Origin of the sequence: Bacillus sp. FJAT-27445 (genome assembly GCF_001510665.1) — a bacterium.
Classification (GTDB): Bacteria; Bacillota; Bacilli; order Bacillales; family Cytobacillaceae; genus Bacillus_D.
The window spans coordinates 75868-133538 of record NZ_LMTI01000007.1; the positions used below are offsets into that span (position 1 = coordinate 75868).

The window sequence follows — 57671 nt, forward strand, 5'->3', positions numbered from 1 at the left end:
TGGCGATCGGGTTCGTCTGCTGGATGAACTCAATCGGACGGTAGCCATTCATCCGGTCATTCGGGCGGTGGATCAGGTTCGATTTATCCTCTTTGTCCGGGTCATCAAAGCTTTTCCGGAAAGCATCGATATTGATGATCATCACCTGGATAGCAGTTGCGGTCGCAAAATTTCGGACCTTGTCGAGCTTGTCGGAATCATAAACGAAATACTCAAGCGGAGTCCGGTCATAAAGCTCGGCAAAATGCTGTTTCGTTACCTCGAGTGATTTATGGACGCCTTCGCGGATGGCGACAGACGGAACGACTATGACAAACTTGGAAAACCCGTATTTCCGGTTCAATTCATAGATCGTCCTCAAATACACGTACGTTTTTCCGGTCCCTGTCTCCATCTCGATGGTAAAATTCATGCCACCAAGCGTTTCGCTCCTTGCAAGGCCGTTTTCGACCTGGATTTCCTGGACATTTTTCAAAATTCGATCCTGGGTCAATTCAAGCCTGTTCCCCACTCCCAGATCGGTCTGAAGCATCCCCGCATCTTCCCCATAGGAAACCGTGAAGTTCGACTGCTTCATCGGCTGGCCTTTAAATATGCCAATAATGGAATCAATCGCCCGGCGCTGGTAGGGAAGGTCGGAAATAAATTTCAATTTCATTCCCTACACGCTCCTGACATCGAGAATACCGTTTTTCTTTAGCGTCTGGATGGCATTGGTCTTGACCGTATCGTCCGGGAAACCAGATTCCTTGAAAATCACCTTTGTATCGGCAAGGTCAGATTTATGCTTCGCCAGCTCATTAACGAGGTCCATGGTGATTTCATCTTCTAAGCAAAGCAGGACAGCCCCATCAGCAACCTTATAAATTGACCTTCCGGCAAACTGGATTTCCTCGACCATTTCTGTCAGCGAGGTTCCAACCTTCAGGAGCATCTCGGCGAGAAGGTCCTCCTTCGTCCGGCCTTCTTTGATGCTGTTTTCAAGGTCGAACAGGCTTTTTTCGAGATTGTCCGTATCCGGATCCCATGCCTTGATGTTCGAGCTATCGAGCTTATACACTTTGAATCCGGTATCCGCCTCCCGTCCACCTGCGGTATTTATTTTTTCCCCAGCACGGCGGATGCGCACTTTCGCTATTTCACAAATCGTTTTGAAGCCTTCCCTCGCCGCTTCTGAATCAGGGCTTGTCCGTTCCGGAAGCTGGACCATGATGAACTTCCGCCTGCTGCCGAATTCCCTGTTTACATCCATGACCGCATGGGCGGTGGTTGCCGAACCCGAGAAGAAATCTAGGATCAAATCGTCCTCTCTAGAACCAATCAGAATGAAATCCTTAATGAGCTCGAGCGGTTTCGGGTTGTCGAACACTTTCCCGTTAAATAGGCTTTTCAGCAAGTTCGTCCCGTTCCCCGAGCTGTATTCAGGCTTGTAGAACAGCGACTTCGGTTTTTTGCCGCGAATGCCCTTGTCTTCTTCGAGGCGCTGCTTTTTGTAAAAAGAAATGCCGTTCGCCGTTTTTTTTACAATGATCTCATCATACGTTTCTGCGAGCGTTGCCTTCGAGCGCCGCCATGACATCTCCTTGCCGTCCGCTGTTTTCGGAAACACCTCGTAGTCGTCGGCATTCATCCTCTCGATTGAAATCCGCGAAAGGTCCTTCGTGACATAAATCGGGTAATAGCCTTTCGGGCGTTTTTCGCGCGCGCCCGCCTCACCTGTCCGCATCAATGTCGCGCCTTGCTTGTAATTGCCCTTCTCGTCCTTCAGGCTGTAATCGCCGATATCTTCCTCCGTCAGTGGCAGCTCGCCAATCGAATCCTCATTGGAGATGTTTTTGCAATAAACAAGTGTATATTCATGCGTTCCCGAGAAGCCGTATTGGTCATTATTTCCTTTCATGTTCATGATGGTCGGCAGCTGGGCGACGAAATTGATTTCTCCAAAAATCTCGTTGCAAATGGCGCGAAGGTTGGTCACTTCATGATCATCAATGGAAATGAAAATTACCCCGTCGTCTGAGAGCAAGTTTCTGGCAAGCTTCAGCCGCGGATACATCATGTTCAGCCAATCGGTATGGAAGCGCCCGCTCGTTTCGGCATTCGCCTTCGTTGCCTGCCCCGTCATTTCCTTGTAGTTTTTCAGATTGTCAAAAAAATTGTCCTTGTATACAAAATCTCTTCCCGTATTGTACGGAGGGTCGATATAAATCATCTTCACCCTGCTGAAATATGCTTTTTGCAAAAGCTTCAGGACCTCCAGGTTATCGCCTTCAATGTAGAGATTTTCAGTGGAATCCCAGTTGTTGCTTGAGTCTATATCAGGACGAAGCGTCCCCGTGGAAGGGGTTTGGGCAATTTTCAATGCCTGCGCTTTTCCATTCCAGCTGAACTCGTAGCGTTCCCTGCCCGTTTCAACCGCCTCGCCTAGCAATGCCCGCAATTTTTCAAAATCAATTTCCCCTTCCGTGGCCGCTTCGGGAAAAAGCCGCTTAAGTTCGCTGATGTTTTGCTTCGTTATATTAAAAGAAGTACTTTCAATTTTTTGCATCTAAAACTCCCCTTACAAGATGGAAATCATCATAGGATTGAACAGGACTCTGTTCCTGGTCCGCAATCATTTCCTTTTTAGTATAACAAACTCGCTTGAAGGGATAAACGCCTCAGGGATGGGACATGTAACTGCACAAGTTTTCGTTTAAGTCTACTTGGTTGACTTTGGGAAAAGCGTTGTTTTAAGATATCTTTAGTTCAAGGTATACTTAAGGAGGCTATAACATGTTTGATATCGCAATTATTGGAGCAGGCCCAGCTGGAGCAAGTGCAGCACTTTTCGCCGCAAAAGCCGGCAAGAAGACTGTCGTCATTGACAGTGATAAAGGGATGACAAAGCGTGCCTGGGTTGAAAACCATTATGGGGTTCAGGAAATTTCCGGTCCAGACCTGATTGAAACAGGAAAATCCCAGGCGAAAAAATTTGGTGCGGAAGTGCTAGAGGATGCCGCCACCCTTGTTGAAAAGACTGAAAGCGGTTTTAAAATTGAAACCGATAACAAAGGTACTGTCGAAGCAAAGCACGTTATTTTTGCCACGGGCATTTCCGTTGACCTTGCCGAAAAGCTAGGGGTAAAAACGAGACCTGGTACGGAACCAAGGATCAAAACCGTCCTTGATACTGATGCTGATGGAAAGACGAATGTAGAAGGCGCTTGGGCTGCGGGAACATGCGCGGGCGTCAGCGTCCACACAATCATCACCGCCGGGGATGGCGCCAAGGTTGCCATCAATATCATAAGCGAGCTTAATGGCGAACGCTATGTCGACCACGATGTTTTGAAGGCGAAGGAATAACAAATTATATTTTTGATGAAAACGGCCTGGCTTGAGCTTGGCCGTTTTTTCTTCTCCGGCTTTGCATGCAATTAGTTATTCAGCCGCCTTCAATCAAATCCCACATATACGTTTAAATTTTCGGCACGGAATTAGTACATATTTTTTTAAAAGGCTGAAATTATTGCCCCGCTTCTCCGTCTAATTGGTAAATCAAAGCAAAGGAGGACGGACATGCAAAATGATGACCTTTTCCAGCACTGGTTCAACGAGTACCACGAAGATGTCTATAACTACCTTGTTTACTATTTGGGAACAAAGGACGTGGAGGATTTCGTCCAGGAAGCATTCATAAAAGCCTATCGAAATATGAACAGGTTTGAAGGGCGCTCGAATCCGAAAACCTGGCTGATTACAATCGCCAGGAATGTGGCAATCGACCATTTTCGGAAAAACCGGCTTAAACGGTTCCTCCCTTTTAGCCGGTTGAACAAGGCTGCCGCCCCGGAAAAGAACCCTCTGGAACATATCCTTGAGGACGAAACGAAGCGGGAGCTTTATGGAATGATTAAGCAAATGAAGCCTACGTACCGGGATGTTCTAATCCTGCGCGGCATTATGCAGCTGACGCCGGAAGAAACAGCTGCAATCCTTGGCTGGGAAAAAGCTAAGGTCAACCTTTCCTTCCACCGAGCGATCGAGGGGTTGAGGAAACAGTCGAAAAATGAAAAAGGAGGTGCCCAAAATGCAGCCATTAACGAATGAAGAAATCCAAAAAGAACTCAACGCTTTCCCACGCCTTGGCCTTAACCATGCCGCAAAAGAACGGATTGGCGCATCTCTGAACCGAGTTGATTCCACCTTCCTGAAACGGAAGAAATTTTTCCCTGCGGTCCTAAGCTTCGCGGTGCTTGCCTTCCTCTTTATCGGGCTTTCCGCCTTCGTAGTCAGCAGCATTTCCGGCAACGGCCTTTTTTTCGGCTTAGGATCGGCCCCTGAAGAAAAGTTTTCGATCGACCCGATGGATAAATTTACGATCGAGAGGATTTCCGATGACGAAGTGGAGTTTTTTGTGGATGGAACAAAAGCCGGCGGCATTGAAATCATGACGGAAGAGGAAATGCACAAGAATATTGCCAAACAGAATCTTCTCGAAAACACCGTCCTTCCGGGCTATCAGTATCCCGTCAGGTGGACATTAGACCATCAGAAAACGATGGAAGCAAGCCAAATCCGCCACTACTTCTTCCTCTCCGAAAAATCGAAGCTTCGCTATCATGTTTATTTCTACTCGCAACTGATAAATGATCGAGACGCCGAAAAAATTGCCAGGACGTTTATTATTAATGAATAACCCTTCTATGCCGGTCACAGCCGGCCTTTTTTAATGTTTTTTTATAAAAAAATAAATATGCTCAACACTTCACAATATAGATTGTGAATATTTGAGCAAGAGAGTATACTATAATCAAAGGGAGTGATTCGGATGGTAAAAAAGGAAAAGATTGTGATATTAGGCGGAGGGTACGCGGGTTTGCTGACCGCTGTCACTCTTCAGAAGAAAGTCCATGGTAAGCGCGCGGAAATCACCCTCGTCAACAAAAACGACTACCACTATTTAACAACAAAGGTCCATGAATCTGGTGCCGGAACAATTCCGGCACAATCAATCATTTTCCCGATTAAGGAACTGATTGATCCAGAGCGGGTAAACTTTATCAAAGATGAAGTAACCGGAATCGACCTGGCCACGAAAACCGTCTTACTAAAAAACATTGAACTTCAATATGATTTCCTCGTCATTACAATTGGCGGCGTTCCACAAACATTTGGGCTTCCCGGAGTGAAGGAGCACGCCTTCTTCCTCTTTGACTGGGAAGGAACGAACAGGCTCCGCGGGCACATCGAGGAACAATTTAAAAAATACCTTGAAGACCACGATGAAAAGAGGCTCAGGTTTGTGATTGGCGGCGCTGGGTTTTCAGGCATGGAATTCATCTATGAGCTTACCGAAAAACTGCCTGAACTTGCCCATGAATTTGGCATTGCGGAGGAGCTCGTAAAAGTCATTTGTGTGGAAGCCAATGACGATTTGCTTAGGGGCTACGACGCTTCCATGGTGAAGGACGCGAAAAAAGCTTCGGAAAAAATACCAGCCTACTTCAGGACTGGGACAGCAATTACCTCCTGCACCGAATCGGAAGTCCGCTTTACGGATGGTTCAGCGATTGAATCGAATACATTTATCTGGGCCGGAGGAGTCAAGGGCAACCCATTGCTTCAAAACCTCGGCTTCAAAATGTACCGGGACGGGCGCGTCCTTGTGAACGAATACTGCGAGGTCCCAGGCTACCGGGATGTTTATGTACTTGGGGACGCTTCCGCCAGCTTCTCTCCCGAGGGAACCCCATACCCGCCAACTGCGCAAATCGCCCTGCAGCAGGGCCAGTACTGCGGCTGCAGCCTTGCCGCGAAAATTTACGGCGTTACATTGAAGCCCTTCAAGTATATCCATCGCGGCACCGTTATGAGTATGGGCCATAAAAATGCGACTGGGGTCGTTTATGGAAAAGCAATTCATGGCAGGTTCGCCTCTTTTATGAAATGGGTCATAGAGAAAAGGTATTTCCTCATGCTCGGCGGTCCGCGCCTGCTGTTAAAAGAAATCAAGAAATAATTAAAACTATTCACGGTGCCGTCCGCTTATGCGGGCGGTTTTTGTTATGTAAAAGTGAGGCACAGTATACGTCCCCTGCTTCACTGCTTCACTGGGGTGGAAAAGTTGGGGGTTTTCATCTATTTTTATAGAAAGGGAACTTTTTGTCAGGGGGCAGCTGAATGAATAGGGAATCGATTTTGATTGTTGAGGATGAAGAGAAGATTGCACGTGTTTTGGAGCTTGAGCTTGTATTTGAGGGATATTTGGTTGCGAAGGCGGCTGATGGAATTGAAGGCCTGGAGGCGTACCGCACCGGGAAATGGGATTTGATATTGCTTGATGTGATGCTGCCGGGAATGAGCGGAATCGACCTCCTCCGCCGAATAAGGGCAAACGATCCCTTTACAAAGGTGATTATGCTGACAGCAAAGGGTACAATCGAGGATAAAGTGACCGGACTGGACCTTGGGGCAAACGATTATATAACGAAGCCCTTCCAGATTGAGGAGCTTCTGGCAAGAATCCGTGCCGCTCTTCGCATTAAAAATGTGCAGGATCCGTTGGAAGAAGGTAGCCTTCTTTTTTATGGCGGTCTGACACTGAACCAAAAAACACGTGAAATCTATCGCAGCGGTACTTCTATTGATTTGACCCCCAGGGAATTTGATTTACTTGTCTATCTCCTCACAAATCGGAGACAGGTCCTTACAAGGGACCAAATTCTTGAAAAGGTGTGGGGCTACGATTTTGCAGGTGATACAAATGTCGTTGATGTGTATATCCGGTATGTGAGGAAAAAAATTGACCTGCCCGGCCTCCCTCCCCTTATTCATACAGTGCGCGGCGTAGGGTATGTCTTGCGGGAGGGCCAATGAAGCTCCGATTAAAAATAAACCTGTACACTGCCGCCCTGTTCGCTCTAGTTCTGATCATTATGAACGTGCTAATATATTTTACTTTCAGCAAGCTGACTTATGGAAGCAACATGGAATCTGCCGAGGCCGAAATGAAAAAAGCCTCCGCCGTTGTAACCCAGTCGCTCGGGAACATTCCCGAGGCGGATTTGCTTCGCGCCTATGTGCCTGTTGACGGGATGATTCAGCTGGTCAGCATCGATGGGAAAGAATTGGCGACAGCCACTTCCCAATCAGAGAAAAAGCTGGTCAAACGAACGCCCCACTACATCACCAGTGAAACGAGCAAAAGAATCAACTACCTCGGCCGGGACTACTCGTTCCAGTCGATGCCAATCATTCTACCTAGCGGAAAAGTCGCCAATCTTCAGGTAACCACAAGCCTTGAGCCCGCTGCAAAAATCGTCAAAACACTCGGACTTGTCCTGCTGCTTGCTACATTTGCCGCCTTGATTCCTGTACTGGCTTCAAGTGCCTTTCTAGGAAAAATTATTATCGGGCCAGTCACATCGATGATTGCGACGATGTCCCACATTCGGCGAAGCGGCCAGTTCAAACGAATCCCCCTTGAAGGTAAATCGAAGGATGAGCTTTATCAAATGGGCGATACGTTCAACCATATGATTGAGCTGCTAGAAACGAATTTTGACAAGCAGAAACAGTTCATTTCAAATGCTTCCCACGAGCTGAAAACGCCGCTTACGATAATTGATAGTTATTCCTCTCTCCTGAAACGGCGGGGCCTCCAGGATCCGCAGCTTTTTGAGGAGTCAGTTGAAGCAATCCACTCTGAAGCCATCCGGATGAAGGAGATGACCGAGCAGCTTTTGCTACTGGCAAAGCATAATGAACAGTGGAATCTCCATATTGAATCCGTTGATTTACGCTCGCTTCTCTTTGCGTCGGCAAAAGCGTTTGAAAACGCCTTTAACCGGGATGTAATCCTGGAACACTCTGGAGATCCCCTTTTTGTCAATACGGACGAACAAAAGTTGAAGCAGCTTCTGTTTATTTTCCTCGACAATGCGAGGAAATACAGTGATGCACCGATAACAATTTCTTTTGGCAGCCAGAATAAAGAGGTATTTATTTTTATTAAGGACAGCGGCATAGGCATAGAGAAAGAAGACCTCCCAAGGGTGTTCGAGCGATTCTACCGTGTCGATAAAGCACGGACGAGAAAATTGGGCGGTTCTGGGCTCGGCCTTTCCCTTGCAAAGGAAATAGCCGATGCCCTTGGAATCCAAGTTGAGATTTCCAGTGAGCCAGGAGTTGGAACCACGGCCAGCCTTTTTTTTAAAAAATAAATGTTTTCTCAGCAAATTTTAATGTTACGGCTGGATAATAGAATAAGACAACGGTACGGGAAAACTGGCCGAAAAGGCGGTGAAGTATGACGAATAAGAAAAGGAGTTATTTCGCTTTGTTTGGCACGCTTGTCGTGCTGTCAGCATTGATTGGCTGGCTGCTATTCAAGCCTGACAGCTCTGCCGCCGAGGCGCTGACAAAGGAAGGCGCAAAAAAGCTAATTGAAGACCGTTACGGCGGGAATGTGTCATTTTTACAGGCGGAAAAACAGGTTTATTATGCTCAGTTGGATATCCAAAATCACTCCTACGAGGTAAAGGTCGATGCCAAAACAGGCAGAATCCTCGCTATTCAGTGGATTGAAACCCATGAAGGCGGCCCTTCCGCTGCCCTTACAGAGGAGGAAATTAGAGAAATTATCCTTTCGAACACTCCCGGGGAACTGATTTCTTTTGACAAAATAGCCAGTGATGGGAAAACAAATTATAAAGGCACTGTGAAAGATAAGAACGGAAACACAACGACTGTCACGGTCGATGGCGAAAATGGAAGGGTCTTATCCGCAAACACTAGCCCCGCAAACCCGCCGAGAAGGCTGTCCGAGAAGGAAGCGATTGCGATTGCCCAGAAGGAAGTGAAGGGTAATCTCGATGACGTCGACTTAGAGACAGAGAATGGCCAGACCTTCTATCTCGTTGAGATTAAGACAGCTGATGACCGGGAAGCCACCGTCCAAATTCATGCGATTACTGGAGCGGTCATGTCCGTGACCTGGGATGACAACGGGAACAACTAGGATGGCGAGAATGAAAAGTAAAAGCGTGTTTTCTCATTAAATTCTAATCTTCTTTTCCCTTTCCTCTCATTTTCTAAGGCTATAGTAAGTGTAAGAATAAGAATGGGAGTGAAAAAAATGAAAAAGAAATTTTTGGCGGCAGGCGTGATAATAGGGCTGGTTGCAGGAGGTACTTTTGCGGTTGGAGCCGCGGGAAAAGATGATTCTGTCCGTAAGGTTGAAGTAGAATATGAAAGGGAAACAGAGCATGGGGTGTCCTTAATTAAAAAGGAAACGGATAATATTGAAAACGCCATGGAAAACGCTGCTGTCATCTCTTTTGAGGAAGCAGCCAAAACCGCAAAAGAAGCGGTCAAAGGGATAATTAAGGAAGCGGAAGTTGAACTGGAACACGGCCGTGTCGAATATGAATTCGAGCTTGAAGACGGGAAAACTGAAACCGAAGTGAAGATTGATGGCACTACTGGAAAAATTCTTGAAATCGATATTGACGATGACGATGGTCATGACGATGACGGCGAACTAGATGATTAATATGCAGCTTTTGTTATAAAAAAGTGAAAGGCAGAATCCAGCATCGGCTGATTCTGCCTTTTCAATTTATACGGATCCCATTAGTTCTCTGCCATCAGAATATCCATGATGTCCTCTTCTGTTAGACTGGAAATGGACTTGCTCCTATTGCCAAGAATGTCATCCACCAAATGTCGCTTTTTTTCTTGCAAAGCATTTATTTTTTCTTCTATGGTCCCTCTTGCAACCAATTTTATCACTTGGACGGTTTGTTTTTGCCCCATCCTATGGGCACGGTCGGCAGCTTGCTCTTCAACGGCCGGATTCCACCAAAGATCATAAAGGATGACCGTATCAGCTCCAGCAAGGTTTAGCCCTGTTCCCCCCGCCTTCAAAGAAATCAGGAAGAAATCCCGCTCACCGGCATTGAAGCGGCTGCACACATCGACACGTTCTTCGGATGGTGTTTGGCCGTCCAGATAAAAATAGTTAATGCCCTGATTAGCAAATTCCTTGCCAATCATATTAAGCATCTTCGTAAACTGGGAGAAAATCAGGACGCGCCGCCCAGCAGCCCTCGATTCCTCGACAATTTGCAGAAGCTGTTCGAACTTTGCCGAACTCCCTTTGTAGCCGTCCACAAACAAGGCGGGGTGGCAGCAGATTTGGCGAAGCCTTGTCAGTCCGGCTAGGATTTTAATCCTGTTTTTCCTGATTGTTTCCTTATCAAGATGCTTAAGTGTCTTAACACGTAATTTTGCCAGATAGGCGGCGTACAGTTTTTTCTGTTCCGGCAAAAGCTCGGAGGTGTCGGTCGTTTCGATTTTGTCTGGGAGCTCGGAAAGGACATCCTTTTTCAGCCTTCGAAGCATGAATGGGCTGACCCTACGGGAAATTTGTTTCCTTGTTAAATGGCTGTACTCCCTCAGTCCCTGGAACAACTCCGGAAAGACGACGTGAAAAATCGACCATAGCTCTTCAATTGAGTTTTCTATCGGAGTGCCGGTAAGGCCAAACCTGTGGGACGCCTGGATTTTTTTCACAACACTGGCTGTTTGGGTTACAGGATTCTTGAATGCCTGCGCTTCATCAAAAAAGGCACAATGGAATGATTGGCGTTCGTACGTTCCAATATCTTTCCGGAGTAACGGATACGAGGTAATCACCACATCTATTTGGTCGAGCTCACTTGCAAGACTTGCCCTTTCTGTCCGCCCCCCATCCGCGACGATGGCATTTACCTCGGGGGCAAATTTGGAAAACTCGTTCAACCAGTTATAGGTTACGGACGAAGGACAAACAATGAGCGCAGGACGCCCTTGCTTACGCATTTCAGGAAGCTCGGACAGAATGTATGCAATGCTTTGAAGCGTTTTTCCAAGGCCCATATCATCTGCGAGAACGCCGCCAAACCCGTAGCCCGCAAGTGTCTTCAGCCATTGAAAGCCCTGTTTTTGGTAGTCCCGCAAAATTGGCGCCAATGCTTGGGGCAATTCATATTTAGTCCGTTCCGGATTTTTGATTTCCTCGAGAAAATTGCGGAACGACTCCTCAAAGAAAAAAGAATTCCCCTCACCCACTGAATCAAGCAGGCGAAGCCCTTGGATGATTGGCAAATTCAAGGATGAATCAATATCCTCCTGCTGGATGGGGGCAGCCTTTAGGAAGCGTTGAATCTCTTCGTACTCCCTTGCCTCTAGTGACATAAGTGAACCATTTTTCATACGATAGTATTTCCGTTTTTCTTCAAGCGCGGCAAGAATATCGCGGATTTCCCTTTCCGGGATGCCTCCAAGCTCAAATGTAAACTCCAGCCAGTTCGTGCGCTCCTTTTTAACCTTCACACTAATTCTTGGTGGTGCAGGGCTCCTGAAAATCCGGCTCCTTACAGCAGTTGTCGCATATATTTGCACATACTTTTCAAGCTTCGGAAGAATATGATACAAAAATTCATATTCAAGCTCTTCATTATGGAGGAAATAGCCGCCCTCTGTTGTTGCAAAAGAGCCTTCTTCCATTAATTCAAGAATGGCGTTTTCCTTGGCTGTCTCCCGGAGAATCCCTGGTTTATAATAGTTCGTTCCGTTGTCAAGAGGATTCAGGACGTGGCTCCCATAGTGGAATTCGAGTCCGGCCAAAAGGCGGCTTTTGACGCGGTCGAGGTACAGCTTAGCAATGAGTGGCGGACGGGCCTGATTTCTGGCAACCGATTCGGTGATCTGGATGCTGCCCAGTTTCTTGAGAGTCGGCACTACTTTTTCAAGGAAATAAGCTGCCTGGTTTGCAGGAATCGGCAGGACGTTTTTTCCAGGTGAGAGCACCCGTTTTAATTCAGAAAGGCGGCCGCAGTCTTCTTTGGAAAGCTCGACAAGTATTCCTTTGGCCAGCGCTATTTGGTAGGCCTCCAATAACATAATTTGGTCAAGCCCTTCAATCACCAGTTGATGGTTTCCGCTTTCTTCTTTCATTTCAATTTGCATAGGAAGCGGCCCTTTGGAAACCTGTATGCCCTCATATACCTCCCCGCCCAAAGCGAGTTTCACCCCTTTAGCCGGAAGTAGCAAAGGCAGAAGCTGGACCCAGGAAGTCGGAGGAATTATCAGGAGATGAGGTTCATCCTGTTTCGTTTCACCTCTGCTATCCGAAAAAGTGGCCTTTAAAGCTTTTTCATCCTCCATCGTCAGGATTAGCTGGTGGATGACAGAGTCCGCCTCGGTCTCAAAGCAATGAAGGTGAGGGTTGTAAAGGCCTGATGGGTCCGGTATCCCTCTTTGTACACTTTCGAGAAATACGCGGAGATTTTTTATTTGAATTGAATTGAGAACAATTTCAATGGCAATCATATTCCGTGCATTTGATACAGCTACTGGTTTGCAGAAAAACTCCACATCCAGGACAGCCCTCGTTTCAAAATGAAGCTGCCGGCCAGTTGAGAGCTTTGGCCGGTTGGTAAATAGGGTCGAGAGCAGTCCGGGTTCGACTGGGATTGTCGATGCCTCCAGAGTGTTTCCGGCTAGCATTTGTCCAGAAATCGCCAAAAGCACCCCGGCAACATGCTGGCAATCCTTATTGACAGACGCCAGTGACGGACAAGAACATACTGTCCGGAATCCACCGCGATTGTCGGCTTCTATTGTAACGTGGAAATCTTCGGCCCCGGTTACAGTTGCAGCCCACTTCCCATCTTCAGCTGAGTGCAGTTTCACCTTATTCCCGCGGTAATACGCCTCTCCCCTCTTATAGGAAGCAGGCCCGCACCGATTTTTAATGATCGTTTGATTTAACTTTATAATCAATGAAGAATCCGTTCCTTCCATGGCAAACATTTTTAGCATGCTTTTTTAAAAAGGCCGTTAAGCCCTGCCTTTATTATAACTCTCTTTTTGGAAGGCTTGCCAGAGTGAAGCAGTGAAGCAGGGGAAGCAGTGAAGCAGGGGACGTTTCCTTTGCCTCATTCTCTCTTTGAAGCAGGGGACGTTTCCTTTGCCTCATTCTCTCTTGATTGTATACAGAAGAAAAACCCCGCCTGGGCGGAGTTTTAGTAGTAAAGTACAAAGAACAATGGGTATGGCCAATTTTACGGCAAAATGGGTTTTTCAAAAACTGGGGGCTGCCCTCCTAAAGTTTTTAGAAAAGCCAGCAGGTCGGCTTTTTCCTGGACAGATAGCCCGAGAGGCATGAATTGCTTCATAAAGAAGCTTTTGTTCGGATGAATGTCTCCGCCGCGGTCGTAATAGTTTATGACATCTTCAAGCGTCTTTAGGCTGCCATCCCTCATATATGGGGCAGTATGGGTTATTCCGTACAAACCCGGCGTTCGGATCCGTCCCAGGTCTCCGGGGTCTTTTGTGACAGCGAAACGGCCTTCATCCGCCGATTCAATTCCGATATTGTAATAGTTATTGTCTGAGAGATTCGGTCCATTATGGCACGTTACACACATCGCCTTGCCAACAAATAAATCAATCCCACGGATTTCCTCGTCGGAAAGTGCGTTCTTATCCCCCTGCAGGAAGCGGTCATATGCGGTATCCTTTACGACAATCTGCCGTTCAAACGCAGCGATTGCTTTGGCTATATTATTCTTCGTAATACCATCGCCAAAAGCATTGTTGAACATTTCTTCATACCCTTTGACCGCTTTCAATTCCAGGATTAGCGCATCCAGGTTTTGATTCATTTCGTTCGGGTTTTCGATTGGGCCCAATGCCTGTTCTTCAAGCGACGCGGCACGGCCGTCCCAGAAGTTTGTTTTGTAATAGCCCGAATTGATAACGGTCGGCGAGTTCCTGGCACCTGCTGTTCCATCAACCTTTTCAAAAGTGGCCTTGCCATCGCCGTATCCAAGGCTGGAATCATGGCACGATGCACAGCTCCTCGTATTGTCTCCGGATAAGCGTGGATCGAAGTACAGCGCTTGGCCAAGCTTCAAAACTTCCGGATTCATCGGGTTATCGTCCGGAACAGGGATGTCTCCAAGCGGCGTGAGCATGTGGTGGGTTTGCAGGACATACTTCATTTCTTCTGACACTTCCCGGGGCTCCTGCTTGGCTTCTTCAACAGCCGGGGATTTTGTTGGCGCAGGAACAGCGTTTTCTCTGTAGCTAGAGCAGCCCTGCAAATTTATTAAAATAAAAATCACGAATAGAATGCCAGTTATATATTTTCCCATAACGGTTTACCTCCGGATGATCATTGGTACTTCCATTATAAGCGGTGGGTGATTGCCAAAGGGCTAAGCTATGTGAACATATTATTAAACATGTAAAGATTAGAAACTTGTAGTGTACTGCATAGGAAAAAAGTGAGGCATAGGACACGTCCCCTGCCTCATATCCCCTGCCTCACTTAATTGATTCTGTTATTGGTTTTGGCTTCCCTCGTTCGCGGAAAATTAGCCAGACGATGAGGCTGAGCGAAACGAGCAGCCCTTCCAGCGAGAGAATGTACCATGGATAAGGACCGAGGACATCAAGAAGGCTGGCGGTTTCCGGCTTGTGGCTCAAGTACATGTAGTTGCCGCCGACCAGTTTGTTTATCAGAATGACCTCTGGCATAATCAGATTTAAAAACACGATTAGCTTTACTACAGACCAAATAGTAGGGCGATAGCCTCTAGCCCATGTAAAATAAAGCGGGACTAGTACAATCATAATATGCGTATAGAAAAAATGGACGAACCGGAAATGTGGGAAATCATAAAAAAGGTACGGAGTGGCGAGTGCCTGCGTTGCACCGAGCAATGCGGTATAAAGCAGGATATCATAGACTGCCTTTTTTCTGGTCAAAAGAAGGACAATCGCCAATATCAGGCTGATGCTGCAGAGCCCAGCCGGAAGCGAATCGACCGCGCGCCAAAAGCCGTTCGCATACATCCAAATGTGGTAGAGGGACTCCATCACAATAAGCGTTCCCGCTGCCCAAAGCTCCATTTTTCGCTGCCCCGGCCCCTGAAGCCGTTCACGAAACACATAAATCGCGATTGCCGCCAAGAGAAGTATGGCTAAAACAGCAATGTGAGAAGCCGAAAACATTGTAAACCGGTAGTTTTCCGAGCTCCCTCCGAACCAATCCATCTCCCCATCCCCTTTTACTAGTGGTTTTTTTGTGTGATTTAGTTGGAACTTAAAGAGTGCGGTTTTTTAATAATTAGTTCAATATCCACTATTTTACCATTTTACCAAAATGGTAGGCTATAAGGAAATGCTGTTGGCATCCTTGCAGCCTTAAATGATAAAATAAATTGGTACAAATATTGTTTAGGAATTCTTAACCGCTGTTTAGTAAGAACAAATGGGAGAAAGTTGGGCATCCATGCCAAAGGGGGATTATTAATGGGGAAAATTAACGTTGGCATTATTGGCACCGGTGGCATTGGTGAACGGGTATTGAATGCGTTCCAGGCCCATCCGGACACAGAAGTTTTAGGGGCTTTTGATGGCAATGCGGATAGGCTCGCTGAAATTTCCGAGAAGTATGGAATCGCAGCTGCGGAAGATTACAAGGAACTTTTTGACAACCCAGATATTAACCTGATTTATATCGCTGTTCCTCCAAAATTCCACCACCAGTTTGTCACTGAGGCTCTTCGGAGTAATAAAAATGTTTTATGCGAAAAACCATTGGCGAGTACGGTTGCCGAGGCGGATGAAATGCTAGCGGCTGCAACATCCAGGGGGCTGATTCATGCCGTCAATTTTCCGACGGTCTTCGGTGGTGGGTTCCTGGAACTGGAACGGCTTGCCGGCGACGGCTTCCTAGGTGATTTGCGTCGGGTTGAACTTCACTGCCATTTCGAAGAGTGGCCGCGCAAATGGCAGCAAAACAGCTGGATCTCTTCAAGGGAGCAAGGGGGATTTGTCCGGGAAGTCTTCCCGCATTACATCCAAATCATCCTTCACCTTTTTGGAAAAATAAGCGATATTCATTCTTCGCTGGAGCTCCCGGACAATCCTGAGCTTTGCGAAACGGGAATTATTGCCAACGGGAGGCTTTCCAATGGCGTGCCAGTCCTTTTTAATGGACTGTCGGGCATTGGAATGAAGGAAGAACTTCGGTTCGATTTGTTCGGAACAGAGGGCACCCTCTCCCTACGCAATTGGTCGGAGCTTTGGGCGGGTAGGAAAAATGAGCCTTTGCAACGGGTAGAGACAGATGTATCCAACAGTTATCAAGTTTTCATTGAGGAACTAGTGAATGCTTTTGAAGGAAAACCGTCGCGAATTGTTTCCTTCCAGCGCGGAAGGGATGTCCAGGAAGTTCTTGACCAGCTTTTGGGTGCTGAAGACTGATTTTCGAAATGAGAAATGAAGCAGAGGTAAATTCCTCTGCTTTATTCTTTTAATGGGGTAATTGAGCCTTCCTCCAGGCTACTGCACCATTTTGACATTAGATAGGATAAAACCACTTTCGGGACGGCTCGGCATCCGGACAAGGCTGTAGGTTAAGTCCTGTTCTTCGGGGACATCATATGTAATTCCGTTAACAAGCAGGTCGATGCACACCTTCATGACTTCAACGGTAACCCCCTCACCCGGACAGCGATGGCCCTTGGCTGTATCGCCGCCTCCTTGTGGGATGAACTTGAACAGGTTACCGTCCCAATCACGGAAGCGTTCCGGATGGAATTGGTCAGGGAATTCCCAAAGCCTGTAGTCATGATTCGTCCCGTACATATCCAACAGGACGAGCTGCCCTTCTTCAAAATTGTAATTTTGCCACGTAAAGGCATTTTTGACCCTTGCGCCGACAAACGGGCCAAACGGATAATAGCGCCTCACTTCCTCGGCAAACCACTCCCGGTATTGGTCTCCTTCCGTCCGTAATTTTTCCAGGCATTCAGGATGTTCGTTCAAGGCAAGGGCACTAAAAGAGATGAATGTTGCGATTGCAACAATCGGCCTAAGAATATTGATCAGTTCGACTGCAGCCATATGTGCATCCAGTGGCTCTCCATCCGGATCACTGTAAACCGCCCATGAATGAAGAGCGGATCCTTCTCTAGCGGCGAGTTCACCTGAACGGACCATTTCAATTACTTCGGTAATCCATTCCTCGGCACGAGTGCGCGCCCTTCTTCCTTTCCAATGACGCGGGCCAACAGCACCGAATGCATCGACCATCGCTGTAAAATCCTCCGAGCGTTCCTTAGCCTCTTCTTCCTTCAATGGCACCCCCGCCCATTCGCAGGCAATTTTGCATAGGATTGTTTCGGCTTCTTCGAAAAGGATAACCTGGTCCATCGTCTCCCATCTTGCGGCGGCTTCCTTGAAATATTTTTCAGCAAGTTTGCGGACTTCGGCAACTCCTTCCGGGGACAAAAGCGACATGAACAGCATTTTCCTGCTCAGATGGACTGCCCCATCCTTTGACTGGATTGCATTCACGCCGAAGAGGGACTTTTGCACCCGTTTCGGCGCTGCGCCTTTCCTTTGAAACCTGTCGTTATCATAAAAAACCTTCGCCGCTTCCTCGCCTGTCATACATACGACCTTTTGGCCAAGCAGCCGCGCCTCGAACAGGTCGGCGCCGTATTTTTTGCAGCGGTTTTGGATAAATTTATAGCCCTCCTGCATCAGCGCCAGACTGTTATCGAGGCTGTGGTCTTTAGGGACTTCACCATTCAAAATGATCTTCTCCTTCTTGGAAAAATAAGTTATCGCTACTGAATACATATTTGCCCATCAGGTCCCTGAATAAACCATGGACTGTTATGCGGCGGTAAGACGCCATTATCAGTTGGTTTCCGGTATTGGAGGATGGGTCTAATTGTGTCTGAAATTTGACAGTTTTCGATATCAACTTCGAAATTTTCGATATATCAAAAATTCTTTCGATATCCGCCTCAAAAATTTCGATATCCACCTTAAAATTTTCGATATCTTTCCATTTATAAAAAAACCATCATAAAATGACCTGGCCTGCCGGGGAATTTATCATGAAAATGGCCCAAAAAAAGGACTACTATTTAAAATGAATGCCAAACAACCTTCCCGGACCACTAAAAAAACAAAAAGACAGGGAAATATCCCTGCCTTACACAAATATTCCTATTAATTGGGGATGAAGCACTAGATACGTCCCCTGCTTCATGAAGCAGCAGAAACGTCCCCTGCCTCACTGCCTCACTGCTTCACATCTTCACTCCGCCGGAAACCCGCTGGAGCCGAGGTAGCGTTCCATGAGGATTTTGCGGTGATGGAGCTCGTGGCCGGCGATGATGGCTGCGAGGGCGCGGACCGTTACCATGTAGCCATTTGCGTTCCCTTTGCGTGTCCAGGCCTCTTCGTCAAGGGACCGGACCAAATGGAGGGTCGCCGTCCTGACCGCAGCAAAATTGGCCAGCAACTCTTCAAGTGAGTTTCGGTGAAACCCGGCGTTACGGACAAAATCGTTCTCCTCAAAGCCGGGGAGCAAAACCTCATCGCCGCGAGCGATTGTTAAAAGCCGGTAGGACATGACCCGCTCTGAGTCAGCCATATGGCCCAATACCTCTTTAATGCTCCATTTCGACTCGCCATACTTGAATGTTGCCTGCGTTTCCGACAGCCCTTTCAGGAGGATGTCCGTTTCCTCCCCCTGCCTTTCCAGAATTGAAACAATGTCTCCCTCCGGAATCAACGCAATATAAGGTTCAAAGTTGGTTGCATATTCACCTTGTCCAGGCCGTTTGTACATGCCAGCCACTCCCTTCCGTTTCTTGCTTTTACAATATCACGACCGTAAGCAATTTTACCAAAAATAAGCAAGCGGCAAACATGGTTTGCAATTTTCCTAAAAAAAGAGCCCTGTACTAAAGACTGAAGATGTTTCACTACATTTCCCGTTCGAATCGCTCCACTTCCTCCAGCACTTCCGCCAAACTCTTCTCCGCCATCGATGCCAGCCTAAGCCGGTACTTTTCAAATGGAAGATGGTTCGTAACCGGGTTCGGGACGATGACACAGTGCATCCCCGCCGCAATCGCCGCCGCTGATCCATTTAGCGAGTCTTCGAAAGCAACCGCCTCATCGGCATCGATCCCCAGGCTTTCAAGTGCTCGTATGTAAAGCGCGGGATCCGGCTTGACCTTATCGACGTCTTCCTTTGTCATAATCGTTTCAAAGTACTCAAAAATGCCAAACTTCCTTAAATACGACTCAACCCAATCCCTCCGCGAGCTTGATGCCAAGCCAATTTTCAGCCCAAGCTCCCTTGCTTCCTCCAGATACTCGCGGACCCCTTCCCGGAGTTCTAGGCCGCCTGATTTTTGCCTATATAATTCATTCGTTTTCAAATGGAGGCCAGCTTCATCAACGGTTATTCCTGTTGTTTTTTGAAAATAATCCTTCAACACTTCGTCAGTCGTGCCAATCACCTTTGAAAATTCCTCAAGCGGGAGTTCACACCCAAATTCCCCCATCACTTCTTTATATGCCTCAAACCAGAGTGACTCGGTATCAACAATTAAGCCGTCAAAATCGAAAATAATCCCCTTAATCATCCTGTTCGCCTCCATCTATCTTTCACCAAAAATGGTACTCTACTAAATTCTTGCCAAGTTTAATATACTATATTTACAATCCTATGATGAAGAAGGTGACTCTGTGAGAAAAGTAATGATTGTTGAGGATGACCCTAAATTGAGGAAATTGATTTCCTTGCACCTCGATAAATGGGATTTTTCGTCATACCCAGTAGACTCGTTCGATGAACTTGATTCAGAAGCTAAAAAATTGAATCCGGATCTCATTTTGCTCGATATCAATCTGCCAGCCTATGATGGCTTTTATTGGTGCAAAAAAATCCGCGAAGTATCTACCGCTCCCATCGTATTCATTTCATCGAGGACCGAGAATATGGATATCGTGATGGCCATGAATGTCGGGGGCGATGACTATATCCAGAAGCCCTTCTCCCTTGAGGTGCTGGTCGCCAAATTGAATGCCATTTTGCGGAGGGCAAAAACGCCAATGTTGCCAGTAGAGAATGTAATAGAGTACAACGGCCTGCTTCTTAATCTCGAAAAAGCGACAGTTCGATATGATGGAAGAGAAGCAATTTTAACAAAAAACGAATTTCACATTTTAGTAATGCTGATGAAACGGCCGGGAAAAATTACGGGAAGGGATGAAATCATGAGGGCATTGTGGGAGGATGAAAGCTTTATAGATGATAATACTCTGACCGTCAATATGAACCGGCTTAGAAAGAAGCTCGAGAGCCTGAAACTTAGTTCTATTATTCAGACGAGGAAAGGCCAAGGATACATCCTTCAATGAAACCGGGTGAATATCTTTCAGACCAAAAGGCACTTATCATCTGTTTCTTGCTTATCATCGGCTTTATAAATACCGTCGTCCTTGCCGACCCATCCCTGTCCATCCATCCGTCGAGCCTTGTGTATATTGATATTGTTTCACTTTTATTCATGGCGGGTTATTTTTCGTTTGATTTTCGGAGGAAGATAGTATTTCTAAAGGAAGCTGAAAGATTTGAACCCGGCGAAGCTCCATCCGCTGCTGAACTTAAGCTGACGCATGAAGAAAAGAGGTACATATCTCTTCTCTCGGGGCACTATCATTCCTATCTTGCAGCAATCCATGCAACCAATGAAGAAAAAAAGGAATGGATGGAGTACATGACCTCCTGGTTCCATGAAATCAAAACGCCTATCGCAGTAAGCAGGATGCTTTACGAAACAGGGGAAGGCAGCAAAAGCCTTGAGGAGGAGATGGACCGGATTGAGCATTATGTGGAACAGGCCCTCTATTTTTCGCGTTTGAACGACTTCAATAACGATTATCTCATTCAGGAATCAGACATTGATAGAATCGTGAAGGAATCTTTAAAAGCCCATTCAAAAGCATTTTTCGCCAAAAAAATCGGCCTGGAGGTTCACTTTGAACAGCTGGAAGGACTGACAGATAAAAAAGCTCTCCTATTCCTATTCAACCAGCTCCTTGGGAACGCATTAAAATATACCGCGCCCGGGGGGGAAATAACTGTTTCGGTCCTGAAAAATGAAAGGAAAATCATCATCAGGGATAATGGAATCGGCATTCTCGCCGAGGATCTTCCAAGAGTTTTTGAAAAGGGCTTTACCGGGAAAAATGGCCGTGAACTTTATTCTTCAACCGGCATGGGGCTCTACCTCGCCCAAAAAATAGCCGCCAAGATGGGGCACACACTTAAGATTTATTCGGAAAGGGGATCCTTCACGGAAGCAAGCATCCATTTCCCCGACCACGGAGGAGCCTACCACCTTGGAATGGAAACCGACAGCCACTTAAACCCATAACAAAAAGGGATGGAGCACCATCCCTTTTTGCGTTGCTATTCATTCACCAAACTGAAGAAACGCATTGCGGTGTAATAGAAATAAGCTATATACAAGCAAATATAGAGTCCAAGAACGACTGCAAATGGGCCAGCCATGCCAACTCCCGTAAACTTTGCCAAGGCTGAAACGAGGACCGAGCTATGGGACACGGCCAGCAGTATTGGGATTGCGAATACAAACAACGTTTGGAAACGGATTGATTTCCTCATATCAAAGCCACTTAAGCCAAGCTTCTTCAAAACTTGATACCTAGGCCTGTCAGCCTCTGCCTCGGATAACTGTCTGTAATATAGGACACTTCCGGTGGCAGTAAGGAAGACGAGCCCGAGGAAACCGCTGATGAATATTAGGATTCCGTATGTTTCCATCCCCTGGACATATTCGCCATAGAAGCTGGACCAAATGATATCGTCCTGTCTTCCGCCGTTTTTCCAAAGAATTGTTTCAATGGCTTCCCCAAGTTCCTTCGTATCTTTTTCATTCCTAAGCTTATAGATTTGCAACTTGGTTGTCGGCGCGCCTTCCATCACCGCTTTTTCGTACACTGCATCCTTTACGACAATCGGGAAGGCGAAAATGATTTGATTTAACAAGGAATAATCCTCATAGGATCGTATCGTGATCATTTTTCCTCCCGGTACTGTCAGGCTTCTACCGGTGTAGGGGTCGTGCGTCCTGTTCAGATTGCCATCGTAAAACACAATGGCTTCATCGCCGGCAAAATCAACAATCGCATCCTTCCCCATTTTTTTGGCAAGCTGCTTAAATGACGTTTCAGGAATGAGCAAAATCGGATAATCAGGCCGAAACCTGTCGGAAAATTCATGTCCAGCTTCCATCTTCACCGCCAGCAGATTAAACTCATATCGGATATCCTCCCTTTTTTTAAAAAGCTGGCCGATTTCCCTGTTTTTCTCTTCATTTTCAACAGAATAAATAAAGCTGTACGGAAAATTCTCCTTAGAAATTTCATTCAAATTGGCGTATAGGCTCCATGTTACCCCCATCAGGAAGAGAGTAAATGTAGATAGCAAAGACAATACTGCCAGGACGAGGATATTTCCCTTGATCCTGTAGAGCAGGTTTGAAATCCCGATCATATTCGCACCTTTATAGAAAAACCGCTTCCGCTTTGAAATTGACAAAAGCAAATAAACAATGAACGCCCTGATGAAGAGGAAGGTTCCAAAAATCATGAACAAAAACGACCCAAGCAGCTTCATGCCCGCATGGCTAGCCCAAAAAGCCGAGGAAGCAGGCTGTAGGATTGTCCAGTACCCGGTTCCAATCAATAGAAGCGAAAGAAGTGCGACAATAAAAGATGCCTGAGGGTTTTTTTCAGCCTTTTTCTCCGCCTTGAAGAGTTCAAGCAAGGTCGATTTATAGATCACTTTGGAATTATAGATGGAGGTGGCAGACAAAATCAGAAAGAAAACGGCAATTGTCTGAACGGTGGCTCCCACGGATAGGGAAAAGCCGGCAATGACATTTACCCCCATCAGCTTTACCAATACCATTGCAAACAGCTTTGAAAAAATTGCCCCAAGGCCAATTCCAACAAAGAGCGCTCCAGAGCCGACTAGTAAGTTTTCGTAAAACAACATTGTGCCAACTTTCGCCTTCGTCATGCCAAAAAACGAATATAGTGCAATTTCCTTCTTCCTCTTTTTCATAAAAAAGCTGTTTGAATAAAAAATAAACAGCGCGGAAAAGACCATCAGGAAAACGGAAGCTGCCATGAACGCAGGGCCAATTTTACCAAGGCTCGCCGCGGCATCGATTATCTCCCGGTTGTATTGCAGTGTAACGAATGTGAAGTATATGACCACACTAAAAACCATTGGATAAAAATATACCAAATACGCCTTGCTGTTTTTCCTTATATTCCGTTTAGTTAGCTCAAACAGACTCAATCTGTCCACCCCCCAGGGCAGCCAATACATTGACAACCTGCTGGAAAAACTGCTTCCTTGTTTGACTTCCCTTTCTCAATTCAGTGAAAAAGGAACCGTCTTTAATAAAAACAACACGGCTGCAAAAGCTTGCAGCATAAGGGTCGTGGGTAACCATTAGAATGGTTGCGCGATTAACTTTGTTGATCTCCTCAAGTGTCTTTAATAGAGTGTGCGCCGCTTTTGAATCAAGCGCGCCTGTCGGTTCATCGGCAAAGACAATGCTCGGGCTTGCAACAAGAGCCCGAGCTGCTGAAGCACGTTGCTGCTGTCCGCCCGAAACCTCGTATGGAAATTTACTAAGAATGGGTTCAATTCCAAAGTCCTTGGCAAGGCGGCTTACCCGATTGCCAATTTCAGCTGGGGGCATACCCGCCAATGCCAAAGGCAGTGATATATTTTCTTCAATCGTTAACGTGTCCAGAAGATTGTAGTCTTGAAAGATAAAGCCAAGCTGATCTCTCCTAAACCTGCTAGTATCCGCTTCTTTTAACCCCTGGACATTTGTCCCGTTAATCCTGACCGTTCCGGAAGTCGGAACATCAATGGTAGACAATATATTTAAAAGTGTCGTCTTTCCGGAACCGGATGGCCCCATCACAGCAGTAAATTCGCCCTTTTCAACCTTTAAATCAATGTTTTGCAAAGCTGTGAACACATTTCCCCTGCTTCCAAACGTCTTGTTGATGCCAACAGCCTCCAATACCAACTCCATCGTAATCCCTCTTTTACTGTTTTGTTACTTTAAATGTAATAAAATTCTATTGTCCCCTCCATCGCTTCACCTTACATTTTTGAATGAAAACTTACAATTTTGTAAGAAAACTATTAGCACTATTCTTCAAAAAAAGAAGTTTTGTTACAAATTTACATATTTTCGCCATACTTTTATATTCTTTTTACTCAATTTTCTTTGTAACTCTCGTAACATTTTTTCCTTAAAATAGATTAAAAAATCTCAAAAAAAAGCCTTTCATACCAAGGTTTCTCACTTTTAATCTCTTAAATGCATATTAAATTTATGTTAATTTTCGGAATATTCATCTCTGGTTGTAATAGACTTGTAATCTACCTGTGATGACCTTGTTAAGTAGATTGAAGTATAGTTGGTTTAGCAAAAAACACCAGGGGGTAAACTTACATGTTGAAGAAATTTATGGCGGTACTGTTTATGACAACTATGCTGATGACGATCCTTCCGACCATGGGTGAAGCTGCAACATATCACAACAGCGCAATTTCTGTCGCAAAAGCCAATATGGGAAAACGATATACCTGGGGCGGAATTAGCCCAAAATCAGGTTTTGATTGTTCTGGATTAGTGAAATACTCTTTTGGAAAAGCTGGAAAATCACTTCCACGGACAGCCGGCGAAATGTGGGGCAAAGGCACTCGCGTCTATACCCTCAAGCCAGGCGACCTTGTTTTCTATAAAACATACAAATCCTCAAGGCCAACACATGTCGGCATTTACATCGGCAGCGGAAAGTTCATCCACGCCGCTTCATCTAAAGGCGTATCTGTTTCATACTTAAGCAACTCTTATTGGAAGCCACGTTATGTAGGTGCGAAACGCATCTAATTATAGTATAGAAGAGAGCCGGACGGCTCTCTTCTTTTTTTGTGATTTTTTAAAAAAGAGAGACATTGAATGAACCAATGTCTCCTTGGCAAAACTTTTGCTAGTTTTCGTATTTCATTTTCCTTAGGCCTAAATAGAAGAACAGAAGGGAGAAACCAATAAGGGCCCCAACTGCTGTCCAAATGGTTGGCCCATGGAGGCTGCCGCTGACAATTTCCCTTATTCCGGACAACATCCAGCTTTGGGGCACGAATTTGGCAATCAGTTTCATGGCATTGGGGACAAAATCAAGCGGCCAGTAGACCCCTCCGAGCATGCAAGTACTGACAATGATTACCGCGCTTATTGCGCCTGCCTGCTGCTTTGTTTTTACAAGTCCGGCAATCATCAGCCCAAGCCCGACCACTGTCAGGATGACAAGTGAGGCAAATGGGATGAAATAAAGAGGATTTCCCCATATTCCATTAAAAATGAATTTAATTGAAAGGGTTAGGACACCAAGCTGAAGCCAGCCGAGCAAAAAATAGGACAGAATATAACCACATATGATTTGAATCCTCGTTGCCGGCGTTGCCATTAGCCTCGCCCAAGTACCCCCGGCTCTTTCTTCAAGGATGCTGGAAGCGGCTCCCGATATGCCGAACATCATGAACATGATGGTAAAACCAAGTGAAGTGAGGGAGACAGCTTCACCCTTCTCCCCTTTTTTCTGAATAATTTCCTTCTCAATGTGAATGGCCTTTTGAGATGATACCTCTTGTAACAGGACCGGAAACTCACTTTGGCCAATTTCTGCCGCAATTGAATAAGTGGCTGTAATCGTTCTTGATGTCCCTTCTAGATGTGGATACAATGCGAGGTATTCCATTGTCTCTCTTTGGATGGCGACTGTCATCAAAGGCTCCTTCTTGGCCAGCCTCTCCTCCAGTTCATTTTCAATGATGACAGCAGCAATAGCCTTTTGTTCGCTGACGGCCTGCCTTGCTTCTCTTGCAGATACCTTCTTCCACTTATACTGTTTGTTGCCCGTCAGCAAGTTCGCTGTGTGGCTAGAAAGTTCATCGCTTTCAGCGGAATAGAGCACTAATGGCTTATTCGTCTCGGCATTTCCAGCCATGCCTCCAAAAATGAGGCTGAAAACAAGCGGCATAACAATCATTAACACCCATACTGAAGTAGTACGGGACATTTCTTTAAGATGCAGGAGGGAAATCGCAAGGATTTTACGCATACTTCACCCTCCTCTCCCCGGAAAGGCGAATCCAGCCAATGGCCATAAAAAGAAGGCCCAGACCAAGCAGGCTCGCCGAACTTGGCAGAATATCGCTAATACCGCCGCCTGCCATGAGTTCCAGAAAGGATTGGAGTGCAAGGGCGTTTGGAAATACTTTTACAAACGTGTTCACCCAGTCGGGCATAAGGTAAAGAGGAACCATGCTCCCGCCAACTGCCGCCATAATCTGCGTTCCTAGCATTCCGGCTATACCGAATGCTTTCCCCGTTTTTAAAAAGGAGCCCGCCATGACCCCGAGCCCGCAGGCACTAAAAATGAAACAAACACCTACAATAAACACGCCTGGCAGGGAGCTTCCCCAATCAACTTGAAAGATAAGCCTTGTACCAAGAATGATTGCCAGCAGCTGAAAAGAGGACAAAAACAGCAGGCCAAGAACCTTCCCGGCCAAATATTCAAAATGGGTCAACTTTGAAACGAGGAGCCTTTTATAAACCTCTTGCTCCTTTTCTTCAATCATGGAAGTCACGCCAATGGTGACCGTCATGAGCAGGAACATGACACCCATTCCAACTGCGTAATATTGAAAGGAACTGACTGGGATTCCACCTTCGGCTGCCGCTTCCTGTTGAATCCACTTGACTGATCCATCCTCCGAAATTCTTCCCGCCCCGAGGTTGACTTGCCCCGTATTCCCCGTCTTCGCGGCAGCTTCAATTGCTCGCTTCATCCCTGCAGTCTGGATGGCCGCTTCCTTGGCAAACTGCTGGACGATGTTTTCCGTTATTGTAGCCTGAATGCCAGCGGAGGGAATGGAAATTAATTTTACTAAAGTTTCTTCACCTGCCAGGACCGCATTTGAAAAGTCCTTGCCGATTATCAGTCCGACAACTGCTGTTTGCTCCCGTAAACTGCGATACAGTTCTTTTTCATTCATCTTCTTGACCTTTACGAGGCCGGGAAGCCCTTTTTCAAAAATCTCTTCCTCGAGTATCGTCCCCATTTCCCCTTCATCCTGATTTGCGATTGCAAGGGTAAATTTATCTATTTTCACTTCGCCATCGCCCATGATTTTACCGAAGGCTGCTCCGAGGATCCCAATTAGCAGCAACGGCATAAGGATGAGAGTGAGCAATGCTTTTCGGTCTTTTCCGATAAGCAATGTATCTTTTAAAGCCAGCCACCAGAAATTCATACTTTCTCCCTCCTTAGTCGCGCAGGCTTCTTCCTGTCAGATGCAGAAAAACGCTCTCCAAATTCGGTTCGATGATTTCCACTCCGCCTATTTGCGCCCCTGTTTCTGTGATTCTTTGAACAAGGCCGCTCAAAACTGTTTGCGGTTCTTTATGGAATACGGTCAACTGCCCGCCAGTGAATTGAATATCTTCTTCAGGCATTATCCCGGCAAGGAACCCGGTATCCTGAAGGCCGCCCGTTATGGAAAATACCATCCTCGACCTGTCGCCAATGGTTTCCCTAAGTTCAGCGATCGTACCTGAAGCAATCAGTTTTCCATGATCCATGATGCCAATCCGTTCACACAAGAATTCCACTTCTTCCATGTAATGGCTCGTATAAATGACTGTCATCCCCTCACCGTTCAATCTCTTTACAGTCTCAAGGATATGCGCCCTTGACTGCGGATCGATGCCTACTGTTGGCTCATCCATGATCAATAATTCCGGCCTGTGGAGAATGGCTGCACCAATATTGACCCTTCGTTTCATTCCGCCTGAAAAAGTCTCTATTTTATCTTTCGCCCTGTCTGCAAGTCCAATCATGTCCATTGTTTCTGCAACCCGCTGTTCAAGAAGCCTGCCGGAAAGACCGTACATCCTTCCCCAAAAATACAGGTTATCCTTCGCACTCATTGTTTGGTAAAGGGCGATTTCCTGTGGCACAATCCCAATTAACGCCTGGGCTTTCTTTGGGTTGCTCAACATATCGATGCCTGAGATCACAATTTTTCCCGCTGTTGGCGGAAACAAGCCCGTCATCATATTGATCGCGGTCGATTTTCCGGCGCCATTCGGGCCAAGCAATCCAAAAGCCTCCCCTTTCCTTACGGTAAATGTGATTCCACGTACCGCCTCAAAATCCTTGAACGATTTCCTCAATCCTGAAACTGAAAGCAGCTCCATACTCCCAGACCCCTTTCTTTTCTAAGACTATTTTACTATATCTTTTTTCTTAATTGTGTGAATTGCTAAAGAAATCCAAAAATATTTATTTTTGGTATAAAAAAACGGCCAGCATCTGCTGGCCGCAACTCATTTATAAACTGGATAGCCAATGAATTTAAAATCGCTGCCTATCCTTTCCATCGAGGTATTTTCCAAATCAACGACATCTGCCATTGTTTCTGCGCCTTGCCCTGCAAGGAATGTAGGGGCAGCTTGTCCGCCAATAAGCTTAGGAGCCAGATAGAGGACCACCTTGTCAATCAGTTTCTTCTCCAGGAAGCCTGCATTGACGGTTCCTCCCCCTTCAATTAACAGGGACGAAACCAACTTTTCGCCAAGGATGTCTAGAACCTCTTCTAAGTCCGTTCTCTTTTCACCACTGGTCCGGAAAACATTGATTCCTTTTTCTATCAATAACTGTTCTTTATGTTCATCGGCTTCCTTTGCAGTAAAAATCCATGTCTCCGCCAGGCCGTCCAAAACCACTTTGGAATCTAGGGGTATGTTTAAAGAAGAATCGAGAATTACACGAATTGGATTTCTCCCATTTGGGATGCGTGTTGTCAACTCAGGGTTGTCTTTTATTACAGTATTTACCCCAACCAGGATGGCCATATTTTCATTTCTAAGAAGATGTACATCATGGCGGGCTTCCTCCGAGGTAATCCATTTGCTTTCAAAAGTCCTTGTGGCGATCTTCCCATCGAGGGCCGTGCCTGCCTTCAATGTAACAAATGGCCTTTTGGCCAAGATGAACTTATTAAAAACCTCATTCATCAAGCGGGACTCTTCTCCACCGATTCCAATTTCAACTTCAATTCCGGCATTTCTAAGGATTTGGACGCCATTCCCTTCCACAACCGGATTGGCATCAAGGGTGGCAATAACAGCTTTCTTAATCCCCGCCTGTACAATAGCTTCCGCACAAGGGCCGGTCCGCCCATGATGGGAACACGGCTCCAGGGTAACATAGATGGTACCTCCCCGGGCACTATCGCCGGCCATCCGGAGAGCGTGGATTTCCGCGTGGGGTCCGCCTGCCTGCAAATGGGCGCCTGTCCCTACAATCCTCCCATCATTCACGATTACCGAGCCGACAAGCGGATTGGGGTCCGTCTGCCCTTTTAGCGCGCGGGCATTTTGCAGAGCGATGCCCATGTAAAACTCATCGCTAGTCATTCGTGCATGTCCCCTCCTCTTCCAGGTGGCCTGAACGGTTTACTTTTGTGGCGAGGTACTTTTCATTGTACTCTGATCGATCCCCCCATAAAGGCTGCCTTCCTGAAATAGGCATTCCTGACTGCTTTAATGCTTCTAGTTTTTTCGGATTATTCGTAATCAAAGTAACTGGTTTGGAGCGTAATGCTTTCAGGACGGAAATGGCGTCATCATAATTTCTCGAGTCATCGACAAAGCCAAGGCCTTCATTAGCCTCAACCGTATCATAGCCATTTTCCTGAAGGATGTAGGCCATCGCCTTACTAAACAAACCAATTCCCCTGCCTTCATGATTAGCCAGGTAAAATAATGCACCAGTGCCATGCTCAACAATCATTTTCATTGAATTTTTTAATTGGAAGCCACAGTCGCACCTCTTGCTGCCAAAAATGTCCCCAGTATGGCAAATTGAGTGCATCCTGATGATTGCATCATCCCCGTAATTAAAATCCCCATAAGCAAGTACGCTTGATTGCTGCAATTCCGCCAAATTGGATGAGGATAGCTTGTCGATAATCCGCTGGTAATCTTCAGTAACCTCGTCACAGTTCAGCCAGCAGTACCATTGGAACTCGACAGTTTCGCCGTAAAGATTGACAGGAAGCCTGATAGGGCCAACCAAATAAATAGCCTCTTCGCCTGATTTAATTAGTTGAATTTTGTCTTTTAAAACCGAAAGTACTTTTGAATCCATTTTCAGCTCACTCATTAGAGATGGCTCCTTTTTTTAAAAATAGTGAATGGCCAAAGGCCCTCACATTCTACAAAAGGAACTGTATATACGCAGTTCCCCGTCGTAAAAGCTATTATTAAGCTTCGATCGAGCGAATCAAGTTGGCCATTTCGATTGCTGAAGAGGCCGCCTCCCAGCCCTTGTTTCCAGCCTTGGTTCCGGCACGTTCAATTGCCTGTTCGATTGAGTCAACCGTAAGGACGCCGAAAATTACCGGAATACCGGTGGCAAGCGCGGTGTTTGCAACTCCTTTGGCAGCTTCATTGCATACAAAATCGAAATGGGGAGTAGATCCCCGGATTACCGCCCCAACGGTAATGACTGCATCATACTTTGCTGACTTGGCAAGTTTTTGCGCAATCATCGGGATTTCAAATGCCCCCGGCACCCACGCGACATCCACATCTTCTTCGCTTACTCCGTGGCGCTTAAGAGAATCCAATGCGCCGCTTACTAATTTATCTGTAATAAAATCATTAAACCGTCCAGCTACTATTCCTATTTTTAGGCCTGAACCTATCAAATTACCTTCATAAATTTTTTTCATTGCCCATTCCTCCTATTATTTTCCCTCTATCTTAAGAAATTATTTTATGGCTCCATGCAGTTCTCTTTTATAAGCAATTAAATCTTCTATCGTAATCATTTTAAGGCCAAAGCGCGCGGCCACTTGTTGAAGCTGTGGAACCCTCGCCATCGTCCCATCCTCGTTCATAATCTCACAAATGACCCCAGCAGGCTTTGCGCCGCAGAGTTTGGCCAAATCGACCGCAGCCTCAGTATGTCCCGGCCTTTCCAATACTCCGCCCTTTTTTGCGACAAGCGGAAAAACATGTCCCGGTCTTTTAAAATCCTCTGGCTGGGAGGTTGGATCCAGAAGGCTCAAAATCGTTGCAGAGCGTTCATATGCAGAAATTCCGGTTGTGGAAAATTTATGGTCGATGCTAATCGTAAAGGCTGTCCCATGGGCATCCGTATTCTCCTTTACCATGGAGTGGAGCCCCAGTTTCCCCGCCAGCTCCTCCTCAATGGGTACGCAAATAAGGCCTCTTCCATGAGTAGCCATAAAATTAATGACTTCAGGAACAGCTGTTTCTGCCAAGGAGACAAAGTCCCCTTCATTTTCACGTCCTTCATCATCACAGACAATGATGACCTTCCCTTCTTTAAGTTCCTGAAGGGCTTCTTCAATTGTGCTGAACATTGTGCTCCCTCCTTAAATGAAACCCTTCTCCTCCAGGAAACGGGCCGTAATGCCTGACTTTTTTTCCTCTAGACGGTTTTTGCCTGGATTCAAGATATGGTGCACATACTTGCCAAGCATGTCGCATTCGATATTGACGCTATCCCCGGCTCCCTTTTGGGAAAGGATCGTTTCAGAGAGCGTATGAGGAATGAGCGAAACTGTAAATGATTGTTCGGTTACTTCGAACACTGTCAAGCTTGTCCCGTCCACTGCCACTGAACCTTTCAGGATGAGGAACGGCATCATAGAAGGGGCTGCTTCAATTTCATAATATACCGCATTTGCCAGCCGGTTCTTTCCTTTTATTGTTCCCGTTCCGTCAATATGGCCGCTGACAAAATGGCCGCCAAATCTTCCTCCCGCCGCCATGGCGCGTTCAAGGTTCACCTTTGAGCCCTTCTTCAAATTCCTGAGAGTTGTGGCCTTTACCGTTTCAGGCATCACATCGACAGTAAATCGACTTTTTTCAAAAGAAGTAACCGTCAGGCAGACTCCGTTTACCGATATGCTGTCACCAAGCTTAACATCCTCCAGAACCTTCCTCGCATCAATGGTAAGTACGATTGAAACGCTTGTAGAAGCAATCGCTGACACAGTCCCAATTTCTTCAATGATTCCAGTAAACATTCATATCTCCTTTTATCGTGGCTTATCCATTGTAAGGATATCCCAAAGGGGTGGAAAAACATGCAAAAAGCCCCAAAGGCAATCAAGCGCTTTGGGGCAGAGAAATGGCATGCTCAAATAAAGGTTTGAAAAAGGCGGGAACGGCCAGCTTTGAATGCCCAAAGCGTGCTTTTGCAATTAAGGCGCAGCCCTTCAGAACCGTCCCTGGTTGCAAAAGGGCACACCTCACCCTTTTTAAATCCTGCTTTTTCCTTCTCCCATCCAGACTATACTGTCGGCCCCGGAATTACACCGGATCCACCGCTTGCCAATACAGGCAACCGGGTCACGGGCTTTGGGGTCTAGCCCCATCACCGCCGGTAGGGAATTTCACCCTGCCCCGAAGGAATATTCAATTGGAATAGTTAAATTATACTCGAATAGCTTGGAAAAAGAAACAGTTTGGTACTTTACAGAATCTAGGCCTTAAGTCTTAATACGGATTTCTCCTGCAGCAGGCTCCTCAATGAACCCTTTATGGCTTTGAATATACATTACTTATCAAGGAACTAATAAAGCGTATTCATAGATTATAATACTGGCTGAAATCGTCGCTATCGTAAGGATTATAGTCCAGCCAGATTGTAAAGGCGCTGTCATTCACTTTATAGTAGTCTTTCGCAAACCGGATGAATTCAATAGTGGCCAGTTTCTTTCCTGAATAGGTTTTCAAATAATCGGCCAGGAACGAAAGCGCCACTTCCTCTCCATGGGGTTTCATTATTTTCCAAAGATGTCCACAGGGACGTAAAAACGGTCCTCGCTTATGATTGTTACAGGCTGCAGCACCAGCCCGGGATAGCTTCCTTTTCTTCCATTTGCCAAAACGATATCAAGCTGTCTATAGGGATAACCCCCCAGTTTCTCAGAAAAAAAGGATACTGTTTCGCCCGCTGTTTCCAATGCTTTCCTTGCCCTTTCCTGTTCCCCTTCCGGCGCAAAAACCCGAATTTCCACATCGGCGGCTATCGCTTTAATCATGCCATGCCCATCCAATAACATGACATACAGTTCCTTCAGGCTATTTGCCTCTATTTGTCCCTTTCCGACTCTCTGATCAGGGTCGGGGGCGGATGTCACCAATTGGTACCTTTCCGGAATTTCATAGCTGAATTGGTAGTCTGAAGGTATTATTGTATACGTTTCCTTACCCAGTGTGGCCGGTTGAATGATCCAATCATTGGCAAAGTCCGGGACCATGGGATACCATTGAAGAAGATCGTAACCGGTATTTTCACTAGCTGCTTTAGGCATTGAAAAGGAATAGGATAAAGCGACGGAAGCTTTTCCCTCGCTGGGCAAAATGTTTTTTAATGGCACCACTACCTGGAGGCCATTCAGCTAATACTCTGAGGTTTCGCCGTTAACATGCACGTTTTTCATTTCCAAATCACCGCCGCCAATCTCATTCAAGCATTTATTCACCGCCCACGAAAGTACCTTGCGCCTGTATTCATCCCTGGCAATGTCACCTAACTGATTTGGATTAAAATAAAATGATAGTGTATTCCAACCTCCACGGGAGGTATTGGTTACGTCTATGGAAGCCTGAACTTTTAAACGTGTTTTCCTTAGGCATTTTTAAATCAAGCATGTACCTCGCCATGGAACCTTCACTAAAAACCTCAGGCTTTTCTGCCATCCCTGGCTCGAGGTGTTGCTCCCCGGCCTGACTTCCTTGAAGCGATGCAGATTCGACAGTGGGCTCTGGCATACTATGGATCAGTTCACTCCCCAATTGAAAAAATAGCGGCAGCAAGAATGCCCAGCGATACGATAATGATTAACGCATACCTGTATTTTTTTCGTGTTGGCGCCTTAATCTCTATCGTTGGGGCCGAATATGTAAATTGCTTCTCCTTTTGCTGCTGTTCGAGCATTTCGTAATTCTTGTTCACAAACCGAAACTTCTTCTCCATAAAAGCCTCCTGTTGGGAAAATTTCCCCCAATACATTCGACTGCTTTTCATGGAAGAAAGTTACACGTAATAATTTTTTGGTTTATTACCACAAATAAGGCTTTAGCCTTTACCCAGTAATGAACCGATTTTTTTATAAAAAAGGGTGGCAATAGAGAAACCCGCCTCAAATGAGTAGCGGGTTTCTCCATCGTTTAGCTTCAATTGGTTTTCATTATATTTTCGCCAAAGCCTTCCAGGTTGCCGCATCGACAATGCCGGTCACTTTTAGCTTGTTGTTTTTTTGGAATTTCTTTGCGGCTTCTTCGGTTCCTTGCCCAAAAACCCCGTCAATTCCTTTTGTCGGGTAGCCTATTTGTGTAAGAACTTTCTGCAGGGTTTTCACATCTTCACCTTTGCTTCCCTTTTTTAACACAACAGATGTAGACGCTGTGGCCGGTACAGCCGATCCAGATGCCTGAAATCCATTTGCAGCGGCAATTGAGTGAAACGGTTGTTTTGATGAAGTGATGATGACAGGTGTATTGACCGGAACCTGTGAAAAGAGCCATTGAACTTCGTCATTGTGCATCCGGATACAGCCGCCGCTTACATATTTGCCAATTGAAGCTGGGTTGTTGTTTCCATGGATAGCATATGTTGTCCCCCAAGTACCGTTGGCGTTGAGACCGAGCCACCTGTTTCCGAGCGGATTCTTAGGGCTTCCTCCCGGAATTTTTTCTTTGTAATAAGGCCGGTTCACGATTTTATTTACAATCTTGAATTTCCCTTCCGGTGTTAAAGACGGCTCCCTGCCTGTGCCAACGCTGAAGATTTTTACAAGAGTGCTATTTTGGTAAAAAGCCAGCAGGTTCGTTGACTTATTAATGATAATAAAATCTCCTCCGGTAGCCTGAACTGGTGCTTCAAACAACACCATTGAAAAAAACAGGAGCAGACTTAACAATGCTTTTTTCAACTTTATAACCCCCTTTAATTCTAAACCATCCCTCCGGACAATCTCCGAGGATGAATTGTTCCTCTATAGTATTAGTACGATTTCTTACATAATAGTTACATAGTTTTAACTATAATGTCATATTTTTCTATCCCCTTTTTCCGACAAAATCCTTACATAAGGTCGAAATATCTAAGCCCGTTAAGAAATGTTTCGGAATTGTATTGACCGATTGAAGAAAGTTCCCATGCTGAATCGGTCTTCATCAACGAGTCGGAGTCTCAAAGCTGCCAAAACGATGAAAAAGGCTTCCACCCATGTCCGGGGGGAAGCCTTTGGTTTAAAACTGCTTATACTGCTTTCTGTGAAGCATGGAGCTTCCAATAGTATCCTCTGCGATGGAGCAGTTCGCGATGGGACCCTTCTTCGACGATTTTTCCATTGTCGATGAACAGGATCCGGGTCGCGTTTTGGATGGTTGAAAGGCGGTGCGCGATAATAAAGGAAGTCCTTCCTTCAAGAAGCGTTTCCAACCCTTTTTGCAGAGCCAACTCTGTCTCGGTGTCGATGGAGGAAGTCGCTTCATCCAAAATCAAAATCCTCGGGTCGGCAAGCAAAGCCCGCGCGAAGGAGATCAGCTGCCTTTGCCCGGTGGATAACCTTGTTCCCCTCTCGTTCACCTCTGTTTGGTATCCATCCTTCAACTGGTTGATGAACTGGTGCGCCTGGACCGCTTTTGCGGCTTCAATCACCTCTTCATCCGTGGCATCGAGGCGCCCGTAACGGATATTGTCCATAATGGTGCCCGAGAAAATAAACGGATCCTGGAGCATGACGCCCATTTGGCTGCGAAGCGAAGGAATTGTCACACTGTTGATATCAGTGCCGTCTATTTCAATTTTGCCGCCTGTAATATCGTAAAAACGGCTGAGCAAGCTCACGATTGTCGTTTTTCCGGAGCCAGTCGCTCCGACTAGCGCAATCGTGTCACCCGGTTCAACCTTAAAGCTGACATTGTCGAGGATGCGGTCTGCTTCTTCGTAACCGAAGACCACTTGTTTAAATTCGACACTGCCCTTGATTGGTGCAAGCTCCGCGGCATTTGGCACATCGGTGACTGCGGGCTTCTCATCCATTGTTTCGAAAATCCGCTCAAGGTATGCCATTGCGTTGATGATTGCGTTATAGAAGTTACCGATATTCGCAAGCGGTGTCCAGAACATCCAAATGTAGCCCACGAACGCTACCAACGACCCGACTGTCACTCCATCTCCAATCATCGACACACCCATAATATAAATGAAGGAAACCGTCAAGACCGAAATATTTTCAATTGCAGGCCACAACAGGAAGTGGATTTTAATCGCGCGCATCCATGAAGAACGGTAGCTGTCCGAAACATCACTGAAAATCCGCTCGTTTTCCTTTTCCCTTGAAAAAGCCTGAGTCACCTTAATGCCGCTAATGCTTTCATGAATATATGCATTCAAGTTAGATTGCTTGTTGCTTAAAATTTGCCACGCCTTCCGCTGGGCATTTTTTAAAAGCAGGATAACTCCCGCAAGGACAGGGAATCCAGCCATTGCGTACAAGGTAAGCTTTGGATCGATTGAGAGCATAAAACCGACAATGACCAAAAGGCTGAACAGGTCGGTTATGACATTGATGATTCCATTTGACAGCAGGTCGCTTAATGAGTTGACGTAGTTTACGACCCTTACAAGAATTTTCCCGTGCGGGCGGCTGTCATAAAAGGAGAAGGACAGCTTTTGCAAATGGGTGAACAAATCCTTCCGAATGTCCCGGATGATGCTTTGCCCGGTCTGGGACATCATCCTAATCCGGAATTTCATGCAAATTCCAGTTGTAATTAGAGCAAGGACGTATATCCCGGCGAGGATGAAAAGCCCTGTTGTATCCTTAGCGGGGATATACTTATCGATTGCCTGCTTGATCAGGTACGGGCCGACAAGGCTGGCGCAGCTCGCCAAAAGCATCATTAAAACCGTCAGCAGGATAGTTTTTTTGTAAGGCTTAATATACACCAGCAGACGCTGGAAGTGGGCGAGGCGAAATGGGGATTCCAATTCCTCATCAACGTCAAATTTATTGCGTGCCATTGCCTAGACCACCTCCTTTTCTGCGTTTTGGCCTTGAAAGCTGGCATGCTGATTGCTGAATACCTTCCAATAGTATCCCTTCTCGTTAAGCAATTCCTCATGAGTTCCCCGTTCAATGATTTGCCCGTTTTCCATTACCAGGATTAAATCCGCTTCCTTAACAGAAGAAATTCGGTGGGCGATGATGAAACATGTTTTATCTACGAGAATTGACTTTAGCGTATGTTGGATCCTAAGCTCAGTCTCCATGTCTACAGCGGAAGTCGTATCGTCCAGAATCAGCACGGATGGATTTTTCAAAAGGGCTCTTGCAAGCGCAATCCGCTGCTTCTGGCCCCCCGAAAGGCCGACTCCCCTTTCGCCGACAACTGTGTCATATCCCTCTGGAAGTCCGGTAATAAACTCATGCGCCTCGGCCATTTTCGCGGCAGCCTGGACCTCTTCAAGTGTTGCATCCGGATTCCCGTAAGCGATATTCCCTTCTATCGTATCGGAAAACAGGAAGATATCCTGCATAACCATCGCCATGTTTTCCCGAAGCTTGAATAGATCCCAATCCTTTACATTAATGCCGTCAACCTTCACCTCGCCGCTGTCCGCATCATAAAACCGGCTAAGCAGGTTCACAAGAGTCGATTTTCCCGAACCCGTTGCGCCGATGATTCCAACGGTCTGGCCAGGGGATGCACTAAAGCTGACTTCCTTCAACACGTCCTCATCCCCGAAGCTAAATGATACTTGGTTGAATTCTACGTAACCTTTTAATTCATCCCCGTTCAGTTTTTTGCCATCATTGGCGATTGATGGAGTTGTATTCATCAGTTCCTCAACCTTTTTAGCAGAGGCATTGAACCTTTGTACATCGTTGATGAGCCATCCCGCCATCCGCATCGGGTTGTTCAGCGCCCAGATCAAGCCATTGAAGGTGGCAAGCTCCCCGATTGTAAGCGACCCATTGATGACCATGATTCCGCCGACCAGGATCATGACTACCGTGAACAAGCCAGCAAGAGAGTCAAGTACTGGCAGGAACTTTTCCCAAACCCTTGCGGAGGCTAGCGACTTCTCTTTGTAGCCTTCATTCTCTACTGTAAACTTATTAATCTCATGGCCTTCTTTTGCAAATGCCTTAACGACCCTGTTTCCGCTGATGTTTTCCTGGACGACTGAATTCAGCTTTGCGAACTGCCCGCGGATCTCCGAAAAAGTCGGTCCGACCGCAAACGTCATCTTATAGGCGAAAAATCCAATTATCGGCGTCACCAGCATCATTACAAGGGCTAGCTGCGGATGAATATAAAACATGAACCCAACCGCGAACACCAAAATGGTGACATTTTCGAAAATCATGTAAATCGACCAGGCGGAAAACGCCCTGACCATTTCCATATCCCCGGTCATTCTTGCCATGATATCACCGGTTTTTGTTTTGTCATAAAAATAAAAATCGAGCTTATTCAGGCGGTCATATAATTCTTTCCGAATCCTGAAAATTGTATTTTGGGAAATCTTTTCAAACACGATTTGGTAATTGTAGCGGATGACCGTCTTCAGCACTGTCGCGCCTATCATGGCGCCGAGGAATGGCCACAGCAATTCCTCCTGCTTTCCGAATATGACTTTGTCAATGATCCTTCCCGCAAAATATGGGTTTACCAGATTTAACATAGTGACAACCAATGCCAGGGACAATCCCAGGTAAAAGCGTACCCGGTAATCCCTCAAATACCCCCATATCCAACGAAAGCTTTGCATATCTCTCTTCTCCCCCCGGTAAAACTGAACATTTAAAACTATATTTTGGAACCAGCCCTCCTATGTCTCTTTATCAGACTATTACGAAAAGCGAAATAAATAACTTGATAACCATTCTACAACAGGAGTAACTCCAATACTAGATAAAAATTCCATAAAGTGAAGAAAATTCTTTTTGAAGTACCGGGTACAATTGTGGGACAGAAAAAGCCTTGAGCGGGCAATAATTGAATCCAAAGAGGAGCTGCCTATAGGGGGTGGGTTGGCTTGCACTTTCTTGCCAAAAAGAAAAACACCTGCCCCAATGATTAAGGAGCAGGTGTTTGGAAGGATTTGTTAACGGATTCCCTTCATAAATACTTGTATTCTTGGGGCCAACATGAAGAGCACGACACTTAGGACGATGGACGCGCCACCGATAATGCCGAAGTAGGCCATTTCGTTTTCTGGGGAATAAAATTGGACGATCTGTGCATTGATTGCCTGGGCAGCCGCGCTTGAAAGGAACCAAAGGCTCATTGTCTGTGCAGAAAACGCTGCAGGCGCAAGCTTTGTTGTCGCAGAAAGCCCAACAGGCGACAGGCATAATTCGCCAAGTACAACAATCAAATAGCTCAGGACAAGCCATAACGGGTTAACCAACGAATCGGTTCCGCCGAAATATGCAGGCAACAAGATGACCAGGAAGGACAAGCCTGCAAACAGCAATGCCAGCGAGAATTTTTGCGGAATGCTCGGCTGGCGCTTGCCCAATTTAACCCACATCCAGGCAAACACTGGCGCCAATACGATGATGAACAGCGGGTTCAGTGATTGGAAAAATGCCGGAGATATTTCCATGCCGGCAATATTCAACTGGGTCCGATTGTCCGCATAGCTGGCAAGGATGGTTGAGCCTTGCTCCTGGATCGCCCAGAACATCACTGAGGCGATAAACAGTGGAATGTAGGCGATTAGGCGCGAACGCTCAACATCATTTGTTTTCGGACTGCGGTACATTACGATGAAATACAGGGTCGGAATTAATATTCCCAGTACCCCAACGAGATTAATAAAGCTTTTAAAAGTCAACAAGCCTGTTGGAATGGCGATTGCAATAAGCACTGCTAGAGCAACGACAACTATACCAATAATGGTGTAGGCTTTTTTCTTTTCATCACCTGTAAGCGGGTTTGGTACATAAGTTCCGGCAAGTCCAAGATTCTTCTTCTTCGTTGTAACAAATTGAACCAGACCGAAGAACATACCAACTGCTGCAATACCAAATCCAAGATGAAAGCTTGTTTTCATAACGGCACCAACAATCAGCGGTGCAAGGAAACCACCAAGGTTGATACCCATATAGAAGATACTGAAGCCAGAGTCACGGCGGGCATCTTCTTCGCTGTAAATCTCACCAACCATAGATGAAACGTTTGGCTTAAGCAGCCCGGTACCAAGAACAATCAGCACCATGGAAATGAAGAACAATGCAACATTTCCCGGGATCGCAAGTGCGATGTGGCCAAGCATGATTAAAATACCGCCATAAAAAACGGCTTTAGATGTTCCGAATATCCGGTCCGCTAACCAGCCGCCGATAATACCGGACATATAAACGAGTGAACCGTAGATCGACATAATCGAGAGCGCGAGAGTCTGATCAAGCCCAAGCCCGCCTTTTGAAACTTCATAATACATATAGAAAACAAGGATTGCCCTCATTCCGTAATATGAAAAACGTTCCCAGAATTCAGTGAAGAAAAGAGTGAACAGTCCCTTGGGATGGCCAAAGAAACCTGTTTGGGGGACACTATCCACAATTTTCTGCCTATTGTAATTTGACATGGTTTTACCCTCCTCTATATTATTTCATGATACTTTCTTGGATATAATTTTGTCAAAAGCTATTTTTGGCAACCCGCTTGAAATCTTCCAAAAATGCTGATAAAACAATGAATTCTAATAATATATCCCAAAAAGAAAGTTTTTTTAAAATAATGATTAAATTCCTAATCTTCCCTCTAATGTGACTCTTCTACTATTAAATCAAGACCTCCCTCCCCTTTTCCCAAAAAAAGCCTCCAGCCATAGAGGCGGGAGGCAGAAAGGGGGCAACCCCCAACAATCTATTCAAAAAGAAGGCATTTTCAAGATTTGCAGTTAAAATTTAAACTCCATACTAATCCTACCTGTTTACTCCTCATTCCCCCACTTCCTTGATCCCGATTTGGCCCTGTGTTTGAAGTTTTAAGTTTTCAGGAACTTTGAGATAAAGAGTGGATCCTCCTCCCCGGGTGGTATAGACGTTCGATTTTTCTCCAGTAAACTGCCTCACAGGGAAACTATTGGTAAAGATGCGCACATCCACTCGTATTTCAGTGTGCGGGATTTCAAGTTGATTACCGTTGAATTTGTAAGGCAAGGCCTTTATTTTGCTGCTAAAGTCCAGGCCCCCAATGAAAAGTTGTTCTCGATACGAATAAATTTCGATCTCATTTTTCAGTCTGCTATCCCTCTCAATCAAAATCTCAGGGCCGAAATCGCCCCTAAAAACTATTTCGAGAGTGTCGAATGGAAAATCCTTAATCGTTTCCTTTTTAGCCAGATAATCATCAATTTGATCCAGCCTCCCGGAGTATAAATTCTGCATGTAATTTTCCCATGACCGGTCAACTGTCCCACTCGGCATCCGTTCACCTTGGACTCTTTCCACTTTAAGAAACGGAGAAATGATTGTTGCAATCAGTAAAATTCCAATGTAACCGAGCAGCAGCCAGTGAGTTACCTTCGGAGTGCCGAGCCTTATTTTACCCGATCTGGCGATTAGATGGGATACGGCTACAACCATCACAAAGAGTAGCAAAATGGGAATAATCGCCATTACCTCCTCACCTCCATCCGCTGAAGAACCGCAATGCCGGCTGTGTAAAATAAACCAGCCGTACTGAGGGCCTTAAGGGCAAACAGCACAACGCTTTTTTCTCCCGCATAGAACTTGATTACATCATTTAAAAACCCAGCCGGTAGTATAATTTCCCCTGCTGCCATTATGCCAAAGATTAACACAGGAATAATAAAGACAAAAATTTTGCTTATACTGGTCACAGAACTGATGAAGTAGCCAATCGAACTGACTAGAAGGACATAAAGAAAAGTAATCCCAATCCCAGTCATTGCTTCAGCCAATCCGCTCCGGACGGAATAAATGGGTTGGTTTTTTATGAAGAAAAAAATAACCTGAAACAGATTTCCCGCCAAAATCGCAGTAATGCTCCCGAGGAAGCCTGCAGTAGCCAGGAAAAGAAGATTTGATACGCTGCTGCTTACCCGGTTCGTAACAAACGTAAAGTCCTGCAGCCTGTTTTGCCTTGTATTAATGGTTATCGCTGAAACAAAGGCCCATATCATTGTAAAAATAAGCACAACATCGGAAGAATAATACTTTGAATTAACCTCAAGCCCACTCCCGCTCATCCCGCTTGAGCCGACCCCGCCTAGTGAGAACAAGATTGCCAGCACTTGAATGCCGACAAGTGCGCTAAATGCATCAATATTCGCCCTAAGTTTATGAAAATATTGCTTTTTAACAATTTCAGCTAAATTCGTTTTCGTTAAAGACAACATCAATTCCCCCTTTCTCCCCATTCGTAAGGTAAACAAAAAGGTCGCTTGGACTTACTGGAAAGATATCCGCCCCCAACTGGCGCAGCTCACTCACCTCTATATCTGTGAGTTCGTTCCTGACTACCGCCTGGACAGTGTTACTTCCCATTGTTTTCTTATGAATAATCTCTTTTTCGGTAAGGACATTATTGATCGCTTCCTCACTTCCCTTCACTGCAATCGCCAAGGTGCTGAACTCTGACATTGGCAAATGGAGAAAGGTACGGCCGTTCTGGATAAGAAGAATATCCTCAAGCAAATCCTCAATTTCTTCGAGATGGTGGCTTGATAGAATAATAGTCCTTGGAAAGTCAATATACTCCTTCAAGAGCGCCCGGTAAAAATCCTTTCTGGCCGCCTGATCCATCCCTGTAGTTGGTTCATCAAACATTGTCAGCGGACAGCGGGCTGCCAGGCCGACAATCGCATTGAAAATACTAGTCTTTCCTTTTGACAGTCGGCTATGGTAATCCCGAGGATCGAGGGAAAAATAATCAAGCAGCCGTATCGCCAGCTTTTGATTCCAATTCGGGTAAAACCGGCCCGCTTCCCGCAAAATGTCTCCCAACGGCAGTGCTGTTGGAAAAAACATTCCATCATCAACTAAGATTGAGTTCATCGAAACATCCAGATTTTCAAAAGGAGTTTCAGAGAATATTTTGACATTTCCGGAAGAAGGCCTTAAAAATCCCGCCATTATTTTCATCATGGTTGTCTTCCCAACGCCATTTCGCCCAACTAAACCGGTGATGGTATTCTCCTTAATCGAAAAACTAAGCTGATTCAGAGCCTTTTTTCCAAAAAAAGCTTTCGTTACATCGTTGAATTCTACTGCCTTCATTGCTTACCCTCCCCGATTTCCGCATCCTCAATCATTTTAATTAATTCTTCCTTCCCAATATTCAAACGGCTTGCCTCCAAAACCAAATCCCAGACCAAACCCTTTAACGTTTCGTTTTTGCGTTTTTTTATAATAGCCTCTCTGGCACCTGACGCTACAAACATTCCCAACCCCCGCTTTTTATACAAAATATTTTCATCGGCCAGCAGATTCAGCCCTTTTGCAGCCGTCGCAGGATTGATCGTATACATTTCAGCAAGCTGGTACTGCGAATAAACTTTTTCATCCTCCTGCAAATGGCCGCTAATGATTTCGGACTCAATCCATTCCGCTATCTGTATATAAATCGGCTTCATGCTATTAACGTTTATTATGGGATTCACCTCCAAAAAGGATAGTACATTAGTGTACTAATGTACTACTTAACCTTAGTATAAATATTTCCTGTTCCTTTTGTCAACAGAAAAAAGCCTTCCATCAAAATAGGAAGGCTTATCGAATGAGGTTTTTTTATTCCAAATCGGTTGGGGAAGAAAGCTTATCTTCATACTTATCGATAAAAAGAGTGCCTCTTGTGTTGATGACAGCATAATAAATTTCTTTTACGTTCAAGTTTCTTTTTCTGCATTCTCCCTCAATCCAAGGTTGGCTGTAAATGCCATTGGTATTTTTTGTGATGATTTTTCCATCCATAATCAATTCGATGGGCAAAGATTGATAGGAATAAGGTATGCCATATTCCTGTTTCGTTACAGATTGGAATGGCATTTTTTTAATTATCGATAAACCACCGCTGACTTCCAATAAAGCGTATTCCACTTCACCTATATTAAAGATGTCCTTTTCTCTCAATAGCTGATTGAGGTCATCAATTGACATTTTTACTTTTTTCATATTTGTATCCAGAATTATCCCATTCTCAATTAATACGGTCGGCCTTCCGGATAGCCACTTCCTTACCCACCTGCTTCGCCACGACAAGAGGAGGCAAAGATAGTATAAGAGCAATAATGCAATAAACGCGATAAATATATCCATAAATTTCAGGTTCGTATGAAAGCCCATGTTAGCGATAAAGGAGCCGATCGAAACAGATAAAGCAAAGCTAAAGTGGGTCTTATGTGAATTGATGTGCTTGCCAATAAATAGGGTAACCGAAACCAAAAGAATGAAACTGGTCAAAGTTCTTCCAATCGGGACTAGTATCTCTTCCATTTTAGTCTCCCATCACATAGGTTTTTCCTTGTTGATTCAGGCTGAATTGAAAAAAGGCCGGGCAATTCCAGTTGGGAATCACCCTGCCTTTATTCTTCCAGTAAATTCATTTTTTATCCAATAATCTCTTTTCCCATTTTAAAAGATCAAAATGCGCAAGCGCCTTGGTCAGCCCCGACCAGATTAAGACGGGGCCCGCAGGACATTGAATGTCATCCCCGAATTCGCCCACGCACGAAGGAAATGCAAGCATTTCCGAGGACGGGCCTGCCCTCCGGAGGGAACCGGCTTAAGACCTCGAGGGGCTAGGCGCTGGAGCTGGATTACAACAACTTATTTCGAGTTATTCACAATGTTCTATTTTTAGTTTCCTAAAATACTAAGAAAGGCACATCCTACTACGGGGCGCCTCTGTTTGGTCAATGCCGGTTTCCAGCCAAGGGGCTGCCCGTAGCGTGAAGATTGCTCATCACCTTTGTGCTATAGGTAAAATCTCCATAGCAATAGGGATACCGAAAGTTGTTTTTATCACCGCCGCAATTGTAAAGCTGCGGATTTTTTTTGACCTGGATATACGAATATTCCTTAGCGAAATCCTCTTGGTGTTTTCCTCCATTTTGAGAGATAAAGTCAATATAGCCAAGGCCCATATTATATGCCTGGATGACAGTAGGAAGATCAACATTTTTCTTTTCTCCATATAGGAAAGCCCGCTGGAAATGCTTTACTCCCTGTTTAATGCTTTGCTCAGGATTCTGAATGGCATTCCGGGCCAATCCCGCAGATTCAGACGACTGCATCGGGTCGCCGCCTTTCCCCTTGCTTTCCTGCTGCATCACAGCAGCGAGAAGCGGAGTAAACTCCTCTAGTTGTACCTTTTCAAGTTCCCTGTGAATCAAAGGAGTGTATTTTTTAACATTTTCCGATGGAATGTTTTTATACACAAGTCCGGGATGTTTGTTAATAGGGAATTCACCGTTCAAAATGGCAACGAGCCAAAGGACCCCTGCCAAAATCATAATGATATGAAGGGTTCGCTTCTTTTCTTTACTGCTTTTCGCCACTTTTCGTTTTTTCTTCATACCTTTTCTCCAAATCTTGTATTCTCTTATCATCTATTATTATCAAAAAATAGCGGAGAAGACTACCATTTGGTGAAACTAATTCGACAAAGCTCTCCAGGCTTCGATTTTATTTGAGAGTTTTTATCCTTAATAGGTTTCTTCTATCAATAAATTGGAAAATATATATTAAAATGGATACCTAGCAAGTTAAATACAGAGCAACAATAAATTAGGCAGTCTTTTAATATTTGAAAATTGAATCCAAGTTTTCAACCTCATGCTTCCCTATTCACATTTTTTCGAAAAGTAAACATTGTCACCCGTTTTTTCGCAAACTGGCCATTGGAATTTCTAAACAAACAACTTATATGGTAATATAAAGTTGTTACTTTCGAAAACCGGCATACCAAGGGGGAATTTGTTTGATTAAGTTTGAAAACATTGTAAAAAAATATCAGCGCCAAGCAGTTATCCACGACTTCAGTTTAGAGATTACGGAAGGCCAACTGGTTGTATTTATTGGCCCGAGCGGCTGTGGTAAAACAACCCTGCTAAAAATGGTCAACCGCCTGATAGAGCCTACGTCAGGGAAAATATATATAAAGGGCAGGGATATTTCCACAATAGACCCGATTGAATTGCGGAGGAATATTGGCTACGTCATTCAAAGTACCGGCCTTTTTCCACATATGACAATCAGGGAAAACCTTGAGCTTATCCCAAAGCTTAAGGGTGAAGATCCAATTGCCATAGAGGAAAAAACCGAGAGGCTTCTCAATCTTGTCGGACTGAACCCAGATGAATACCTTGACCGTTATCCAAATGAACTAAGCGGCGGTCAGCAACAGCGTGTTGGCGTAGCCCGAGCTTTTTCCACTGACTCCGATATTATCCTGATGGATGAACCATTTAGCGCCTTAGACCCCGTAACAAGAAGTTCCCTCCAGGAAGAACTTTTCAATATGCAGAAGGAATTAAATAAGACAATTATTTTTGTCACCCATGACATGGATGAGGCATATAAAATCGCGGACCATATTTGCTTATTGAAAGACGGCGTTATTTTGCAATACGACACTCCGGAGAACATCCTAAAGAATCCTGCTTCGGAGTTCGTCGAAAACTTCCTTGGAAAGAGACGCGTTTGGAACAACCCTGAAGTGCTGAAGGCAGAGGATATTATGATTCCAAACCCAGTAAAGGTTTCGCCAAAGCGGAATGTGCTGCAGGCAATTGAAATTATGAAGGAAAACAAAGTGGACAGCCTGATGGTTACAGACAGGGATGCGACGCTTATTGGGCTAATTACCCTGAAAGGCATCAAAGTAACGAACCGGGCAATGCTCATCGGCGATGTGATGGAGATGAATGTCCATTCAGTATCGGAAGACATGGATTTGATAACTGTTTTTAAAATGATGAATGAACACAAGATTGGCTATTTGCCTGTAGTGAATGAATCCGGGAAATTAAGGGGACTGATTACTCGAAGTAGTATCCTTTCTGCATTGAGCAGCCAACTGATGGACCTGGAGGTGGCATTTTAATGAAATCATTTTTTGATTATGTAGCTAATAATACCGGCGAAATCTTGAATTTACTTGGCCAGCATATTTATTTGAGCGTTGTTTCCGTATTGATTGCAATTGCCGTCGGAGTGCCGCTCGGGATTACGATTTCACGAAACAAAAGCTTTTCAAAACCGGTAATCGGAACAGCGAATGTCGTCCAGGCGGTGCCGAGCCTTGCTTTGCTCGGGTTCCTCATCCCCTTTATTGGAATTGGCAGTACACCGGCTATCGTCATGGTTGTCCTTTACTCCCTGCTCCCGATTGTCAAAAATACTTATACCGGGCTGACGAATATCGACAGGGATATCCTTGAAGCTGCACGGGGGATTGGGCTTACAAACAGCCAGATCATGCGGAAGATCCAGTTGCCGCTAGCTTTTCCAGTCATTATGGCAGGGGTCCGGATTTCAGCTGTTACAGCGGTCGGGCTAATGACCATTGCCGCTTTCGTAGGTGCCGGAGGCCTTGGCTACCTGGTATTTTCGGGGGTATCAACGGTCGACAATAATATGATCCTGGCTGGTGCGATTCCCGCGTGTATCCTGGCATTGCTGATTGATTTCGTGGTTGGAAGGCTTGAGTCCAAACTTTCCTATACAACGAAAACAGCCGCCAAGAATAAAAATAAGAAGCAGGCACTGGCAAGAAGGATCGCAATCCCAGCGCTGATTGGGATTGTTGTCATCGGAATCGGGATAACCTATGCGTTCAATATGGCTGGCGCGAAAGAAAAGATATCCATAGGTTCTAAAAACTTCACGGAATCCGTGATTCTGGCCAATATGACAGCCGACCTGATAGAGGACAAAACCGACCTCGAGGTTGAACGAAAGCTGAAGCTTGGAGGAACACAGGTCGTTTTCAATGCACTCAGGAAAGGAGACATTGATACGTACATCGAATATACCGGGACAGGGCTTGTCAGCATTTTGAAAAAAGAAGTCTCGAATGATCCCGATGAAGCCTATTCGATTGTCAAGGATGAGTTTGCGAAAAGATACAACATTGAAGTACTGAAACCACTTGGCTTCAACAATACGTATACGCTCGCGGTAAAGCAGGAAACTGCTGATAAGTATGGACTGGAAACCTTTTCGGACCTAGCCAATGTCAGCAATGAATTGACAGTCGGTGCAACCATCGAGTTTACGAACAGGGAGGACGGGCTTAAAGGCCTTGCCAAAGCATACGATATGGATTTCGGCGACGTGCGGGCAGTGGACGGAGGGCTTCGTTACACAGCGCTGAAGAGCAAGGAAAGTGATGTAATCGACGCGTTTTCTACAGACGGCTTGCTTGAGGAGTTTAAGCTGAAGGTACTGAAGGACGACAAAAATTTCTTCCCTCCTTATTATGCAGTGCCAATTGTTAGGGAAGACACACTGAAAGAGCATCCAGAGCTTAAAGAAGTGCTCGACTTGTTGGCCGGAAAACTGACTGACGAAAAGATGCGGGAACTGAACTATCGTGTCGACAGCCTGAAACAATCCCCTCAAAAGGTTGCGAATGACTTCTTGATTGAAGAAGGACTAATTGACAAAAAACAGAATAACAAATAAAGCAAAGGACGGTTCCCTTGCATCCTTCGAATATCGGAGGATGCAGAGGAACCGTCTCTTTATTTTTGTAAAAAATCGACTACCCTGTCGAATGTATGTTCATTGCCGATGATGAGCAGGATGTCTCCTCCTTCAATACTTGCATAGGGGCCAGGTGAGATGATGATGTCGCCATGTCTTTTTAGCCCGACGATCGTTCCGCCGGTATTTTGCCAGAATTTCATATCGGATATTGTTTTCCCTATTTGCGAACAATCCTCGCCAATTTCCACTTCAATCGGCACAAGTGGATTCGTATAGCGCAGCTTGCCCGAGTAATCAACGATTTTCTCAATTGTTTCAAAAAGCTGGTGATCGAGCTTACCTCGTTCCTCCATAATCTTCCTTAGCTGTTTTTCCATGTCCTTCACAGTTTCAAGATTGGAAAAGCGATTAATGTACGACAAAGCATGCTCGCGTGAGGCAATGACGACTCCCGCTCCCTTTTCCGATTTAACAATCTCGACATCTTCGAGAATCTTGATTGCTTTGCGGACGGTTTCCGGCGATACATTGTACTCACTCGCCAAGGTTGAACGCCCGTGAATCTTTTGGCCAACCTTATACTTCTCATTGTAAATTCGATTCGCGATATCAATAGCAATTTGTTCATAAACCGGAATTTTTGTGCGCATAGAATACTTCCTTTATCAGTTTTCTTTTTGAAAGGCGCTGTTTAACAAGTATGTTGATATCCGGCCAGTGAATGCAGCAGTTAATCAACATAGCCCATTTTACAGGCTATTTGAAAAAAGATGCCAGGAGAACCGCAGTATACAGTCTTCCCTTTTTGGCAAAAGAACCATCCATCCATAAGTATATCACTTTTGATTCTTTATGCGCGTCTGCTGCTTCAGGGAACGAGCAGTTGGCCTGGAACGTTTGTAGGGTGATTCTTCTTAAACTTGTTTTCAATGTTGACCTTGGTTGTATTCCCGTTTATTCATTAAATAGACGAAAATCATAGTTTAAATTAAAATAACGGAACGAAACGGAAATAATTATTGACTATTCATGAATAAACATGAAATAATATGGAACATGGTACCATATTTTACTACAGGGGTGATAGCAATGTTTTCCGAAGAGAGAAGGCAGGAAATTCTTAATATGCTTGAACAAAGCGGACGGGTCCTCGCAAAGGACCTTGCCGAAAAGTTCGAAATGTCCATTGATTCCATTAGGCGTGATTTATCGATCATGGAGGAGCAAGGTCTGCTTAAGAGGACGCATGGAGGTGCCATACCGATTACAAATGTCCGTATGATGGCAAGGCCGCCAGCCGACCGCTTCGGGGAAGGGACACCTTTCCAAAATGCGATTGCAAAACTGGCTGCGACCTATGTCAATGCCAGCCAAACTATATTTATAGGCGGCTCTTCTACCCATTATGTGATGCTGAAATACCTGCCGCGCGATTTTCCGTACACCATTGTTACGAATTCAGTCGAAGCCGCATATTATCTGCGGAATGTAACAAATGTGCAGACTTACCTGATTGGAGGAAACGTAAAATCCTCCGGTAACATAACTGATGCCCTGGCAGCCGATTTTGCTCGCCAATTTACTATCGACCTATGTTTTGCAACCGCAGGTGCCTTATCCGTGAACGGCTTAAGTACAGCAACCCCAGAGGTTTCGATTTTCCACAAAGTCGTGTATGACAACTCCAGAAAACGAATTTGCCTGATGGGCCATCAAAATTTTGGAACAGATATGTTTTCACGAATGTATCCAGTTCAAAAAATGGATTTGATTATAACAGATGAAGACACTGACGAGGAAAAAATAGAAGCCATAAGAGCCCTTAAAGTCGAAGTGATTGTCGCAAAAACGGAAGATAATTGAGAGGAAGGTATCAGTTTGATCTCTAGCCCTTGGACAGGAAAATCATTAAGACCGTTTTAGCTTCAGGCAGCCCGTGAAACGGTCTTCACCAGCAACGTCAATTTCAGTATAAAATAACTGACAGGTTTGTCTATATAATAGAAAAAAGGCGGCTTCAACTGAAAGCCGCCCCCTTTCTATAAAAATAAAAATGTTCCGAAAAAGAGAAGCAGCGATCCTACAGGTATCGGATGTTTAAGGAAGGAAGAAAAATACTGGATTAAAGATTCAGCTTCATGGCTTTCTTTCCGAAAAACGCCTAGTGTAACTGCTAAAAAGACCGCGGAACTAAACAGTAAAATATAGTCAAAGGACATAAATTGCGTGCTGATTGGGATTCGGAATGTATACACATAACCCCTGTCCAATAAAAGCTTGAAAGCGGTATAGGATAGCAGTAGTTCGACTCCGATTGTCAGCAAGGCCCATAGCCAAAATTCTATTTTTTTCCCCATAAAGAGCTCCTTTATATTTCTTATCCTAATTATAAATAAGACTATTCCTTTTCCGCAATACCCCTATTATACCAATTTGTAACACATCAAAAAAAATACAAAATGCCTGCAGGGGCAGCCTTATTTCTCAAGACTTTGCCTGCAGGCATCTTTCCTCTTATCTATTTGCCGTGCGCGAATGTTCTTCTCAGTTTGCCTGGCTTCAATTCTCCTGCATTAAAGTGTGCCGTTGCCATGGCCACCAGGAGAAGAATACCCGTTACAATAAAAACGCTCTGGACAGGGAAAAACCCTCCAAGTAACCCGCCAATCATCGGGCCGACCATTCCGCCAAGCTGGTTAGCAGTTTGGTTGAGGCTAAATGCCCTACCCCGGAAATCTTCCGGAGTGGTTTTTACAACGAGGCCGTTCAATGCCGGGTAAACTGCGCAGAAGAAGATCCCAAAAATGAACCTGATAATTGAGAATCCCAAAATTTGGGCAAAAAGAACCTGGGCCAGCATGCCAAGACCCCCGCCAAGCAGCCCGATAAACAGGACACGCTGAAATCCAACTTTATCCGCCCATTTTCCCCATAGAGGAGCAAACAAAACGCTCGCAATTCCTGGAAGCGAAAAAATAATTCCTGCCAGGAGTGATGCGTTATCCGCAGAGCCGCTCAGTTTTACAACATACAAAGGAAGAACTGGCTCAATTGTCATAACCGAACAGCTGACAACGAGTGTTAAAATAAGGACGAGCAGAAAAGAGTGGTTATTAAGGGCCGCTTTAAAGTCCATGATAACGGAGCCCTTTTCCTTGCTCGGCTTGAAGTTTTCTTCCCGTACCCAAAAAATGATCAGCAAAGTTGCAAGCCCAACGATGATGCCGCCGCTTGCGAATGCCCAGCGGTTCCCGACCATTTGAGCGACTATCCCGCCAAACAGCGGACCGACTATCTGCCCCGCTGCTGCACCTGATGAAATTAGGGAAAGGGCATAACCGACATGTTTAGTAGGTGTATTCGTCCCAATAAGGGCAATCGCCCCCGGGATGAAGCCGCTCAATAAACCCTGTAGAATTCTTAGCGCCAGGATTTGATATGGGTTAGTAACAAAAGCCATTAGCGTATAAATGACAAAAAGGGCAATACCTGCCCTTACAATCATTGGTTTACGGCCGTATTTATCCGCCACTCTTCCCCAAAAAGGCGAAGCGATGGCGCCAGCGAAAAATGCGGAGCCAAAAATCAACCCCGACCACATCTCAGTGTTTTCGTGCACACCTAGCTGCAGAAGGAATAGCGGCAAGAACGGAATGACCATTGAAAAACTGGCGGCTGTAAAGAATACACCAATCCAAAGCACCCACAAGTTACGTTTCCATGTTGCCATCTATATATCCATCTCCAAGCTTTTGAATGTTTCATATATTGACCATTATAGCATAGAAATTTATTATTTCCATCTCCGAAACTTTCGGTTCGCGAAATAAATGTGCATTCATCCCCTATTATCTTGTGTTTTTAAGAGGTAAAGGCAGTTTGTTTTTCCATAGTCCAATGAGGACAAATTTCCCAAAAATCAAACAGGTTGCTAACGGTACATGATAAAATGGTAGCATTAGAGAGAAGGAGCAAATTGAATGAATAAAACTGAAATTATCGCACGGAGAATTATGGGCTGGAAGCTGAACAGATGGGACCGCTGGTACGACCCGGAAAACAAGTTATTCATTTCTGTTTCTGATTTTCAGCCGGCACAGAACCTGGACCACGCTTTGGCCATCGCAAAGCGGCTGGAGCTTGCAGGATATCACTATAAAACCACCGGAAATTACGAAGCCTGTTTTAATGGAATTTGTGTAAAAGGAGCCACATTGGCCGAAGCCATCACGGAAGCTGCCTTTACTATTGCGGATAATCATTCTGTAGACGATGGCTGGCTTTAAAATTTCTTTCTCTGAATGAATTCATATTGCCCGGCTTTTCCTCTAAAGCCGGGCAAAACTGTCAAACTATTTGGCCCTTATTAAATAGATTCTTTCAGGCCGGCCCACAGTACCATACGAGAGATCCGCATCCACTTTTTCCTGGGAAACGAGGTATTCAAGATACCGTCTTCCTGTTGTCCTGCTTACGCCAATTTCCAAAGCCATTGATTCCGCGGTAAGCCCCGAATTCACTTTTTTCAAGACGTCGAGGACTTTTTCGAGCGTCAGTGGGTCTATACCTTTAGGAAGCTGCTCTTTTTCCACAATAAGGACGCCTGTCTCTTTCCTTAGAAGCAAATCCACTTGATATTGGGTCACATGGGCGGAGGACTTGCCAAGGTTATGGAGCTGAATATAATAATCTCGGTATCGGAGGAGCGATTGCTTGAATCTTTCAAAAATGACCGGTTTGATAATAAAATCAAAGACCCCTATGCCTACGGCTTCCTGAACCCTGTTGATTTCTTTGGTTGCGGTAATCATAATTACATCCATCTGCTTTTTTTGCTGTTTAAGCTTCCGCAGAAGATCCATTCCGTCCATATCCGGAAAGTATACGTCCAACAGGATAAGGTCCGGCTGCATAATTTCAATATAGCTTTTGGCCTCATTATAGCTAGCTGCAACCCCGACCGTCGTAAAGCCTCCGACTTGTTCAATAAACATCTTCTGGATTTCCGCCACTCTTAAATCGTCTTCAACGATCAGTACTTCAATTTTATTATGGCTGTCCAATCCACTTCCCCCTTTTTGGCAACGCAACGGTGAATAGTGTCCCTTCCCCTTCCACGGATGAAAAGGTTATGGTTCCGCCGAGGCTTTCTACAGCATTTTTTACAAGGCTAAGGCCTATTCCCTGGTTATTTGATGAAGGTTTCGTTGAAAATCCTTCTTCAAATATTTTGCAGCAGTCTTCATTGCGGATTCCTTTTCCAGTATCCTCTACTTCAATAATCAAGTCCTTTCCCAGGTCGGTTAAAAATAAGGTAACATCCCTCTCCTTTTCATGGTTTTCCTTAACCGCTTCAAATGCGTTATTAATGAGGTTCCCAATAATCGTAATCAATTTGTCCCTGCTAATTTCCGCTGGCACATCCTTAAAAGAACTGGACTGGTCCACATTGAAATTTATTTTCAATTCGCTTGCCAAGCTTGTCTTACCTAGAATGAAACCGGCTATAACCGAGTCGGGTATTTCCCTCATCAAAAATTGGATAAACCCCTGGGCATGGTCCACCTCTTTGGAAATGAATTCAATCGCCTCTTTATAGGATCCTAGTTGAATAAGGCCCAATAGGGTATAAAGGCGATTTGAATATTCATGTGTCTGTGCCCTAAGACCTTCCGCATAAGACTTGATATGCGTCAGTTCCTGGAGGAGTTTGGCTATCTCGGATTTATTTCTTAAACTCGCAACAGCGCCTATTACCTCATTTTTATTGTTTATGATAGGAACACGGTTTACAAAAAATGAATTGCTGTTAATGGTCAGTTCCCGGTCATATTCTGCTTTTCCGCTTTTTACGACATGAAGGAGTTGGGAATTCACGATAACTTCTTCGATCCTTTTACCCCTTAGCAAGACATGATTGGAGACGTTCAGGATTTTATGGGCTGTTTCATTCACGACCGTTATTTTCCCTTCTGTATCGATTGCAATGATTCCTTCATAAATTGATTCGAGGATCGCGTGCTTTTCCTGGTACATCCAGGCAATTTCTTTTGGCTCCAGCCCGAAAATGGCTCGTTTGATATTTAAAGAAATTAAAAGAGCTGCTGCGATGCCTCCTAACAAAATCATAAGAGTGGCAAGGAATATTTTCTTTTGGACCTTTGAGACTTCCCTTTCTATATCAGTCTGAAGGTATCCGACTGATACGACGCCAATGACATTTCCATCGTGAAAAATTGGTGCTTTCCCACGTAGCGACGGGCCAAGGGTTCCAGTGGATTCAGAAATAACTGATTCTCCTTTAAAGACCCGGGTATTGTCTCCTCCGACCATTTTTTGGCCGATTCTCAAAGGATTCGGATGGGAGTAGCGAATTTCCTGCTTATTTCCAATGACGATAAATTCCGCTTCAACCTCTTGCCTGATGGTCTCCGCTATAGGCTGGAGGATAGCTGAGGGGTTTTTAGCAAGGAAAGCTCTATGGATATCTGGCATATTTGCTATGGATTCGGCTACTGAAAGGGCTTTAATCCCTTTTTCATGTTTTAAATTATCTTCCATAATCGTTTTAAACGTATATTCAAATATCCCGCCAATAAGCAGGATGACCAAACTTATACCAACCATCAACTTTGTATGTAAGCGCATAACATACCCCCTCTTCTTATCATAATGAATCGCAAATATTCTGCCAATAAAATACTTTTTTAAAAAACAAAAAAACTCCCCGAAAGGAGTTTTGGGAGGTCATGCTTCTTCGCTTACAATAACCGTTTTTCCTTTGAGCTTCATCAATACTGGAACGACCAGCCATAAGATGGTCATCAAAATGAAAACAAGCGAGAGTGGCCTTGTGAAAAACGGAGAAAAATCGCCGTTTGAAATGGTTAATGCCCTCCGTAAATTATTTTCGAGCATTGGCCCCAGTACGAGCGCAAGTACAAGCGGCGCGATTGGGTAATCATTTTTACCAAGAAAGTATCCCGCAAGCCCGCAGAATATTAGAAGCAGCAAATCATTGACCGATACTTGGACAGCGTAAACGCCAAAGATGGAAATGGCGATAATGATCGGTATCAGGTACTTCTTTGGTGTCTGGATAATTTTCGCAAATACTCTAACAAGCGGGAGGTTCAGCACCAGAAGCATCACGTTGCCGACAAACATGCTCGCGATCAGCCCCCAGGCAACCTGCGGATGATTCTCAAATAGTAGCGGCCCGGGCTGGACATTGTACATCATAAACGCCCCCATCAGGATGGCTGTCGTCCCTGAGCCCGGAATTCCGAGTGTCAAAAGAGGAATCATCGCGCCACCTGATGCTGCGTTGTTCGCCGATTCGGGAGCAGCAACCCCCTCAATCGCGCCTTTTCCAAATTTTTCAGGGTTCTTCGAAATCTTTTTTTCAAAAAGATAGGAAAAAAAAGATGCAATGGTCGCCCCCGCCCCCGGAAGTATCCCTATAAAAAAGCCAAGCAGCGAGCCCCTTGCAATCGGCCCAGCTGATTGCTTCAGTTCGGCTTTCGTCGGATACAGATTTTTGATGGCGGCGGCTTGGGTATCTTCCGAATCCTTTTCCAAAATTGTTTTGAACACTTCACCAACAGCGAAAAGTCCGACAGCCATCGTCAGGAACTCAATTCCCTGATAAAGCCACGGCTGGTTGAAGGTAAAACGGGCAATTCCAGAGACGTTGTCAATCCCGATCGTTCCTATCAGCAGCCCCATAACGGTCATAATCAACGCTTTTGTCACCGATTTTCCAGCAAGGCCGCTGACAGCGCCAAGGCCAAGGAGCATCAGAGAAAAGTACTCTGCAGGCCCGAACTTTAGGGCAATATTCGACAGTGGGGTTGCCAATAAAACAAGCGCGATCAGCGTAAAAATCCCCGCGACAAACGAGCCGATCGCCGCAATGGACAAAGCGCTTCCGGCCCTCCCATTTTTCGCCATCTGGTAGCCATCAAGCGTTGTAACAACCGATGAAGATTCACCCGGAGTATTTATCAAAATCGACGTCGTCGATCCCCCGTACATCGCCCCATAATAAACCCCTGCTAAAAGGATGATTGCACTTGTCGCAGCCTGCTCGGGAGGCAAATTCCCGGTAATTGAGGCTGTGACTGGAATCAGAAGCGCGACTCCGCTCATTGGTCCGATGCCAGGCAAAACTCCGACGGCGGTCCCAATCAAGACCCCGACAAATGCAAAAATCAAATTGTACCAAATAAATGCTGTACCAAATCCCTCTAATAAATAATGTATAACGTCCACGTTACCTTCTCCTTCCTTTACCTAAAACCATACTGGCCAGCCAGGAAGCGTTCCTTTAAGTACTTCTACAAACAGAAAATAAACCGCACCTGAAAATACCGCTGATATGAATAAGGAAACTACCCATTTGGAACGCTCCATTACTTGGAAGCAAACAAAGAGAAACACAAATGTCGTAATGACATATCCGACTGTCTCCAGTGACAGAGCGTAAATAATCGTCGCTGCGAAAATGATAAGGAATGGTTTATAGTGGATTTTCTCCTGATTTTTCTCGCTGTTTTTCCTTTTATAAGCCTCATAAAAGAGCCGTATGCTTAAAATGATAAGTAATACTCCCAAAGAGAAAGGAAATATATCGGGGCCTACACTGCTTCCGTAGGCCGTCGCGGACAGCTGTTTGCTGCCGACCGCAAAAGCGAGGCCGACCGCGAGAAAGAGTACCGATGCTACCCGATCAAACTTGTTATCCAATGCAATTCCCCCTAGTGCCCTGAAGTTTTCATTTTAACTCCAGATTTGGGCCAAAATTTAAAATCGGGAAGGAGAAGAAACTCCTTCCCTCCTTATCCTATTTTTGCATTCCGAGTGCTTC

At 45.3% G+C, this 57671-nt stretch carries 54 protein-coding genes, 1 pseudogene and 1 riboswitch (2 of these 56 only partly in view); of the genes and pseudogenes, 16 read left to right on the forward strand and 39 right to left on the reverse strand.

Features of this window, described 5'->3' with window-relative positions; all coding sequences use genetic code 11:
• Together AR337_RS19810 and AR337_RS19815 are read right to left on the reverse strand one after the other, a co-directional pair.
• Positions 1-658 carry the 5' end (the start) of a type III restriction-modification system endonuclease gene (locus tag AR337_RS19810; RefSeq protein ID WP_059173778.1) on the reverse strand. It extends 2303 nt beyond the left edge of the window, so only the first 658 of its 2961 coding nucleotides appear in the window; its start codon is at positions 656-658; its stop codon lies beyond the left edge, outside the window.
• Between the two features lie 3 nt (positions 659-661).
• On the reverse strand, positions 662-2548 hold the full coding sequence (locus AR337_RS19815) for a site-specific DNA-methyltransferase (RefSeq protein WP_059173779.1): 1887 nt from the start codon (positions 2546-2548) through the stop codon (positions 662-664).
• A gap of 227 nt (positions 2549-2775) precedes the next feature.
• On the opposite strand from AR337_RS19815, the gene AR337_RS19820 reads away from it, so the two are divergent.
• The 8 genes from AR337_RS19820 to AR337_RS19855 all read left to right on the forward strand — a co-directional run bounded on the left by AR337_RS19820 (position 2776) and on the right by AR337_RS19855 (position 9538).
• Positions 2776-3348, forward strand: a complete 573-nt coding sequence (locus tag AR337_RS19820; RefSeq protein WP_059173780.1) for an FAD-dependent oxidoreductase — start codon at positions 2776-2778, stop codon at positions 3346-3348.
• A 213-nt stretch (positions 3349-3561) separates the two neighbouring features.
• On the forward strand, positions 3562-4092 hold the full coding sequence (locus AR337_RS19825) for an RNA polymerase sigma factor (RefSeq protein WP_059173781.1): 531 nt from the start codon (positions 3562-3564) through the stop codon (positions 4090-4092).
• Positions 4073-4681 carry a hypothetical protein gene (locus tag AR337_RS19830; RefSeq protein ID WP_059173782.1) on the forward strand — a complete coding sequence of 203 codons (609 nt, stop codon included), beginning with the start codon at positions 4073-4075 and terminating at the stop codon, positions 4679-4681. The genes AR337_RS19825 and AR337_RS19830 overlap by 20 nt, the downstream gene beginning before the upstream one ends.
• A gap of 132 nt (positions 4682-4813) precedes the next feature.
• Positions 4814-6004 carry an NAD(P)/FAD-dependent oxidoreductase gene (locus tag AR337_RS19835; protein WP_059173783.1) on the forward strand — a complete coding sequence of 397 codons (1191 nt, stop codon included), beginning with the start codon at positions 4814-4816 and terminating at the stop codon, positions 6002-6004.
• A gap of 161 nt (positions 6005-6165) precedes the next feature.
• Positions 6166-6861, forward strand: coding sequence for a response regulator transcription factor (locus tag AR337_RS19840; RefSeq protein ID WP_059173784.1), 696 nt, complete (start codon positions 6166-6168; stop codon positions 6859-6861).
• Positions 6858-8207: a HAMP domain-containing sensor histidine kinase gene (locus AR337_RS19845; protein ID WP_059173785.1), complete on the forward strand. Its 1350-nt coding sequence runs from the start codon at positions 6858-6860 to the stop codon at positions 8205-8207. The genes AR337_RS19840 and AR337_RS19845 overlap by 4 nt, the downstream gene beginning before the upstream one ends.
• Positions 8208-8293: 86 nt before the next feature.
• Positions 8294-9004, forward strand: a complete 711-nt coding sequence (locus AR337_RS19850) for a PepSY domain-containing protein (RefSeq protein ID WP_059173786.1) — start codon at positions 8294-8296, stop codon at positions 9002-9004.
• Between the two features lie 117 nt (positions 9005-9121).
• Complete coding sequence (locus AR337_RS19855) at positions 9122-9538, forward strand: PepSY domain-containing protein (RefSeq protein ID WP_059173787.1); 417 nt, start codon at positions 9122-9124, stop codon at positions 9536-9538.
• Positions 9539-9618: 80 nt separating this feature from the next.
• Here the strand turns inward: AR337_RS19855 and AR337_RS19860 are convergent, their stop codons facing one another.
• The 3 genes from AR337_RS19860 to AR337_RS19870 form a co-directional block, all read right to left on the reverse strand.
• Positions 9619-12813 (reverse strand): DEAD/DEAH box helicase, encoded by a 3195-nt coding sequence (locus tag AR337_RS19860; RefSeq protein WP_059173934.1) that lies wholly within the window; start codon positions 12811-12813, stop codon positions 9619-9621.
• A gap of 281 nt (positions 12814-13094) precedes the next feature.
• A complete protein-coding gene (locus AR337_RS19865; RefSeq protein WP_059173788.1) occupies positions 13095-14189 on the reverse strand; it encodes a cytochrome-c peroxidase in 1095 nt (364 codons plus the stop codon).
• Positions 14190-14361: 172 nt separating this feature from the next.
• The gene (locus AR337_RS19870; protein ID WP_059173789.1) at positions 14362-15093 is read right to left on the reverse strand and encodes a TIGR02206 family membrane protein; all 732 of its coding nucleotides are present in this window, start codon (positions 15091-15093) and stop codon (positions 14362-14364) included.
• Between the two features lie 258 nt (positions 15094-15351).
• Between AR337_RS19870 and AR337_RS19875 the strand changes: the two genes are divergently transcribed.
• On the forward strand, positions 15352-16308 hold the full coding sequence (locus AR337_RS19875) for a Gfo/Idh/MocA family protein (protein WP_059173790.1): 957 nt from the start codon (positions 15352-15354) through the stop codon (positions 16306-16308).
• A 78-nt stretch (positions 16309-16386) separates the two neighbouring features.
• Here the strand turns inward: AR337_RS19875 and AR337_RS19880 are convergent, their stop codons facing one another.
• From AR337_RS19880 to AR337_RS19890, 3 genes are all read right to left on the reverse strand, one after another.
• Positions 16387-17643, reverse strand: a complete 1257-nt coding sequence (locus AR337_RS19880; protein WP_082687087.1) for a cytochrome P450 — start codon at positions 17641-17643, stop codon at positions 16387-16389.
• Between the two features lie 514 nt (positions 17644-18157).
• Positions 18158-18694 (reverse strand): DinB family protein, encoded by a 537-nt coding sequence (locus AR337_RS19885; protein ID WP_059173792.1) that lies wholly within the window; start codon positions 18692-18694, stop codon positions 18158-18160.
• Positions 18695-18830: 136 nt separating this feature from the next.
• A complete protein-coding gene (locus AR337_RS19890; protein ID WP_082687089.1) occupies positions 18831-19499 on the reverse strand; it encodes an HAD family phosphatase in 669 nt (222 codons plus the stop codon).
• A 115-nt stretch (positions 19500-19614) separates the two neighbouring features.
• On the opposite strand from AR337_RS19890, the gene AR337_RS19895 reads away from it, so the two are divergent.
• Together AR337_RS19895 and AR337_RS19900 are read left to right on the forward strand one after the other, a co-directional pair.
• On the forward strand, positions 19615-20277 hold the full coding sequence (locus tag AR337_RS19895; RefSeq protein WP_301335736.1) for a response regulator transcription factor: 663 nt from the start codon (positions 19615-19617) through the stop codon (positions 20275-20277).
• A complete protein-coding gene (locus AR337_RS19900; protein WP_059173794.1) occupies positions 20274-21296 on the forward strand; it encodes a HAMP domain-containing sensor histidine kinase in 1023 nt (340 codons plus the stop codon). Before AR337_RS19895 ends, AR337_RS19900 begins: the two co-directional genes overlap by 4 nt.
• A gap of 35 nt (positions 21297-21331) precedes the next feature.
• On the opposite strand, the gene AR337_RS19905 is transcribed toward AR337_RS19900, so the two are convergent.
• Together AR337_RS19905 and AR337_RS19910 are read right to left on the reverse strand one after the other, a co-directional pair.
• The gene (locus AR337_RS19905) at positions 21332-23251 is read right to left on the reverse strand and encodes an ABC transporter permease (protein WP_059173795.1); all 1920 of its coding nucleotides are present in this window, start codon (positions 23249-23251) and stop codon (positions 21332-21334) included.
• The gene (locus tag AR337_RS19910; RefSeq protein WP_059173796.1) at positions 23238-24005 is read right to left on the reverse strand and encodes an ABC transporter ATP-binding protein; all 768 of its coding nucleotides are present in this window, start codon (positions 24003-24005) and stop codon (positions 23238-23240) included. The genes AR337_RS19905 and AR337_RS19910 overlap by 14 nt, the downstream gene beginning before the upstream one ends.
• A gap of 426 nt (positions 24006-24431) precedes the next feature.
• Between AR337_RS19910 and AR337_RS19915 the strand changes: the two genes are divergently transcribed.
• The gene (locus tag AR337_RS19915; RefSeq protein ID WP_059173797.1) at positions 24432-24872 is read left to right on the forward strand and encodes a C40 family peptidase; all 441 of its coding nucleotides are present in this window, start codon (positions 24432-24434) and stop codon (positions 24870-24872) included.
• A 100-nt stretch (positions 24873-24972) separates the two neighbouring features.
• On the opposite strand, the gene AR337_RS19920 is transcribed toward AR337_RS19915, so the two are convergent.
• From AR337_RS19920 to AR337_RS20025, 21 genes and pseudogenes are all read right to left on the reverse strand, one after another.
• Positions 24973-26103 carry an ABC transporter permease gene (locus AR337_RS19920; RefSeq protein ID WP_059173798.1) on the reverse strand — a complete coding sequence of 377 codons (1131 nt, stop codon included), beginning with the start codon at positions 26101-26103 and terminating at the stop codon, positions 24973-24975.
• On the reverse strand, positions 26096-27301 hold the full coding sequence (locus AR337_RS19925) for an ABC transporter permease (protein ID WP_059173799.1): 1206 nt from the start codon (positions 27299-27301) through the stop codon (positions 26096-26098). Before AR337_RS19925 ends, AR337_RS19920 begins: the two co-directional genes overlap by 8 nt.
• A 13-nt stretch (positions 27302-27314) precedes the next feature.
• Positions 27315-28241 carry an ABC transporter ATP-binding protein gene (locus tag AR337_RS19930; RefSeq protein WP_059173936.1) on the reverse strand — a complete coding sequence of 309 codons (927 nt, stop codon included), beginning with the start codon at positions 28239-28241 and terminating at the stop codon, positions 27315-27317.
• A gap of 135 nt (positions 28242-28376) precedes the next feature.
• Positions 28377-29468, reverse strand: a complete 1092-nt coding sequence (gene ribD, locus AR337_RS19935) for a bifunctional diaminohydroxyphosphoribosylaminopyrimidine deaminase/5-amino-6-(5-phosphoribosylamino)uracil reductase RibD (RefSeq protein ID WP_059173800.1) — start codon at positions 29466-29468, stop codon at positions 28377-28379.
• The gene (locus AR337_RS19940; RefSeq protein WP_059173801.1) at positions 29461-30216 is read right to left on the reverse strand and encodes a GTP cyclohydrolase II; all 756 of its coding nucleotides are present in this window, start codon (positions 30214-30216) and stop codon (positions 29461-29463) included. Before AR337_RS19940 ends, ribD begins: the two co-directional genes overlap by 8 nt.
• A 100-nt stretch (positions 30217-30316) precedes the next feature.
• Positions 30317-30787, reverse strand: coding sequence for a 6,7-dimethyl-8-ribityllumazine synthase (ribE, locus tag AR337_RS19945; protein ID WP_059173802.1), 471 nt, complete (start codon positions 30785-30787; stop codon positions 30317-30319).
• A 66-nt stretch (positions 30788-30853) separates the two neighbouring features.
• A pseudogene (ribB, locus tag AR337_RS19950) lies at positions 30854-31444 on the reverse strand (3,4-dihydroxy-2-butanone-4-phosphate synthase); the annotation flags it as partial.
• Positions 31445-31456: 12 nt separating this feature from the next.
• Positions 31457-32113 carry a riboflavin synthase gene (gene ribE, locus AR337_RS19955; RefSeq protein WP_059173803.1) on the reverse strand — a complete coding sequence of 219 codons (657 nt, stop codon included), beginning with the start codon at positions 32111-32113 and terminating at the stop codon, positions 31457-31459.
• Positions 32114-32358: 245 nt separating this feature from the next.
• A riboswitch (FMN riboswitch) is annotated at positions 32359-32504 on the reverse strand.
• A gap of 171 nt (positions 32505-32675) precedes the next feature.
• Complete coding sequence (locus AR337_RS19960) at positions 32676-32852, reverse strand: hypothetical protein (RefSeq protein WP_156424480.1); 177 nt, start codon at positions 32850-32852, stop codon at positions 32676-32678.
• A gap of 20 nt (positions 32853-32872) precedes the next feature.
• Positions 32873-33472: a hypothetical protein gene (locus tag AR337_RS19965; protein ID WP_059173805.1), complete on the reverse strand. Its 600-nt coding sequence runs from the start codon at positions 33470-33472 to the stop codon at positions 32873-32875.
• 407 nt (positions 33473-33879) lie between these two features.
• Positions 33880-34071 (reverse strand): hypothetical protein, encoded by a 192-nt coding sequence (locus AR337_RS19975; protein ID WP_059173807.1) that lies wholly within the window; start codon positions 34069-34071, stop codon positions 33880-33882.
• 214 nt (positions 34072-34285) lie between these two features.
• Entirely contained in the window at positions 34286-35029 is a 744-nt protein-coding gene (locus tag AR337_RS19980; protein ID WP_367576271.1) for a L,D-transpeptidase family protein, read from the reverse strand.
• Positions 35030-35358: 329 nt separating this feature from the next.
• Complete coding sequence (locus AR337_RS19985; RefSeq protein WP_059173808.1) at positions 35359-37128, reverse strand: ABC transporter ATP-binding protein; 1770 nt, start codon at positions 37126-37128, stop codon at positions 35359-35361.
• A 3-nt stretch (positions 37129-37131) separates the two neighbouring features.
• Positions 37132-38883, reverse strand: coding sequence for an ABC transporter ATP-binding protein (locus AR337_RS19990; RefSeq protein WP_059173809.1), 1752 nt, complete (start codon positions 38881-38883; stop codon positions 37132-37134).
• 336 nt (positions 38884-39219) lie between these two features.
• Positions 39220-40710 carry a peptide MFS transporter gene (locus AR337_RS19995; RefSeq protein ID WP_059173810.1) on the reverse strand — a complete coding sequence of 497 codons (1491 nt, stop codon included), beginning with the start codon at positions 40708-40710 and terminating at the stop codon, positions 39220-39222.
• Between the two features lie 355 nt (positions 40711-41065).
• Positions 41066-41746: a hypothetical protein gene (locus tag AR337_RS20000; protein ID WP_059173811.1), complete on the reverse strand. Its 681-nt coding sequence runs from the start codon at positions 41744-41746 to the stop codon at positions 41066-41068.
• Positions 41746-42486 (reverse strand): hypothetical protein, encoded by a 741-nt coding sequence (locus tag AR337_RS20005; RefSeq protein ID WP_156424481.1) that lies wholly within the window; start codon positions 42484-42486, stop codon positions 41746-41748. Before AR337_RS20005 ends, AR337_RS20000 begins: the two co-directional genes overlap by 1 nt.
• On the reverse strand, positions 42458-43369 hold the full coding sequence (locus AR337_RS20010) for an ATP-binding cassette domain-containing protein (protein WP_059173813.1): 912 nt from the start codon (positions 43367-43369) through the stop codon (positions 42458-42460). The genes AR337_RS20005 and AR337_RS20010 overlap by 29 nt, the downstream gene beginning before the upstream one ends.
• The gene (locus AR337_RS20015) at positions 43366-43725 is read right to left on the reverse strand and encodes a GntR family transcriptional regulator (RefSeq protein WP_059173814.1); all 360 of its coding nucleotides are present in this window, start codon (positions 43723-43725) and stop codon (positions 43366-43368) included. The genes AR337_RS20010 and AR337_RS20015 overlap by 4 nt, the downstream gene beginning before the upstream one ends.
• A 154-nt stretch (positions 43726-43879) precedes the next feature.
• Positions 43880-44584 carry a DUF421 domain-containing protein gene (locus AR337_RS20020; RefSeq protein WP_059173815.1) on the reverse strand — a complete coding sequence of 235 codons (705 nt, stop codon included), beginning with the start codon at positions 44582-44584 and terminating at the stop codon, positions 43880-43882.
• A 419-nt stretch (positions 44585-45003) separates the two neighbouring features.
• Complete coding sequence (locus AR337_RS20025) at positions 45004-45666, reverse strand: lysozyme family protein (protein WP_059173816.1); 663 nt, start codon at positions 45664-45666, stop codon at positions 45004-45006.
• A gap of 404 nt (positions 45667-46070) precedes the next feature.
• On the opposite strand from AR337_RS20025, the gene AR337_RS20030 reads away from it, so the two are divergent.
• Both AR337_RS20030 and AR337_RS20035 read left to right on the forward strand, forming a co-directional pair.
• A complete protein-coding gene (locus AR337_RS20030; protein WP_059173817.1) occupies positions 46071-47195 on the forward strand; it encodes an ABC transporter ATP-binding protein in 1125 nt (374 codons plus the stop codon).
• Complete coding sequence (locus AR337_RS20035) at positions 47195-48778, forward strand: glycine betaine ABC transporter substrate-binding protein (RefSeq protein ID WP_059173818.1); 1584 nt, start codon at positions 47195-47197, stop codon at positions 48776-48778. The genes AR337_RS20030 and AR337_RS20035 overlap by 1 nt, the downstream gene beginning before the upstream one ends.
• A gap of 59 nt (positions 48779-48837) precedes the next feature.
• Here AR337_RS20035 and AR337_RS20040 read toward each other — a convergent pair whose 3' ends face one another.
• Positions 48838-49452 carry a TrkA C-terminal domain-containing protein gene (locus tag AR337_RS20040; protein ID WP_059173819.1) on the reverse strand — a complete coding sequence of 205 codons (615 nt, stop codon included), beginning with the start codon at positions 49450-49452 and terminating at the stop codon, positions 48838-48840.
• Between the two features lie 439 nt (positions 49453-49891).
• Here AR337_RS20040 and AR337_RS20045 point away from each other — a divergent pair, with 439 nt between their 5' ends.
• A complete protein-coding gene (locus AR337_RS20045) occupies positions 49892-50665 on the forward strand; it encodes a DeoR/GlpR family DNA-binding transcription regulator (RefSeq protein WP_059173820.1) in 774 nt (257 codons plus the stop codon).
• Positions 50666-50841: 176 nt separating this feature from the next.
• Here AR337_RS20045 and AR337_RS20050 read toward each other — a convergent pair whose 3' ends face one another.
• Entirely contained in the window at positions 50842-51159 is a 318-nt protein-coding gene (locus AR337_RS20050) for a hypothetical protein (RefSeq protein WP_059173821.1), read from the reverse strand.
• 161 nt (positions 51160-51320) lie between these two features.
• Positions 51321-52532 (reverse strand): MFS transporter, encoded by a 1212-nt coding sequence (locus tag AR337_RS20055; protein ID WP_059173822.1) that lies wholly within the window; start codon positions 52530-52532, stop codon positions 51321-51323.
• Positions 52533-52782: 250 nt separating this feature from the next.
• Between AR337_RS20055 and AR337_RS20060 the strand changes: the two genes are divergently transcribed.
• Entirely contained in the window at positions 52783-53088 is a 306-nt protein-coding gene (locus AR337_RS20060; RefSeq protein WP_059173823.1) for a hypothetical protein, read from the forward strand.
• A gap of 66 nt (positions 53089-53154) precedes the next feature.
• Here the strand turns inward: AR337_RS20060 and AR337_RS20065 are convergent, their stop codons facing one another.
• The 5 genes from AR337_RS20065 to AR337_RS20085 all read right to left on the reverse strand — a co-directional run.
• The gene (locus AR337_RS20065; RefSeq protein ID WP_082687093.1) at positions 53155-53865 is read right to left on the reverse strand and encodes a response regulator; all 711 of its coding nucleotides are present in this window, start codon (positions 53863-53865) and stop codon (positions 53155-53157) included.
• Positions 53852-55450 carry a sensor histidine kinase gene (locus AR337_RS20070; RefSeq protein WP_082687094.1) on the reverse strand — a complete coding sequence of 533 codons (1599 nt, stop codon included), beginning with the start codon at positions 55448-55450 and terminating at the stop codon, positions 53852-53854. The genes AR337_RS20065 and AR337_RS20070 overlap by 14 nt, the downstream gene beginning before the upstream one ends.
• 99 nt (positions 55451-55549) lie before the next feature.
• Positions 55550-57076 carry a tripartite tricarboxylate transporter permease gene (locus AR337_RS20075; RefSeq protein ID WP_059173824.1) on the reverse strand — a complete coding sequence of 509 codons (1527 nt, stop codon included), beginning with the start codon at positions 57074-57076 and terminating at the stop codon, positions 55550-55552.
• Positions 57077-57097: 21 nt separating this feature from the next.
• Positions 57098-57550 (reverse strand): tripartite tricarboxylate transporter TctB family protein, encoded by a 453-nt coding sequence (locus AR337_RS20080; RefSeq protein ID WP_059173825.1) that lies wholly within the window; start codon positions 57548-57550, stop codon positions 57098-57100.
• Positions 57551-57647: 97 nt separating this feature from the next.
• On the reverse strand, positions 57648-57671 hold the 3' portion of the coding sequence (locus tag AR337_RS20085) for a tripartite tricarboxylate transporter substrate binding protein (protein ID WP_059173826.1). 999 nt of this gene lie beyond the right edge of the window; only the last 24 of its 1023 coding nucleotides appear in the window; its start codon lies beyond the right edge, outside the window; it ends in the stop codon at positions 57648-57650.

What these genes read in the sequence shown, in the direction of transcription:
- AR337_RS19840 (WP_059173784.1), top strand. Translation starts at nt 6,166, where the DNA reads ATGAATAGGGAATCGATTTTGATTGTTGAGGATGAAGAGAAGATTGCA.
- AR337_RS19990 (WP_059173809.1), bottom strand. Translation starts at nt 38,883, where the DNA reads ATGCAAAGCTTTCGTTGGATATGGGGGTATTTGAGGGATTACCGGGTA.
- AR337_RS20070 (WP_082687094.1), bottom strand. Translation starts at nt 55,450, where the DNA reads ATGCGCTTACATACAAAGTTGATGGTTGGTATAAGTTTGGTCATCCTG.
- AR337_RS20045 (WP_059173820.1), top strand. Translation starts at nt 49,892, where the DNA reads ATGTTTTCCGAAGAGAGAAGGCAGGAAATTCTTAATATGCTTGAACAA.
- AR337_RS19900 (WP_059173794.1), top strand. Translation starts at nt 20,274, where the DNA reads ATGAAACCGGGTGAATATCTTTCAGACCAAAAGGCACTTATCATCTGT.
- AR337_RS19890 (WP_082687089.1), bottom strand. Translation starts at nt 19,499, where the DNA reads ATGATTAAGGGGATTATTTTCGATTTTGACGGCTTAATTGTTGATACC.
- AR337_RS19830 (WP_059173782.1), top strand. Translation starts at nt 4,073, where the DNA reads ATGCAGCCATTAACGAATGAAGAAATCCAAAAAGAACTCAACGCTTTC.
- AR337_RS19850 (WP_059173786.1), top strand. Translation starts at nt 8,294, where the DNA reads ATGACGAATAAGAAAAGGAGTTATTTCGCTTTGTTTGGCACGCTTGTC.
- ribE (WP_059173802.1), bottom strand. Translation starts at nt 30,787, where the DNA reads ATGAAAAAAATTTATGAAGGTAATTTGATAGGTTCAGGCCTAAAAATA.
- AR337_RS19895 (WP_301335736.1), top strand. Translation starts at nt 19,615, where the DNA reads ATGATTGTTGAGGATGACCCTAAATTGAGGAAATTGATTTCCTTGCAC.
- AR337_RS20020 (WP_059173815.1), bottom strand. Translation starts at nt 44,584, where the DNA reads ATGGAAGAGATACTAGTCCCGATTGGAAGAACTTTGACCAGTTTCATT.
- AR337_RS20055 (WP_059173822.1), bottom strand. Translation starts at nt 52,532, where the DNA reads ATGGCAACATGGAAACGTAACTTGTGGGTGCTTTGGATTGGTGTATTC.
- AR337_RS19875 (WP_059173790.1), top strand. Translation starts at nt 15,352, where the DNA reads ATGGGGAAAATTAACGTTGGCATTATTGGCACCGGTGGCATTGGTGAA.
- AR337_RS20000 (WP_059173811.1), bottom strand. Translation starts at nt 41,746, where the DNA reads ATGGCGATTATTCCCATTTTGCTACTCTTTGTGATGGTTGTAGCCGTA.
- AR337_RS19995 (WP_059173810.1), bottom strand. Translation starts at nt 40,710, where the DNA reads ATGTCAAATTACAATAGGCAGAAAATTGTGGATAGTGTCCCCCAAACA.
- AR337_RS19940 (WP_059173801.1), bottom strand. Translation starts at nt 30,216, where the DNA reads ATGAGTGAGCTGAAAATGGATTCAAAAGTACTTTCGGTTTTAAAAGAC.
- AR337_RS19835 (WP_059173783.1), top strand. Translation starts at nt 4,814, where the DNA reads ATGGTAAAAAAGGAAAAGATTGTGATATTAGGCGGAGGGTACGCGGGT.
- AR337_RS19920 (WP_059173798.1), bottom strand. Translation starts at nt 26,103, where the DNA reads ATGCGTAAAATCCTTGCGATTTCCCTCCTGCATCTTAAAGAAATGTCC.
- AR337_RS19815 (WP_059173779.1), bottom strand. Translation starts at nt 2,548, where the DNA reads ATGCAAAAAATTGAAAGTACTTCTTTTAATATAACGAAGCAAAACATC.
- AR337_RS19885 (WP_059173792.1), bottom strand. Translation starts at nt 18,694, where the DNA reads ATGTACAAACGGCCTGGACAAGGTGAATATGCAACCAACTTTGAACCT.
- AR337_RS19825 (WP_059173781.1), top strand. Translation starts at nt 3,562, where the DNA reads ATGCAAAATGATGACCTTTTCCAGCACTGGTTCAACGAGTACCACGAA.
- AR337_RS19820 (WP_059173780.1), top strand. Translation starts at nt 2,776, where the DNA reads ATGTTTGATATCGCAATTATTGGAGCAGGCCCAGCTGGAGCAAGTGCA.
- AR337_RS19975 (WP_059173807.1), bottom strand. Translation starts at nt 34,071, where the DNA reads ATGGAGAAGAAGTTTCGGTTTGTGAACAAGAATTACGAAATGCTCGAA.
- AR337_RS19985 (WP_059173808.1), bottom strand. Translation starts at nt 37,128, where the DNA reads ATGGCACGCAATAAATTTGACGTTGATGAGGAATTGGAATCCCCATTT.
- AR337_RS20010 (WP_059173813.1), bottom strand. Translation starts at nt 43,369, where the DNA reads ATGAAGGCAGTAGAATTCAACGATGTAACGAAAGCTTTTTTTGGAAAA.
- AR337_RS19870 (WP_059173789.1), bottom strand. Translation starts at nt 15,093, where the DNA reads ATGGATTGGTTCGGAGGGAGCTCGGAAAACTACCGGTTTACAATGTTT.
- AR337_RS19915 (WP_059173797.1), top strand. Translation starts at nt 24,432, where the DNA reads ATGTTGAAGAAATTTATGGCGGTACTGTTTATGACAACTATGCTGATG.
- ribD (WP_059173800.1), bottom strand. Translation starts at nt 29,468, where the DNA reads ATGACTAGCGATGAGTTTTACATGGGCATCGCTCTGCAAAATGCCCGC.
- AR337_RS19845 (WP_059173785.1), top strand. Translation starts at nt 6,858, where the DNA reads ATGAAGCTCCGATTAAAAATAAACCTGTACACTGCCGCCCTGTTCGCT.
- AR337_RS19910 (WP_059173796.1), bottom strand. Translation starts at nt 24,005, where the DNA reads ATGGAGTTGGTATTGGAGGCTGTTGGCATCAACAAGACGTTTGGAAGC.
- AR337_RS20040 (WP_059173819.1), bottom strand. Translation starts at nt 49,452, where the DNA reads ATGCGCACAAAAATTCCGGTTTATGAACAAATTGCTATTGATATCGCG.
- AR337_RS20025 (WP_059173816.1), bottom strand. Translation starts at nt 45,666, where the DNA reads ATGAAGAAAAAACGAAAAGTGGCGAAAAGCAGTAAAGAAAAGAAGCGA.
- AR337_RS20015 (WP_059173814.1), bottom strand. Translation starts at nt 43,725, where the DNA reads ATGAAGCCGATTTATATACAGATAGCGGAATGGATTGAGTCCGAAATC.
- AR337_RS20060 (WP_059173823.1), top strand. Translation starts at nt 52,783, where the DNA reads ATGAATAAAACTGAAATTATCGCACGGAGAATTATGGGCTGGAAGCTG.
- AR337_RS19855 (WP_059173787.1), top strand. Translation starts at nt 9,122, where the DNA reads ATGAAAAAGAAATTTTTGGCGGCAGGCGTGATAATAGGGCTGGTTGCA.
- AR337_RS20050 (WP_059173821.1), bottom strand. Translation starts at nt 51,159, where the DNA reads ATGGGGAAAAAAATAGAATTTTGGCTATGGGCCTTGCTGACAATCGGA.
- AR337_RS20035 (WP_059173818.1), top strand. Translation starts at nt 47,195, where the DNA reads ATGAAATCATTTTTTGATTATGTAGCTAATAATACCGGCGAAATCTTG.
- AR337_RS19865 (WP_059173788.1), bottom strand. Translation starts at nt 14,189, where the DNA reads ATGGGAAAATATATAACTGGCATTCTATTCGTGATTTTTATTTTAATA.
- AR337_RS19925 (WP_059173799.1), bottom strand. Translation starts at nt 27,301, where the DNA reads ATGAATTTCTGGTGGCTGGCTTTAAAAGATACATTGCTTATCGGAAAA.
- ribE (WP_059173803.1), bottom strand. Translation starts at nt 32,113, where the DNA reads ATGTTTACTGGAATCATTGAAGAAATTGGGACTGTGTCAGCGATTGCT.